Origin of the sequence: Giesbergeria sinuosa, assembly GCF_042652905.1 — a bacterium.
Lineage (GTDB): Bacteria > Pseudomonadota > Gammaproteobacteria > Burkholderiales > Burkholderiaceae_C > Simplicispira > Simplicispira sinuosa.
In genome coordinates, this window is record NZ_JBHSHJ010000010.1 from 57,353 (window position 1) to 115,023 (window position 57,671).

48 protein-coding genes (2 of these 48 running past the window's edge) are annotated in these 57,671 nt (G+C 59.7%); 18 read left to right on the forward strand and 30 right to left on the reverse strand.

Going from position 1 to position 57,671, the window contains the following annotated elements:
- The 8 genes from ACFO6X_RS12175 to ACFO6X_RS12210 form a co-directional block, all read right to left on the reverse strand.
- Positions 1–799, reverse strand: the 5' portion of a protein-coding gene (locus ACFO6X_RS12175; RefSeq protein WP_382433398.1) for an NAD(P)H-dependent flavin oxidoreductase. It extends 218 nt beyond the left edge of the window; only the first 799 of its 1,017 coding nucleotides appear in the window; its start codon is at positions 797–799; the stop codon falls past the left edge of the window.
- Between the two features lie 19 nt (positions 800–818).
- Positions 819–1,613 carry a 3-(cis-5,6-dihydroxycyclohexa-1,3-dien-1-yl)propanoate dehydrogenase gene (hcaB, locus tag ACFO6X_RS12180; protein ID WP_382433400.1) on the reverse strand — a complete coding sequence of 265 codons (795 nt, stop codon included), beginning with the start codon at positions 1,611–1,613 and terminating at the stop codon, positions 819–821.
- A gap of 81 nt (positions 1,614–1,694) precedes the next feature.
- The gene (locus ACFO6X_RS12185) at positions 1,695–2,234 is read right to left on the reverse strand and encodes a 3-phenylpropionate/cinnamic acid dioxygenase subunit beta (protein ID WP_382433402.1); all 540 of its coding nucleotides are present in this window, start codon (positions 2,232–2,234) and stop codon (positions 1,695–1,697) included.
- Positions 2,231–3,619, reverse strand: coding sequence for an SRPBCC family protein (locus ACFO6X_RS12190; RefSeq protein WP_382433404.1), 1,389 nt, complete (start codon positions 3,617–3,619; stop codon positions 2,231–2,233). Before ACFO6X_RS12190 ends, ACFO6X_RS12185 begins: the two co-directional genes overlap by 4 nt.
- A gap of 12 nt (positions 3,620–3,631) precedes the next feature.
- A complete protein-coding gene (locus tag ACFO6X_RS12195) occupies positions 3,632–3,979 on the reverse strand; it encodes a non-heme iron oxygenase ferredoxin subunit (protein WP_300077967.1) in 348 nt (115 codons plus the stop codon).
- 10 nt (positions 3,980–3,989) lie between these two features.
- Entirely contained in the window at positions 3,990–4,826 is an 837-nt protein-coding gene (locus ACFO6X_RS12200; RefSeq protein WP_382433406.1) for a DODA-type extradiol aromatic ring-opening family dioxygenase, read from the reverse strand.
- Positions 4,827–4,840: 14 nt separating this feature from the next.
- Complete coding sequence (locus tag ACFO6X_RS12205; RefSeq protein ID WP_382433408.1) at positions 4,841–5,140, reverse strand: hypothetical protein; 300 nt, start codon at positions 5,138–5,140, stop codon at positions 4,841–4,843.
- Between the two features lie 13 nt (positions 5,141–5,153).
- Positions 5,154–5,975: an alpha/beta fold hydrolase gene (locus ACFO6X_RS12210; protein WP_382433410.1), complete on the reverse strand. Its 822-nt coding sequence runs from the start codon at positions 5,973–5,975 to the stop codon at positions 5,154–5,156.
- 265 nt (positions 5,976–6,240) lie between these two features.
- Here ACFO6X_RS12210 and ACFO6X_RS12215 point away from each other — a divergent pair, with 265 nt between their 5' ends.
- Positions 6,241–6,888 carry a TetR/AcrR family transcriptional regulator gene (locus tag ACFO6X_RS12215; RefSeq protein WP_382433412.1) on the forward strand — a complete coding sequence of 216 codons (648 nt, stop codon included), beginning with the start codon at positions 6,241–6,243 and terminating at the stop codon, positions 6,886–6,888.
- A gap of 69 nt (positions 6,889–6,957) precedes the next feature.
- The gene (locus ACFO6X_RS12220; RefSeq protein ID WP_382433414.1) at positions 6,958–7,734 is read left to right on the forward strand and encodes a glutamine amidotransferase; all 777 of its coding nucleotides are present in this window, start codon (positions 6,958–6,960) and stop codon (positions 7,732–7,734) included.
- On the opposite strand, the gene mltA is transcribed toward ACFO6X_RS12220, so the two are convergent.
- The 4 genes from mltA to ACFO6X_RS12240 are packed head-to-tail and all read right to left on the reverse strand — an operon-like array spanning position 7,694 to position 15,742.
- Positions 7,694–8,827 (reverse strand): murein transglycosylase A, encoded by a 1,134-nt coding sequence (gene mltA, locus ACFO6X_RS12225; RefSeq protein WP_382433416.1) that lies wholly within the window; start codon positions 8,825–8,827, stop codon positions 7,694–7,696. The two genes, ACFO6X_RS12220 and mltA, sit on opposite strands and share 41 nt — an antisense overlap.
- A 27-nt stretch (positions 8,828–8,854) precedes the next feature.
- Positions 8,855–9,484, reverse strand: coding sequence for a response regulator transcription factor (locus ACFO6X_RS12230; RefSeq protein WP_382433418.1), 630 nt, complete (start codon positions 9,482–9,484; stop codon positions 8,855–8,857).
- Positions 9,485–9,488: 4 nt separating this feature from the next.
- Complete coding sequence (locus tag ACFO6X_RS12235) at positions 9,489–11,609, reverse strand: two-component system sensor histidine kinase NtrB (protein WP_382433420.1); 2,121 nt, start codon at positions 11,607–11,609, stop codon at positions 9,489–9,491.
- Complete coding sequence (locus ACFO6X_RS12240; RefSeq protein ID WP_382433422.1) at positions 11,606–15,742, reverse strand: YhdP family protein; 4,137 nt, start codon at positions 15,740–15,742, stop codon at positions 11,606–11,608. The genes ACFO6X_RS12235 and ACFO6X_RS12240 overlap by 4 nt, the downstream gene beginning before the upstream one ends.
- 116 nt (positions 15,743–15,858) lie before the next feature.
- Here ACFO6X_RS12240 and glnE point away from each other — a divergent pair, with 116 nt between their 5' ends.
- Positions 15,859–18,591: a bifunctional [glutamate--ammonia ligase]-adenylyl-L-tyrosine phosphorylase/[glutamate--ammonia-ligase] adenylyltransferase gene (glnE, locus tag ACFO6X_RS12245; protein WP_382433424.1), complete on the forward strand. Its 2,733-nt coding sequence runs from the start codon at positions 15,859–15,861 to the stop codon at positions 18,589–18,591.
- Between the two features lie 68 nt (positions 18,592–18,659).
- Positions 18,660–19,865 (forward strand): HD-GYP domain-containing protein, encoded by a 1,206-nt coding sequence (locus ACFO6X_RS12250; RefSeq protein ID WP_382433426.1) that lies wholly within the window; start codon positions 18,660–18,662, stop codon positions 19,863–19,865.
- 253 nt (positions 19,866–20,118) lie between these two features.
- Here ACFO6X_RS12250 and corA read toward each other — a convergent pair whose 3' ends face one another.
- The 3 genes from corA to ACFO6X_RS12265 all read right to left on the reverse strand — a co-directional run bounded on the left by corA (position 20,119) and on the right by ACFO6X_RS12265 (position 21,998).
- Positions 20,119–21,105: a magnesium/cobalt transporter CorA gene (gene corA / locus ACFO6X_RS12255; protein ID WP_382433428.1), complete on the reverse strand. Its 987-nt coding sequence runs from the start codon at positions 21,103–21,105 to the stop codon at positions 20,119–20,121.
- Positions 21,106–21,322: 217 nt separating this feature from the next.
- On the reverse strand, positions 21,323–21,541 hold the full coding sequence (locus ACFO6X_RS12260) for a SlyX family protein (protein ID WP_382433430.1): 219 nt from the start codon (positions 21,539–21,541) through the stop codon (positions 21,323–21,325).
- Positions 21,542–21,641: 100 nt separating this feature from the next.
- Positions 21,642–21,998, reverse strand: a complete 357-nt coding sequence (locus ACFO6X_RS12265) for an HPF/RaiA family ribosome-associated protein (protein ID WP_382433432.1) — start codon at positions 21,996–21,998, stop codon at positions 21,642–21,644.
- 208 nt (positions 21,999–22,206) lie between these two features.
- Here ACFO6X_RS12265 and ACFO6X_RS12270 point away from each other — a divergent pair, with 208 nt between their 5' ends.
- Together ACFO6X_RS12270 and ACFO6X_RS12275 are read left to right on the forward strand one after the other, a co-directional pair.
- Complete coding sequence (locus ACFO6X_RS12270; RefSeq protein ID WP_382433434.1) at positions 22,207–22,986, forward strand: 3',5'-cyclic-nucleotide phosphodiesterase; 780 nt, start codon at positions 22,207–22,209, stop codon at positions 22,984–22,986.
- Positions 22,976–25,390 (forward strand): GspE/PulE family protein, encoded by a 2,415-nt coding sequence (locus ACFO6X_RS12275; protein WP_382433436.1) that lies wholly within the window; start codon positions 22,976–22,978, stop codon positions 25,388–25,390. The genes ACFO6X_RS12270 and ACFO6X_RS12275 overlap by 11 nt, the downstream gene beginning before the upstream one ends.
- 13 nt (positions 25,391–25,403) lie before the next feature.
- On the opposite strand, the gene ACFO6X_RS12280 is transcribed toward ACFO6X_RS12275, so the two are convergent.
- From ACFO6X_RS12280 to ACFO6X_RS12290, 3 genes are all read right to left on the reverse strand, one after another.
- Positions 25,404–26,474: an RNA-guided endonuclease InsQ/TnpB family protein gene (locus ACFO6X_RS12280; RefSeq protein WP_382433438.1), complete on the reverse strand. Its 1,071-nt coding sequence runs from the start codon at positions 26,472–26,474 to the stop codon at positions 25,404–25,406.
- A 109-nt stretch (positions 26,475–26,583) separates the two neighbouring features.
- A complete protein-coding gene (locus ACFO6X_RS12285; RefSeq protein WP_382433440.1) occupies positions 26,584–28,197 on the reverse strand; it encodes an HD domain-containing phosphohydrolase in 1,614 nt (537 codons plus the stop codon).
- A 36-nt stretch (positions 28,198–28,233) separates the two neighbouring features.
- Entirely contained in the window at positions 28,234–28,704 is a 471-nt protein-coding gene (locus tag ACFO6X_RS12290; protein ID WP_382433442.1) for an FKBP-type peptidyl-prolyl cis-trans isomerase, read from the reverse strand.
- Between the two features lie 274 nt (positions 28,705–28,978).
- On the opposite strand from ACFO6X_RS12290, the gene ACFO6X_RS12295 reads away from it, so the two are divergent.
- A complete protein-coding gene (locus ACFO6X_RS12295) occupies positions 28,979–32,353 on the forward strand; it encodes an EAL domain-containing protein (protein WP_382433444.1) in 3,375 nt (1,124 codons plus the stop codon).
- A 6-nt stretch (positions 32,354–32,359) separates the two neighbouring features.
- Here the strand turns inward: ACFO6X_RS12295 and ACFO6X_RS12300 are convergent, their stop codons facing one another.
- Both ACFO6X_RS12300 and ACFO6X_RS12305 read right to left on the reverse strand, forming a co-directional pair.
- A complete protein-coding gene (locus ACFO6X_RS12300; RefSeq protein ID WP_382433446.1) occupies positions 32,360–34,045 on the reverse strand; it encodes a response regulator in 1,686 nt (561 codons plus the stop codon).
- A 54-nt stretch (positions 34,046–34,099) separates the two neighbouring features.
- The gene (locus ACFO6X_RS12305) at positions 34,100–34,960 is read right to left on the reverse strand and encodes a M48 family metallopeptidase (RefSeq protein ID WP_382433448.1); all 861 of its coding nucleotides are present in this window, start codon (positions 34,958–34,960) and stop codon (positions 34,100–34,102) included.
- A 31-nt stretch (positions 34,961–34,991) separates the two neighbouring features.
- Between ACFO6X_RS12305 and ACFO6X_RS12310 the strand changes: the two genes are divergently transcribed.
- The 3 genes from ACFO6X_RS12310 (at position 34,992) to ACFO6X_RS12320 (ending at position 38,419) form a co-directional block, all read left to right on the forward strand.
- Positions 34,992–36,362 (forward strand): AmpG family muropeptide MFS transporter, encoded by a 1,371-nt coding sequence (locus ACFO6X_RS12310; protein ID WP_382433450.1) that lies wholly within the window; start codon positions 34,992–34,994, stop codon positions 36,360–36,362.
- A 103-nt stretch (positions 36,363–36,465) separates the two neighbouring features.
- Complete coding sequence (locus tag ACFO6X_RS12315; RefSeq protein WP_382433452.1) at positions 36,466–37,176, forward strand: response regulator; 711 nt, start codon at positions 36,466–36,468, stop codon at positions 37,174–37,176.
- A gap of 25 nt (positions 37,177–37,201) precedes the next feature.
- Complete coding sequence (locus ACFO6X_RS12320; RefSeq protein WP_382433536.1) at positions 37,202–38,419, forward strand: ATP-binding protein; 1,218 nt, start codon at positions 37,202–37,204, stop codon at positions 38,417–38,419.
- A 13-nt stretch (positions 38,420–38,432) separates the two neighbouring features.
- Here the strand turns inward: ACFO6X_RS12320 and ACFO6X_RS12325 are convergent, their stop codons facing one another.
- The 10 genes from ACFO6X_RS12325 to ACFO6X_RS12370 form a co-directional block, all read right to left on the reverse strand.
- Complete coding sequence (locus ACFO6X_RS12325; RefSeq protein WP_382433454.1) at positions 38,433–39,602, reverse strand: GGDEF domain-containing protein; 1,170 nt, start codon at positions 39,600–39,602, stop codon at positions 38,433–38,435.
- A 164-nt stretch (positions 39,603–39,766) separates the two neighbouring features.
- Positions 39,767–41,026, reverse strand: a complete 1,260-nt coding sequence (locus tag ACFO6X_RS12330) for an O-antigen ligase family protein (RefSeq protein ID WP_382433456.1) — start codon at positions 41,024–41,026, stop codon at positions 39,767–39,769.
- A gap of 2 nt (positions 41,027–41,028) precedes the next feature.
- Positions 41,029–41,835 carry a glycosyltransferase family 2 protein gene (locus tag ACFO6X_RS12335; protein WP_382433458.1) on the reverse strand — a complete coding sequence of 269 codons (807 nt, stop codon included), beginning with the start codon at positions 41,833–41,835 and terminating at the stop codon, positions 41,029–41,031.
- Positions 41,835–42,041, reverse strand: coding sequence for a zinc-finger domain-containing protein (locus tag ACFO6X_RS12340; RefSeq protein WP_382433460.1), 207 nt, complete (start codon positions 42,039–42,041; stop codon positions 41,835–41,837). Before ACFO6X_RS12340 ends, ACFO6X_RS12335 begins: the two co-directional genes overlap by 1 nt.
- A 5-nt stretch (positions 42,042–42,046) precedes the next feature.
- Positions 42,047–42,985: a branched-chain amino acid transaminase gene (locus ACFO6X_RS12345; protein WP_382433462.1), complete on the reverse strand. Its 939-nt coding sequence runs from the start codon at positions 42,983–42,985 to the stop codon at positions 42,047–42,049.
- A gap of 43 nt (positions 42,986–43,028) precedes the next feature.
- Complete coding sequence (locus ACFO6X_RS12350) at positions 43,029–43,463, reverse strand: glycerate kinase (protein WP_382433464.1); 435 nt, start codon at positions 43,461–43,463, stop codon at positions 43,029–43,031.
- Between the two features lie 67 nt (positions 43,464–43,530).
- Complete coding sequence (radA, locus tag ACFO6X_RS12355; RefSeq protein WP_382433466.1) at positions 43,531–44,913, reverse strand: DNA repair protein RadA; 1,383 nt, start codon at positions 44,911–44,913, stop codon at positions 43,531–43,533.
- Positions 44,914–44,975: 62 nt separating this feature from the next.
- Positions 44,976–45,143 (reverse strand): hypothetical protein, encoded by a 168-nt coding sequence (locus ACFO6X_RS12360; protein ID WP_382433468.1) that lies wholly within the window; start codon positions 45,141–45,143, stop codon positions 44,976–44,978.
- Between the two features lie 23 nt (positions 45,144–45,166).
- Positions 45,167–45,592, reverse strand: coding sequence for a barstar family protein (locus ACFO6X_RS12365; protein WP_382433470.1), 426 nt, complete (start codon positions 45,590–45,592; stop codon positions 45,167–45,169).
- A 482-nt stretch (positions 45,593–46,074) separates the two neighbouring features.
- Positions 46,075–48,384 carry an NADP-dependent malic enzyme gene (locus ACFO6X_RS12370; protein WP_382433472.1) on the reverse strand — a complete coding sequence of 770 codons (2,310 nt, stop codon included), beginning with the start codon at positions 48,382–48,384 and terminating at the stop codon, positions 46,075–46,077.
- Positions 48,385–48,665: 281 nt separating this feature from the next.
- Here ACFO6X_RS12370 and ACFO6X_RS12375 point away from each other — a divergent pair, with 281 nt between their 5' ends.
- From ACFO6X_RS12375 to ACFO6X_RS12410, 8 genes are all read left to right on the forward strand, one after another.
- Positions 48,666–50,372, forward strand: coding sequence for a methyl-accepting chemotaxis protein (locus ACFO6X_RS12375; protein WP_382433474.1), 1,707 nt, complete (start codon positions 48,666–48,668; stop codon positions 50,370–50,372).
- Between the two features lie 91 nt (positions 50,373–50,463).
- Positions 50,464–50,766, forward strand: a complete 303-nt coding sequence (locus ACFO6X_RS12380; RefSeq protein ID WP_382433476.1) for a flagellar basal body protein — start codon at positions 50,464–50,466, stop codon at positions 50,764–50,766.
- Between the two features lie 108 nt (positions 50,767–50,874).
- A complete protein-coding gene (locus ACFO6X_RS12385; protein WP_382433478.1) occupies positions 50,875–51,954 on the forward strand; it encodes an SPFH domain-containing protein in 1,080 nt (359 codons plus the stop codon).
- 9 nt (positions 51,955–51,963) lie between these two features.
- Complete coding sequence (locus tag ACFO6X_RS12390) at positions 51,964–53,463, forward strand: DUF4178 domain-containing protein (RefSeq protein ID WP_382433480.1); 1,500 nt, start codon at positions 51,964–51,966, stop codon at positions 53,461–53,463.
- 20 nt (positions 53,464–53,483) lie between these two features.
- Positions 53,484–53,708, forward strand: a complete 225-nt coding sequence (locus ACFO6X_RS12395; RefSeq protein ID WP_382433482.1) for a DUF350 domain-containing protein — start codon at positions 53,484–53,486, stop codon at positions 53,706–53,708.
- A 110-nt stretch (positions 53,709–53,818) separates the two neighbouring features.
- Entirely contained in the window at positions 53,819–54,292 is a 474-nt protein-coding gene (locus tag ACFO6X_RS12400) for a bacteriohemerythrin (protein WP_382433484.1), read from the forward strand.
- 19 nt (positions 54,293–54,311) lie between these two features.
- Positions 54,312–55,835 carry a polyamine aminopropyltransferase gene (locus ACFO6X_RS12405; protein ID WP_382433486.1) on the forward strand — a complete coding sequence of 508 codons (1,524 nt, stop codon included), beginning with the start codon at positions 54,312–54,314 and terminating at the stop codon, positions 55,833–55,835.
- 58 nt (positions 55,836–55,893) lie between these two features.
- Positions 55,894–57,671 carry the beginning of a PAS domain S-box protein gene (locus ACFO6X_RS12410; RefSeq protein ID WP_382433488.1) on the forward strand. 1,945 nt of this gene lie beyond the right edge of the window, so 1,778 of the gene's 3,723 nt are visible here — the first part of the coding sequence; its start codon is at positions 55,894–55,896; its stop codon lies beyond the right edge, outside the window.

The window sequence follows — 57,671 nt, forward strand, 5'->3', positions numbered from 1 at the left end:
CTTCCTTGAGCTGCTCTGGCGTAAAGCCGGCCTGCTCCAGCGTGGGCTTGAGCCAATTGGCCAACACCCCCGACACCGCCTTGGTCTGCACCAAGTCTTCCAAATAGCTGCGCACCAGCAAATCACGGTAGGCTGGTTCTGCCAGACTCTCTTCGGTGGCAATGAAACGGGTGCCCGCCAACACAAAGTCGGCCCCCAACAATTGGGCAGCGCGAATATCCAACCCCGTAGTAATGGCCCCAGCCAGACCCACCGGCCCCTGCCAGAAGCGGCGCACTTCGGCCAGAAGTGCAAAGGGGTGGTAAGTGCCCGTATGGCCGCCCGCACCGTGGGTCACCAGCACCAGCACATCGGCGCCAGCGTCGGCGGCCTTGCGGGCCAGCGTGGGGTTGATCACATCGGCCATGACGATGCCGCCATAGCCATGCACCGTCTCTAATACACGCTTGGGGCTGCCCAATGCGGTAGACACCACCTTGGGCTGGTACTTGGCAACCAGTGCCAGCTCGGCAGCAAATCGGTCGTAGCTGCTGTGGACAATCATGTTCAGCGCCCAGGCCGCCGCCGCATTGCCCTGCTGCACCCCCTCGCGGGTCTGGGCCATCCACTGCTCCAACACCTCGATATTGCGAGCGTTGGCGGCAGGGTAAGAGCCAATGATGCCGGCACGGGCACAGGCCACCACCAACTCTGGCCCACTGACCAAAAACATGGGGGCTGCCATCAGCGGCAAGGTACTGGCGGCCAGCAAATCCATGAAAGATTGCTGGGCTGGCGTGAAATGGCGAGAAATCGTCATGGGGGTCTCGTCTCTTGTTTCAGCGCATGGGCCGGATTTCCCAGCCACCATCGCTCTGGATAATTGCTGCCGTGGTGGCGCGGCTGTTGGCCTTGGACGCCAGCAGCACATAGTGGCCGGTGTGGTCTTCGGGCTGGGCAATGAACTTGAGCGGCATGGCGTTGGCCACGCTGTCTTCAAAGCCCGGAATTTCGGACAGGCGCTTTTCTTGTTTGCCCAAACTGGCGGGGCCGCGCAGCGGCGTCACGGTGCCACCGGGAGCGACGCCATTGACGCGCACATCGGGGGCAAACTCATAGGCCAACTGCTTGATCAAACCCACCCCGGCGTGCTTGGAGGCCACATAGAGCGGGCCACCGCCACCGGCATAAAAGGCTGAGTTGGACAGGGTAAAAATCATGCTGCCGCCACTGGCACGCAGGTGTGGTGCAGCGGCACTGGCGGCCAGCACATAGCCTTTCACATTGACGCCAAAAATTTCGTCAAAGCTCTCAGCCACCTGCTCGGTGCTCATCTTTTCCAGCCGGGCAAAGAAGTCCCACACGCCCGCATTGCCAACCAAAGTATCAAGCTTGCCAAAGCGGGCCACGGTCGCTTCTACAGCCGCCACGTTGTCGGCGGGCGAGCGCACGTCGCCCACAGAGACCACCACCTTGTCACCAAACTCGGCCACCAAGCCATCGACTTGCTCGGCGCTACGCACCATCACACCCACACCGGTGCAGCCTTCGGCAATAAAACGCTTCACCACAGCCCGGCCTATGCCCGAAGCTCCGCCTGTGACCAAGGCCACATACCCATCTAGCCAACCCATAGCACTTCCTTGTTCGTATGCAGAAAAACAACCCCGGCTGCAAGCCGGGGCATGAGGACAAGGCGCCGTGGCGCCCCGGCCTTACAGGAAGGTGTTGAGGTTTTTCGACATGAACACCGATTGGGTGATCAAGATCTTGCGCTTGGCAATCTGGAAGCTGTCTCCCACAGCGCGGATCACATCCTCACGGCGGCCCACCAGCAAGTCGTTGTCTTTTTCGACCCGGCTGCGGTAGTTGACAAAGCTCGAATGCACGATGAACTCACCGGGCTGCTCGCCTTGGTAGACCTCAATGCCACTGACCACATGGGCGTGGCGTGTGGCCGGGTCTTCAGCCCAGGCGCTGGGCTGCTTGAAGCGGGTGATGCGGCGTGTCAAATCCAGCAGGCTGTCGTTGTAGAGCGCCCCACCATCGATTTGATAAGCCCCCTTTTTGTCATAGCGGCGGCGGTTTTCCATCGTCGGCATCCAGTAGTGGATGTCTGGGGCCAGCAGGGCCAGCCAATCGTCCCAACGCTCGTTGTCCAACAGGCGGGCTTCGCGGTACAGGAATTGCTCAATGCGGCGCTGGGTTTCAGCGTCCACAGACATTTCGGCTTGGGGTGTGGCGACGGCGTTCATGCGGCCTCCTTGGTGCTGGTAGTGGGCAGGGTGGGAACGTCACGCTGGGGCACGTCTTGCCATTCCTGCGCCTTCATCAGATCGAGCCATCGCTGGTAGAACGCGCGCTGGTTGGCCTCATTGATCTGACCACGGTAGACATTGCACGGCAGGTCGGTGTCGGTGATGCGGGTGTTTTGGCCCAAGCCCAAATACAGGTCTTGCTGGCGCGTGACAAAACCGGCATTGGTCTTGGTGCTGTATTCCCAGTTCTCGCCGTCGTCCATCTCGAACACGCCCGAGGGGCTGAAGGTCATCATGGTGCCCTTGCGCCACTTGTCCTTGATCTCTTGTGGAGCGTTCTTGTTGACAAACGTCCATGTGTGCAGCTCGATTTGGCCGGGGCCGCGTGGATGCCAAGTGCGGAAAGTGTTCTGGCCGGGCAAAAACGAGGTGTTGGGAAACAGCGTACACGACGAGATAGCACCAATCATCTTGGAGCGCACTTCACCCAAACGCTCTTGCACCTTGGGTTGCAGCACATACAGGTACTTCATCAACTCCTTGTCGCCCAGCGTGGCGCAGTTGCCCACGATGTCTTGGTTGAACTCCCAGCCGTGGCCGTTGAAGTTCACTTGGTAAGACTGCTCGGGGAACTTGTGCACTTCGGCCACCGAGCCGCCCACCATCGCTTTGGCGCCAGAGTCGTGCGTCCAGCCGGCGTGCAGGATGTCGCCGACAAAGTTTTCCGAGGCGTATTTCCAGTTGCACTGGATGACGGACTTGACGCAACCACCCACAAACTCGGTGCCGCCTTCGTCCATGTCAAAGATGGCATCGAGGTAGTAGCGGAAATCGCCCAAGTATTCAGCCAGCGAGGGGGCGTTGGGGTCGAGCGTGGCAAATATCAGGCCCTTGTAGCTGTCAATCTGTGCCACGGGGTGCAGGCTGTGCTCGTTTTTGTCCATCCCGGTGGCTTCATAAGCCTCGGAGGCGTGCATGCCCTTGAGCGCACCGTCAATACCAAAGGCCCAGCCGTGGTAGTTGCAAACAAATTGGCGCGCGTTGCCCAAGTCGGCAAACGTGACCTTGTTGCCACGGTGGGGGCAGGTGTTCAAGAAGCCACGGATGCTGTTGTCCTTTTGGCGCACGATGATGACGTTGTCTTCACCCATATAGGTCGAGACAAAATCGCCCGACTTGGGGATTTGCGATTCATGGCCGACAAACAGCCAGCAGCGGGCAAAGATTTTTTCCAGTTCCTGCTCGTAGATGTCGCGATCCCAAAAGATGTCGCGCGACATGCGACCCTTGTCCAGATCCATCATGCGATCCAGACGGGCAATGGCCTCGGCCACGGGCCGACGCTTGAGCCGCTCGGGCAGGGATGTGTTGTGTTGACTCACGTTGTTTGCTCCTTAAATGCCGCCAGCCGCTTCGTCGGCTTCCTGGCTCAAATCGACCAGTACATCGTCACCTTGCGTTGTCACCTTGTAAGTGCGCAACGCCACTTCGCAGGGCCAGCCCATAGGCTGGCCGCTGGGAATATGGAAAGTCCCGTCATGCACGGGGCAGGCAATCAGATCGCCATCGACGATCTCGCCCTCCGCCAGCGAGGCAGTGGCGTGGGTGCAACCGTCTTGGGTGGCATAAAAAGTGCCATCGACGTTGTAAACCGCCAACTCACAAGCGCCTACCACCTGCTTGCGCACCTGACCGGCGGGCAGCTCGCCCTTCTTGAACAAATAAATCGGTTGTTCGCTCATGGACACTCTTTCAGGCGTGCAACTGCACAAAGCCCAAGCCCGTCACCCATTCGGGCACGGCGGCGTAATCAATGATTTCGCCCTTGGCACCGGGCATGGCACCCATCGCACAGGCCCATTGGCGGATTTCCATGCCACCGTTGCCACCGTTGGCGAGGATGTAGTCGTCGCTCAGGGCACCGATACCGGCCAGATCACCACGCACGGCGTAGTCCATGATTTCGCGGTCAAAGGCTTCGTTGACCTTGCCCATTTCGGGCACACCCACCCAGTGGCTGATACCACCGCTGCCAATCACCACCACGCGCTCATCGTCGGGGCTGGCTTCAATGGCGGCCTTGATGGCACCGCCCACCTGAATGGCCCGCTGCATCTTGATAAAGGGATCGACCCCCGAGGCCAAATACACCGGAATCGTGCCGATTTTCTGGCCCTTGGCGCGCACCGGCTCAATGATGAGCTGGTTCGGAATCGCCACCGCATGGTCTACCGTAAAGGCGCGACCCACCGCCCAGTCAAAGCCGTTGGCATGACCATGCTCGGCAATAAAGCCTGCCAGCTTTTGGGTGTCAGGAATCACGCCCCGGCGCAAGCCAGGCAGGGGGTCAATCGGGCCATCCACATCGCCCGTACCAATCAGGTACTGCGGCAGGCAACCTGTGCCAAACAGCATGTAGTGGTCTGCACCAATCACCACCACGCTGGTGGCGTTCAGGCCCGCCAAACGCTCGGCACAGATGGCAAAAGCCCCCCACATGCGCTGCGCCACCGCTTCTTGCGGCGCGTTGGGTGCAATGAACATCACCGGATCGTGCGGCACCAAAAAGCCGCCAACAATTTTTCCCACAGCCAGTCCTTGGTTTATTGTTTGAGGGCAGCAGAGAACACCGGCTCTGTTGCGCTGGATTCGGGGCGCAGTGCCTGCATGTAGGCCACTGGCGAGCGATTGGGGGCGTTTTCTTGCCAAAAGCCCATCGTCAGCATCGGATGTACGCCGTGCTTTTGCAGGGCCGCCACATCAAAGGTTTGCACCCAATGGCGCTCTTGCTCGGTCAGGGCATAGCGGTCGAGCAGCTTGTCGCCCTCTTCCTTGAAGCGTTGCTTGATGCTGCGGTCAATACACAGTTGGTACAGCAGCTTTTCCACCACGTTACGGCTCATGGGGCGGCTCCTCTTACGCGCAGAAATCGCGCACCAGTTGCAAAAAGCGGGCGCGGTGCTCGGTTTGCACCCAGTGGCCGCACTGGCCAAACAGATGGAACTCAGCCTTGGGGATGGCATGGGCCAGCAACCAACCGCATTGCACTGGCACCACCTTGTCTTCGCGGCCATGCAGCACCAGCGTGGGCGCTTGCACCTTGGCCAGCACGGCTTCGGGGAAGCCCTTGAGGATGGTGGGGCCGTCGGGGTTGGGCTTAGGGATCAGCTGGCTCAAAGCCTCTTGGGCACCGGGGCGGGCGCTGGCCTCGTAGCGGGTGCGAACCATCTCTTCGGTGATGATGGATTGGTCAAACGGGAACAGGCGCATGGTGCGCTCCATGTTCTCCATCGACGGCTCATATTCGGTGGCCGAGCGCAGGCCGGGGGTTTGCTCAAACTCGCCCGCAGGTGTACCCAGCAGCACCAGTTTTTCGACGCGGTCGGGGGCAAAGGTAGCCAAACCAATCGCCAGCGCACCACCAAACGAGTTGCCCACAAACGAAGCCTTGTCGATGCCCAGCGCATCCAGAATGCCCAGCAGGTGACGCACCCACAGTTTCATGTCGTACTTGCTACCGGACTTGAACTCGGTAAAGCCAAAGCCAGCAATGTCAGGCGCAATCACGCGGAACTGGTCTGCCAAGTCGGGCATGACCTTGCTCCAGTTGGTCCAAGCCGACACGCCGGGGCCGGAGCCGTGCAACAGAAACAACGGATTGCCCGCGCCTGCCTCAAGGTAGTTGGTCTGGTGGTCAGCGGCAACGAGTGTCTTGCCAATGCCGGGATGCTGGCTCATGGGGTGTTTTCCTCCATACAGATGTGTATGTGTATGGAGCGTGATTTTGATTTATCTCAATATCGCGTCCTCTAGGGTTTTCCCTTATTCCCAAGCAAATAAATAACAAACACTTTATAAATCAATAACTTATAAATAAATTATCCGTATGGTTGAGCAAAGCCGTACACTACTGTTTGGATCGTTCGGGCTGTGTGTAATACCCCTAAAGGTCGGAGGCATCCCTAGAATGGCGCCCCGCTCCGCTCCTTGTTCCACAGACCCCATGCGCGCCATTTCTACCGAACCCCCCGAGGTGCCCGCCCCGCCGGCCAAAAGCCAGCTCACCCCTGCCGACTGGATTGCAGCGGCCACCCATGTGTTGCGCGACAAAAGCATTGATGCCGTGCGCGTGGATGTGCTGGCCAAAGTGCTGAACGTGACCCGTGGCAGCTTTTACTGGCATTTCAAAGACCGCAATGACCTCCTGGAGCGCGTGCTCAAGAGCTGGCGCGATGCGGCTACCGAACAAATCATCCATCGCTTTGAAAAAAGCGGTGCCACCCCCGAAACCCTGATCAAAGAGCTGCTGTCGCTGCCCTTTCGAGGCCAGTCGGCCCAAGACTCCGCATCGATTGAACTGGCTATTCGCGGATGGGCGCGGCGCGACGATCTGGCCCGCCAAGCACTAGAGGCCGTGGATGCACAGCGTCTGTCGTACATCACCCGCTGTTTTGAAGCCATGAGTCTGCCCCGGTCTGAAGCCCAGTTGCGGGCCTTCATGCTGTACAGCTACATGTTGAGCGAGTCGCTGCTGCGCACCCAAGGAACAGAAGACGAACGCCAAGCCCGCCGGGCCTTTGTCGAACACACGGTGCTGGCACGTTGCTGCCCTTGCTCCGAGACCGACGCCTCAAGCTCGCCCCAGGCTTAACCGGCTCGCCACGCTGGCCTGCAACTTGCTTGCCTCTGGGCCTCTTTACAGGCCCAAGCAATGCACACCATGAAACCCTTGCTGATCGTCAAGACAGGCAGCACTTTTGCGGAGTTGGTTCCGCAGATGGGCGATTTTGAGGATTGGATATGCCGTACCACTGCCAACATCCCCCGGCCCGTGGTCACTTGGGATGCCCAGCGGCAACCCTCTCTGCCTGATCCACTGGCTTTTGCTGGCATGGTCATCACTGGCTCCCATGCGATGGTGACAGACCAAGCACCGTGGAGCGAGGCATTGGTGCCATGGCTGCGCCATGTGGTGGCGCTGGAGCGGCCTGTGCTGGGGATTTGTTACGGCCATCAACTACTGGCCCATGCCTTGGGGGGAGAGGTGAGCTTTCACCCTGCGGGGACAGAAATTGGCACAACCTCGATTACCACGACTGCCGAGGCAGCTTTAGACCCTCTGTTTGGTGCTTTACCGCCCTCCTTTGCTGCGCACACAGTACACAGCCAATCCGTTGTGCGCCTGCCCAAGGCGGCGGTGCTGCTGGCCCACAATGACTTCGAACCCCACCATGCCTTCCGCGTTGGTGCCTGTGCTTGGGGGGTGCAGTTTCACCCAGAATTTGATGCCGCTGCCATGCAGGGCTACATCCGGCAAATGGCTGCCCCATTGAGTGCCCAAGGGTTGGACCCGGTCGCCCTGTGGGAACGCGTGCGCCCCACCCCAGAAGCCCAGGCTCTGTTGACTCGTTTTTGCCAACAACTGGCGGCCCACTCCCCGTGCCCCGGCCAGCCTTTTAGCGCGGCCACAACACCCACAGGCGCAGGTTCTGTTTGAGCCGTCCGGCAATGTCGCCCGCCTGCGTGCCCCAACCCGTGAAATAGTCGGCCCGTACCGCACCCACAATGGCACTGCCAGTATCTTGGGCCATCACCAACCGCTGGATATGGCCGGTAGGGCCACTGGAGGCCATCCACACCGGCGTGCCATAAGGGATGCTCTGGCGGTCTACCGCAATGGAGCGCCCCGGCGTCAGGGCAACCCCTTGGGCACCACGCGGGCCAAACTCCACATCCAACCCCTGCAAAGGCTCCTCTTTGAAAAACACATAGCGGGGGTTGCTCCAGAGCAACTCCTGCACACGCTGTGGGTTTTGTCCAATCCAAGCCCGAATACCGGGCCAAGAGGCATCACGGATCAGCCCTTGGTCTAAGAGCCAGCGGCCCACACTGCGGTAAGGGTGATCATTGGTGCCCGCAAAGGCCAAGCGCACCAGCCGCACCCGGCCATCGGGCTCGGTAATGCGCAAACGCCCTGAGCCTTGAATATGCAGTACCAAAGCCTCTATCGGATCAGCCACCCACGCAATGGCCCGCCCTTGCAAGGCAGCCTGTGCTTCGGGCAAGGTGTCAATTTGCTGGCGCGAATACCACGGCTTGCGCGTGCCCAAGGTGGCCGGGGGGCTGTACAGGGGCACACTGTAGCCCGCGCTGGGCAAGCGCGTGGCATTGAGTTCAGGCTCGTAATAGCCCGTCAGCAGGCCATCCACATTGCCACCATTGGCTTCCACCCGGTAAGGCTGCAAGCGTTCAAACAGAAAGGCGCGTTGCTCTTGTGGAGTGCCAATGCTCAGGCGGCGCACCTGTGGGCACAGGGTTTGAAAAGCCGGATGGGGCCGTTCACAACTGCGCACCCAGGCATTCCAGGCTTCGTGCAGGGCGTCCTCGTTCAGGCCGGGCAATTCTTGCCAAGGCACTGGCACCCAGCGGCTGCCGGGTTGGGCAATGGGGGGCACGCCCGGCAGGGCAGACGGTGCCATTGGCAAAGGGGCGGGCACCTGGTAGGGCGGCTCGGGTGGCGTGGTGGAGCAGGCCGTCAGCACGGCGGCCACCACAGCGGCCATGCCAAGGCGCAGGGATGCGATTGTCATGGGGGGCGATTGTGCTTGAACGCCTGCTCAATGGCTGTTGCGCAGCAAATTGGCTAATTCCACCGCCGATTTGACCTGCATTTTGTCAAACACCCGCGCCCGATGCACTTCTACCGTGCGCACGCTGATATCCAACTGGTCGGCAATCAGCTTGTTGGGCAGCCCCTCCACCACGCACTGCATCACTGCCCGCTCACGCTCGGTCAGATCAGCCAAGCGGCAATGCAGGCGTTGACGCTGGTGCAACTGTGCCAAGTGTTGCGCCGACTGGGCCAGCGCCTGCTCAATGCGGTCTACCAAGGCATTGTCAGAGAAGGGTTTTTCACAAAAATCAAAGGCACCACGCTTGACGGTATCTACTGCCGTGGGCACATCGGCATGGCCGGTCAGAAAAATCACTGGCATGGCCGCTACGGCACCACGGGCCAAGAGGACGTCAAACAAGGCCAGCCCGCTCATGCCCGGCATACGCACATCCAGCAACAAGCAGCAGGGCTGGGGGGCACCAGTGCGTTGGGCGAGCGCGGCCTCAAAAGCCTCGGCGCTGGCGAAGGTCTCGCTGGGCAGGCGGCGCGAGCGCAGCAACCAGGCCAGCGCCTCGCGTACGCTGGCATCGTCATCCACGATATAGACGGTGGCATTGGCAACAGGCTCCATAGTCTTAGGTGCTTTCTGGTTCGATCGCAGCGGTGGGCAGGGTAAAGGTGAATACCGTACCACGGGGCTGGTTGGGGGCAAAAGCCAGTGCGCCACCGTGTTGCTCTACCACGGTGCGGCACAGGCTCAAACCCAAGCCCATGCCCTCGGGCCGGGTGGTAAAAAAAGGCGTGAACAGGCGTTGGGCCACTTCGTCGCTCAGACCCACACCCATGTCGGCCACGGCAAACTCTAGCCAACTGCTGCCTGCACGGTCGGGGGCATGCCCCACCCGCAGCAGCAACACACGGGTCTCGATGTCGGGCGCATCCATGGCCTGCATGGCATTGCGGGTCAGGTTGAGCAGCACCTGCTCTACCATGGTGCGGTCACACCACAAGGGCCGCAAGCCGGGCTCCACATCCACCTGCACGCGCACTCCCAGTTTACGGGCCTGCAATTGCACCAGCGGCAGCACGGCATCCAACACCGTCTGTGCCGCCACACGCTCGCGCGATTGGTCACGACGGCGGACAAAATCGTGCACACTCTTGATGACACGGCCTGCCCGCTCGGCCTGGTTGGCAATGCGCTGCATGGCCATGTGGATATCTTGCAAATCATTCTGGGCCTGTGGTGGCAAAGTGGCACCCACTTCGGTCTGGACGGATTGCAGCAGGTTGAGTGAGCCATTGGCATAGCTGGCAATAGCGGCCAACGGTTGGTTAAGCTCATGGCTCAACAGTGAGGCCATCTCGCCCACCGTAGCCAGCCGGGCTGTAGCTTGCAGGCGCTCCTGTGAGGCACGGGATATCTCCTCCACGCGCTTTTGTTCACTGATGTCGAGAAAGGCACTCATCCAACCCGTATGCTTACCCACCGCATTGATGAGCGGTGCTTCAATGATCAGCACCGGAAAACGCCTACCGTCCTTGTGCATGAACACCGATTCAAAACCCTCACGCGGCGGTATGAGTCCGGCAGAACGGCCCGCTTGGCGCTGACGGTACTCCTCCACCAACTCAGGCGGCCAATAAGGCGCAGAAATGCTCTGACCCAGCAGCTCTTGGGCCTCAAAGCCCACCATCTCACAAAAGGCCGGATTCACATAGGTGATACGCCCTTGCAGATCGCGGGCGCGCAGGCCCGTAATGAGGGAGTCCTCCATTGCCTTGCGAAAGGCCAACGCATCGCCCAAATCACTCTCGGCCCGCAGGCGGCGGCGGTTGTCGCGCACCAGCACCACCAACACCGTGACCAGCGCAATCGACATGGCCGTCACCAAGGCGGTGAGCACATTTGGAAAAACGCTGGGCGGGGTGTGCCAGCGGTCCATGCGCAGCACCAAGGTGTTGCCAGGCAGATCCAGCAACTGCTGGGCCGTAAAAGCCCGACTGCCCCGGCGAGCAGCCCCCACCATTGCCAAACGGGTGCCATCGGCCTCGGTGAATGAAACCTCCTGGCGCCGGGCCAAGGAGTGGCCCACCAGCTCGGCCAATACCGCCTGCAAACGGTAGGTTGCCACCAAATAACCCACCTCCTGCCCTGCGGAGGTCAGGGGCAGGCACAGCTCAATCACTTCCGAGCCCAACCCATCACCGTGGGGCAAAAAATAACTGCTCGAATAGGCTGGGCCGTTCATGCGCCGGGCATTGGCACAGGCCAGTGCCATATCAGAATGGCTGTCTTCGCGTTGGCCCTGCGGCCATTGCAAAAACACAAAAGGCGACTCGGCATGGCCGTACAGCCTCAGGTCAGACGCCCGCCACTCAAGGCGCACCAGTTCACGGCGGTCACGCAACAAGGCTTGGCCTTGGACTTGCCACTCTGACATTGCCAATAACCCCGTCTGTAAGGCCAGCAAACTTTGCAGGTTGCGCGCCAAACCTGCCCGAATGTCGACCACGGCATCGGCGGCATCGCGTTCGAGCTGGCTTTGCACCACACTGGCCTCATAGCGACCGGCCAGCCACACCAGCGTGACCAGCATAGAGGCCACCAATCCCACCAGCAGAGTCCACAGCGACCAGCGCCGCCAAGTGCTGTGCCAATGGCACCAACGCCAACGGGCCATGATGGCTGTCAGTGCTGCCACAGGCCGAGGGGGCAAGGCAGGGCCGTCCACAGGGGGTGGATTGGGGCTCATGGGGCAGGCGAGGCCGTGGTGCCAGCAGCCTCGGCAGTGGCTGGGGCCGTGGACAAGGTGCCATCGGCCGCTGCTGCACGGCCACTGCGCGGCAAGCGGCTGACTTGGGGATCGGCCCAAGAGCCATCCACACGAAACTCCTGTGTGGCTACCGCCATCAAAGGGCCGCGCAAAAACATCTGGGCCAAAAAGCTGCCCAACCCCACTACTGGATTGATGGCGGTAGCCACCAACGAGGCGGTCATGGCATTGATCTCGGGCACCACCACCACATGCAGGTCTTGGGTTTCACGCTGGATGTCGGCCCGGCCCTCCATGAGCACAGCAGCATTCACGCCTTTCATTTGCAAGTTGTTGCTCATCGCCACACCTTGCTCAATGCGCACATCCCCCCGGACAAAGTCGAAGGCAAAGCCTTCGCTAAAGACATCCCGAAAATCCAAACTCAGACGGCGAGGCAACGATTGCAAACTAAGCACACTGAGCAGCTTGGCCAGCCCCGGATCGGCCTTGAGAAACTGCCCAGTCTGCACCTCCAAATGGATTTGCCCAGTCATAGAAGGATAGTCTGGCAACGAGGGGGCACCACGCCAAGACACTTGCCCCGCCATGCGCCCCTGGCCCCGGCGCACCACATCGGCCATGCCCAAGCGAGTCAACAGCTGACCCGCATCACGGATGTCCAGCGTGAAGTTGAGGGCGGTGCGCCGCAATGGCCCAGGCGAGGTGTGGCGTGCAGCTTCGGCAGCCCCCAGCAAGGCCCAGTTGCCACTGGCACTGAAAGTGGCTTCGGGCATGGTCAAGGCCAACTGTTGCAAGCGCCATTCACTTTGCGCGCCACTGTTGCCCCGGTTGCTGGCCTGCACCTGCAAACGCCCCAAGTGGCGTTCGCGCAGTTCAAAGTCATCCACCACAATATCCAACGCAGGCAAATGGCCCGGTTGTGCATCCAACAAAGACTCCACCTGGGTTGATGTGCTTTGGGGCAACTTCAGACGGGCCAAACGGGCAAACAAACGACCGTCTGCCCCCTGACTACCGCCAGGGGGATGGTATTCGACATAGCCACTGAGCTGTTCTGCATCCAGATTGAACTGCCACACGCCGCCCTGCTGTGAGCCACCAGCCACCACATCGTGCAGCGTGCGCCCTTGCATGGTGAGTTCACGGGCGCGCAGTGCCACCGTCTGCGGCCAATAGTCCAGCCCCGTTGCAACCGCCCCCCCCGAGGATGCACTCGGTGTGGCTGCCCAAACGGCCTCCCAAGCATCTGTATCTATTTGGGACAGCCGCACATTGGCTACCACCCCTTGGGCGGGCAAGGGGGGCACTTCATCACTGGGTAAACCCAAGGCGATCATGCCGCGCAGTACCTTGGGCTGTGGCCCGCTGATGTCACGCACATATTGCACCTGCCCCAGCGGCCCCCATTGCAGGGAGAGCTGTTCGTGCAGAGGGGCCGAAGGCTCCAGCGAGGCGGCGGGCAGCACAGTTTCTAGGCGCAACGGCACCGCCGTATCTGCAGGTTTGCCCAAGGGGGTGGGCAGGTTCAGGGCCATGCCTTGCAGACTGCTCTCAATCTGGAACTGGGGCGTGTTTCGGCGCAAAGTCATGGCCAAGGTATAGGGGGCCGTGCCGCTGGCGTGCTGCGCCAGTTGCGACAGCAACCCCAATTCTGGCGCCTGTTGCAAGCCTTGGGCTGACACGGTGCCTTGGGCGCGCAACTGAAAGGCCGACTCACTGACAGCCATGCCCTCAGCCGGCGGGCGCATACCCCCTTCGAGCCGCACCTCCCCTCCCAGTGTCTTGGCCTGCACCCCGCGCAAGGCAAAACTGTTCTCTGTGAATTCCACCGCACCCCGTGCGCGGGACAGCACAGGGGTGTGGGGGGTTATACGCACCTCGTTGCCTGCCAAAATCACCCGGCCCTGCACCTTGGTTTGGTGCAAGGCACTGATGGGCAGACCCAGCTTGAGGTGCAGATCGGCAGCACCACTGCCGCTGGCCTGGGCCAACGCATTGCCCATCAGCGCCTGCACAGGAGAGCCACGCAAAAACCCCAACAGTTCAGGCAATGGCCCCCGGGCCTGAGCCCCCACAGCCACCACGGTATGGCTCAGGTCGGGGATATGGGCTTGCACCTGGGTCAAGCGGGTCTGTTGCAATCCGGCAAAGCCACCGCTGGCCCCCTGCACCCGCATAGATGAACGCTCAAACACCAATTCACCTGCCAACCCTGTCAGCGCAGGCCAAGGCAACTCCCCCTCGGTTTGCAAGTGGGCAGGCACATAGGCATAGGTCACATCCTGAACACGCGCCGCAATGCGAAACTCGCCCTGCCGTGGGTCATTGAAGGGCATGTCATGCAAATCGCCCCGCACACGAAACTCCACATGGTTGGACGAACCTGCCACCACCGCATCGCGCACATAGTGGCGTGCCTCCTGTGGAATAGCCAAGGGCAGGTAGCGGTGCACTCTGGTGCCATCGGCCCGGCTCAGGTTGCCACTGAGGTCTAGCACCCCCGGAAAGCGCGACCGGCTGCCCGAAGTGGCCGGATCACTGGTGTGCCAACTGGCTTGCAAGGTGCCCTGTGCATCGGCGTTGGCAAAGCGGGTGTTGTCTACCTGCACAGCCAATTGGTTGTTGGCCACCTGCCAGCGCACCGTGCTGCTGAGTTGCTGCAATGGCAGCCAAGGGTCTTCAAACACGCCCGGCAATACCAGTGCGCCATCGCTCATCAGCACCGAGGCCTTGCCACCAGCTTGGGTCATCTCCACATCCACCGTGGCACCACGCAGGCCCAAAGGGGCATTGGGTGCCAGCACCTGCCCTGGTGCTGGCGGCGTGCCTGCCAACGCCAGCCCCCGCACCCGCCCACGCAATTGGTAGCTGTGCAACGCCTCAGGGTTGCCCTGCCAGCGGGCCTGCACCACTTCCACCAGCCCCTCAGGGGCATAGGTTTGCAATCCGGTATGCACCGGGCCGGGCAAGGGTAAACGGCTGGCAATACGGGCCAGAGCGGCCAAATCCAGCCGGTCGGCCTGAAACTCTCCCAGCGCCTGCTGGGCAGCGCCTGCCTGCACATAACGCAGGCGCACATTGCCACCCGGCCACCGCAAGCCCTCATCGGTGACAAATTGCAGGTTTTGGGTATGCAACTCCAAACCACCGTCGAGTTGACGCCCCCCCAAACGACCTTGCACCATCGGCAACACCAAAGGCATCAGCCCTGGCGCCGTGGTGGCACGCACATCTGCCAGTGCCACATCGGCCACACCGCCCACCACTTGGCCACGCTCTACATCCAGCCAAGCCCGTAAGGCTCCCCGGCCTTGGCTGACATCCATGCCCAAATCGGCGTGGTGGCGCAGACGTGAGACATCGACCCGCGCAAAATCTGCAAATACTTGCCCACTCCACTGCCGCCAGCGCCCACTGTGGCCCAACAAAAAAGGCTGCCGAAAGCGCCCCACCACGCTGAAACGCTGGCCCCATTCGGGCGGTGGCGTGGCATCCAACCGCAGCTGGTGACGCCAAGCACCGTTGCGCAGCACCACACTGATGTCGTGCAGGGCCAGTGGGGGAGCCCCGCGCCACTCATCGTGCCAATGGAGGCTGCCGCCCTGCACCACCACTTCGGGCTGAGAAAACAGCCAATCGGCCCCAGCACTGTCGTCTGCGGTGGTGTCAGGCAAAGCCAACCCTGCCACCCACAGGCGGCCATCTACCGCACGGCGCACATGCAGCTCGGGCTGCTCAATGTAGAGTTGTTCAAACCCCAGTCGCCACAGCGAGCGCGGCGACAGTGCCACCACCACACGCGGCAAATGCAGGGCTGGATGCTCCTGATCGTCCAGCAGCACCACCTCGCGCAACTCGATGGAGGGCACCAACAGCCCCCGGCTATGGGCGGCCACCGTCCCTATCTGCACCGTGGTGCCCAACATCCGGCTAGCCTGTTCTTGCAGCAGCAGACGATAGTCGCCAATTCGCGGCACAATCCAGCCGTGCAGCACGGCCCAGGCCAGCGCCAACAACAGCACTGCCAACAGACACAGACGTAGCGACCACCGCGCCAATCCAGCCATCCAGCGGATTAGGCGTGTGGGGGGCAAAGCTGGGTCATTCATGGCGGGCCGGGCAGAGGTGGCGGGAATTATGGCCCGCAGCCACCACAAGACTGCACCGTAAGCCCATTCAACCCTGTGTCGTTTTACCTGCGGCGCTTGCCCGCTGCCTCTACGCCATGCCACTGCATTTGACCGACAACGCCGACGCTAGCCCCGCCAACCACTCGCGTTTTTTCCAGCGGCTGCACCGTCGCTATGGTGCGCAGATGGCTGCGCTGCCCCCAGGCGCCCCTGTGCGGGCCAGCATGGAGCAAACGCTGACTACCCTGCGCGCCCAAGGCAGCGATACCGGCACGGCCCTACGCACCCTGCGCCAATTGGTGATGGAACGCCTGATGCGCCTGGACTGCGAGACCCAGGCACCACTGGACGTAGTTACCCGCGCCGTGACAGAACTGGCCGAAGTGGCACTCGACCATGCCTGCCGCCAAGCCCGCCAAGAACTCGACGAGCGCCACGGTGCCCCCTGTGGCCCCGAGGGTCAGCCAGTGCAGCTATGGATCATTGGCATGGGCAAACTGGGGGCGCGCGAACTCAATGTCTCCAGTGACATTGACCTCATCTATGTTTACGAGCACGACGGAGAGACCGCAGGCACCGCTGATGGGCGCGGGCGTATCTCCAACCACGAATACTTTGGCCGTGCCGTCAAAATCATCTACAGCTTGGTGGGCGACACCACCGAGCATGGCATGGTGTTTCGTGTCGATCTGGCGCTGCGCCCACATGGCAACTCGGGGCCGCCCGCCGTATCACTGGCGGCACTGGAAGAGTATTTGCAGATTCAGGGTCGCGAATGGGAGCGATTTGCCTGGCTCAAGAGCCGAGTGGTAGCCCCGTTCGATTGCATTGGCAGCCCCCAAGTGCAAGCCTTGCGCTCGGTCGTGTTGCCCTTTGTATTCCGGCGCTACCTCGACTACAACGTGTTTGAATCCTTGCGCAACCTGCACCGCCAAATTCGCGACCATGCTGCTCGGCGCAGCGCAGGCCACCCCGAGCGTGCCAACGACGTCAAACTGTCGCGCGGGGGCATCCGCGAAATCGAATTCACGGTGCAATTGCTGCAGGTGGTGCGCGGGGGCCAGTTCCCAGAGTTGCGCCGCCGCCCCACACTGGATGCCTTGCAGCGGGTAGCCCAAGCGGGCCTGATGCCCCCAGAAACGGCCGATGCGCTGGCACGGGCTTATGTGTTTTTGCGCCGTGTAGAACACCGCATTCAATACCTGGACGACCAACAAACCCACATCCTGCCAACCCGTGACGATGATCTGGCCTGGATTGCACAGACCATGGGCTACACCAGCTGCGCCAGCTTTTTGCACGAACTCGATGCCCATCGTGAACTGGTAGCACAAGAATTTGACACCCTGCTGGGCGGAGACACCAAAAAGCCCTGCGCGGGCAACTGTGCTGGCCCCCATGCCAACACCCCCGCAGCCCCGGAGCTAGACAATTTGCTAGAAGACCTGCCCCCCGCCTTGAGAGAGCGGGTGGCCGAATGGCGCAACCACCCACGGGTGGGGGCGCTGCGAGAAGAGGCACGCGCCCGACTGTTTAGGCTGGTACAACGCACCGCACAATGGCTGCGCGATGGCCGCGCCAGCGACGAGGCAGCAGTGCGCCTGATCAATTGGTTTGAATCCCTGCTGCGCCGCGAAAGCTATCTGGCCCTGCTGCTGGAGCGCCCCGCCGTGCATGAGCAGCTGTTGCACCTGTTGGGGGCAGCCCGCTGGCCCGCCCGCTACCTGCTGCAACACCCCGGCGTGATTGACGAGCTGGCAGGCAGTGCCCTCTTGCAAGAACGATTTGTCCCAGCAGACTTTGAACGCGATTTAGCCCGGCGTTTGGCCTCGTTGCGCTCGACCAAAGAAGACGACGACGAAACCCTGCTCAACCTATTGCGCCGGGCCCACCATGCCGAAACCTTTCGCACGCTGGCCCGCGATGTGGGCGAACGCCTCACGGTAGAGCAAGTGGCAGACGACCTGAGTGCCTTGGCCGACAGTGTGCTGCGCGTCACGGCCCAATGGTGCTGGGAACGCCTCAAAAACCGCCACCGCGAAGTGCCGCAATTTGCCATCATTGGTTACGGCAAACTCGGCGGCAAGGAGCTGGGCTACGGCAGCGATCTCGACATTGTTTTTGTCTTTGACGACGACGACGACCGCGCCCCAGAGGTCTATACCGCCTTTGTACGCAAGCTGATCAACTGGCTCACCGTCAAGACCGGCGAGGGTGACTTGTTCGAGATCGACACCGCACTTCGCCCCAATGGCAACTCGGGCCTGCTCGTGACCAGCTTCCTGTCTTACGCCAACTACCAACAGCAGCGCGGCAGCAACACCGCTTGGACATGGGAACACCAAGCCATGACACGCGCACGTTTTGTGCTGGGCAGCGAAGATCTGCGCACCCGCTTTGACGCCGTACGCCAAGCCGTGATCAGTGCCCCCCGCGACGCCGTGGCCTTGGCTCAAGAAATCACCGCCATGCGGGCGCGGGTGCTGGGTGCCCACCGCCCGCCCCCCGAGCAGTTCGACATCAAATACAGCCCCGGTGGCATGGTGGATGCCGAGTTTGCCATGCAATATCTGGTGCTGCTGCACTCAGGCGCCCACCCCCAACTCATGGACAACGTGGGCAATATCGCCCTGCTGCAACGGGCGGAAGATGCAGGCCTGCTACCAACGGGTGTGGGCCAAGCGGCTGCCAGCGCCTACCGCGAGTTGCGCCGGGTGCAACACCGCGCCCGCCTCGATGAGGTGCCCACCCAAGTCACCTCGCCCGCGCTACAAGCCGAACGGGCCGCAATCCAAGCACTGTGGCAGGCCGTATTTGGACAAAACTGAAGCAGCCCCGCCACAGGCAAGGCCAACACGCCCGAATGGGCGGTGTCTGTCCGCATAATGGATAGGCCATGAACCTGCTTACCCTGAACATCGACACCATCCCGCTGGGGCAGCCCCTAAGTTTTGTCTTGCGCAGTGCCAGTGGGGCAGTGCTGGCACAAAAAGGCTATGTGATTCGCAACCGGGCCGAGCTAGACCTGTTGGTACAGCGCGGCGTGCATCTGTGTGTAGACACCGAGGAGTCCGACGACAGCCACCGCGCCTACATGGGGCAATTGCAACGCATGTTGCTGTCAGAAAAGCCCCTGAGCGAAATTGCCAAAGCCCGAATGGAAATGGTGGCCCAAGGCACACAAGGCGAAACCCACAACGGCCCCCCCAACTGGCCCGACCTGCAACACCGCGCCACCCAACTGCTGCGCTCTCCCCCGGCCCACGAGTTTGGCACCCGCTTCATGGAGTTGCAAGCCGACCTGTCGCGCTACTGCGTGCTCACCCCCGATGCCACCTTGCTGGCGCTGGTGCGCATTTCAGGGCAAGAAACCCGGATGTACAGCGCCACGCACAGCATGTTGGTGGCCTGTGTCTGTATGGTGGTGGCTCGGGCCACCCTGCGCTGGGACGAGGAGCAAATTTTGCGCATTGGTTGTGCCGCCTTGAGCATGAACTGCGCCATGACCGAACTGCAAGACCACTTGGCCTTGCAGACCACGCCACTGAGCGCCGAACAGATCAGTGCCATTGAAAACCACCCCGAACGCAGCGAGACACTACTGCGCAGCCTAGGTATCCACGACCCCATCTGGCTAGAGGCAGTGCGCCAACACCACCACCGCACCCCCGGCCCGCTGGCCCACAAAACCGAAGCACAGCAAATGGCCCGCCTGATCCAACGGGCGGATATTTTTTCGGCCCGTTTGGCCCCCCGCGTAGGACGCCACCCCATGCCCGTCACGGCGGCTATGCAGTCCTGTTATTACGACGAGGAGCACCAAGTAGACGAGGCCGGCGCAGCCATCGTCAAAACACTGGGCGTCTACCCCCCTGGCACCTTCGTGCGGCTGGTCAGCCAAGAAGTGGGCATGGTGGTGCGCCGAGGCGTCACAGCCACTACCCCGCGTGTTGCCGTGGTGCTCAACCGCCAAGGCATGCCCACTGGCGAGCTGATTCCGCGCGATACCGCCATGCCCCACTGGAAGATCACGGGCGTCGTGGCACACAAAGATGTGTTGCGCATCCAAGTACCGCTGGAGCGGCTGCTGGCCGTGGTTTGAGCCAGAACAGACACCACCCAGACCCTATGCAAAAATTTACCTGCATGGGTCTTGGAACTTTCACCACCCGCCCTTACTCTAGTGTGTATGCCACGCAAAAGTATTGCGGGGCGCTGGTTGCTTTTATGGTTGCGAAGCCTTTCAGGCCCGGTGGGTCTGACTGCAATCCCGGAGCGCACCTCCTCCCTCCCTCTCTTCTTCGTTCAGGGGCGCTTCGCAACCTTTTTCTTTTTGTGCCGCCAATGTGCGTGGCTTACTTGAGCCAGCCACGCTTGCGGAAATACCACATAGGCACCAAGGCGCTGGCAACCATCAGCACCAACGCATAGGGGTAGCCCCATTTTTGCGACAACTCGGGCATGTACTGAAAATTCATGCCATACACGCTGGCAATCAGCGTCGGGGGCAGCAGTGCCACACTGGCCACCGAGAACATTTTGATGATCTTGTTCTGGTTGATATTGATAAAACCAACCGTGGCATCCATCAGGAAGTTGATTTTGTCGAACAAAAACGCCGTGTGGCTATCGAGCGAGTCGATGTCGCGCAAAATCTGGCGGGCATCCTCAAACTGCTCGGCATTGAGCATTTTGCTGCGCATCATGAAGCTGACTGCACGGCGCGTATCCATCACATTGCGCCGGATGCGTCCGTTCAAGTCTTCTTGGCGGGCAATGGCCGACAACACTTCACTGGCACGGGCGTCCGTCACACTGCCCGAAAGCACCTGGCTACTGACCTTTTCCAAGTCGTCATAAATGCCCTCTAGCGTGTCGGCAGAATATTCAGCATCGGTATCAAACAGCCGCAGCAGCACCTCGCGTGCATCCTCAATCAGCCCAGTAGCCCGGCGGGCGCGCAAGCGCAGCAGACGAAAAACCGGAATATCTTCTTCATGGATGGAAAACAGCACCCCCTTGCTGCGCAGATCGGGGTTGATGAGGTTCAGAATAAAAGCCACCCGAACCGAGCGGGGGTCTTCATCATCATCGATCAAGAAGTCGCTACGGATGTGCAACTCGCCGTTGTCTTCTTCGTAGAAGCGGGCAGACTCCTCAATATCCTCGTCCATCGCATCTTCAGGAATGGACAGGCCATAGTGCTGCTTGACCCAGCGTTTTTCTTCAATGGTGGGAGATTCCAGATCGACCCAGATCGGACGAAAGTGCGACAGGTCTTCCAGCGCCTCGATTTCTTGCTGCACAAGACGCCCATTGGCAAGCGTAAAAATATTGAGCATGGCTCGCTCCCAGAGTAGACAGGCAGGGGGGGGGTGAATAGGAGGCGCTTTCAGCCCCGGCACCTGGCCTGAGAGCTGAAAGCTACCGACTCGGGTAGGCTTCCATGGGCAATATCTCCATCTACAACATGCGAGGGGTCAATTATCGCACTGGGCTGTGACTGGCACATGACCAAACGGCGGCCAGACGAGTCGCGTCCACCCCGTCCCAAATGGCTCAATAGTGGGGCGGTAATTCATCGCGCGGGCTGTGGCGCACCGCCCCCCGCTCTTCAGGCATCTGCTGGCCCAGGCGGCGTACCTCCTGCAACAGCCCATCAATTTGCTGCTGTTGGCGATAGAGCACCAGATGCAGCTGGTCGAGCGCATCCTCCTGAAAGCTCAACTTGGTTTCGAGATCCATCAAACGTTGGTCGGTGTCGGATTGGGAGAGCATGGGTTGGTTGCAGAGACATAAAAAAGAGGCGCAAGTGCTGTAGCCACTTGCGCCTTCAGGGGGGAGCGAAATCAGGCCGTAGGGCTACAGCCTGTGTGCCTTACTCCGCGTCTTGCAAATGTGCTCCGATGGTGTCGCGGGCGTGGCGGGCCTTGGCCCGGCCCAAATCAGCATCCAAGGCGTGGATCAATTTGTCCACAGCACTCACAAAAGCCACTGCCACCTTGTCACCATCGGCAGTGACGGTCACGGGCTGGCGCCCAGCGGGACGTGCCTCCAGACGGCAACGCTTGTCATTGGCACCGGATTTGCCGGCGTCCACATCGGTCAGGAACACTTCGACGCGGGTGATGTGCTCGCGAAAACGGGCCAGCCGCTCAAGAGCTTCGGCCTGAATCCATTGGGCCAGGGATTCACCGCCTTGAATGTGGTCGTTGGCGTGTACCTGCACTTGCATGTTGATCTCCTTTTCGAACTGCGGTCGGCTTGGTGCCGACAACACCACTGTAAACCAGGAGTTGGGGGTCTTGGGCCAAGCTTGACAGATTTTTGGTGCTCAGCAGGGTAATCACAGCGGCACAGCTCTGGTCGTGCCAGAATGCCTGTTGCCGCAGCATGGCCCGGTGCAGACTGGGTATTTTCCTTCCCATCCAACGAGCAAAACCATGAAGATACGGGTTCTGGGCTGTTCTGGCGCCATTGCGCAACATGCCCGCACCACCTCCTTTCTGCTCGACGAGCACATCCTGCTCGATGCTGGCACTGGTGTGGCCGATCTACCGCTGGGCGAGATGGTGCGCATTGACCATGTGCTGCTCACCCATTCGCACCTAGACCATCTGGCAGCCTTGCCACTGATGCTCGATGCCGTGGCGGGGTTGCGCAGCCAACCATTGCGGGTGCATGCCCTGCCTGCCACCATTGCGGCGTTGCGACACCACATTTTTAATGGGGTTATCTGGCCCGATTTTTCAGTGATTCCATCGCCACAGCGGCCCATGGTGCAGTTTCATCCGATTGAAGTTGGGCAGGTGCTCACACTGAACGGCTTGCACATTGAAGTGCTGCCTGCCCACCACACCGTGCCTGCCGTGGGTTTTGCCGTGGCTACCCCCCAAGGGCATTGGGTTTTTACTGGCGACACGGAGCGCAACCCTCCCTTTTGGCAACGGCTGCGCCAACTGCCCTTGGCAATGCTGGTGATTGAGTTGACTTTCAGCCAACGTGCCAGTGCCCTGGCCCACGCCAGCGGCCACCTGTGCCCGCAAGTGCTGGCCGAAGAATTGGCCCAACTGCAAGCCCCACGGCAACCGGGCTGGCGTCTGGGACTGACACACACCAAGCCGCTGGAGGCAGCCTTGCTGCACGCTGAAGTAGAAGCCTTGGGACTGGCCCAACAATATCCACTGTTCTGGCTGGAGGCCGGTCAGATTTTTGAGTTCTGAACAATCCATCATGGGCCAACCTATCACCGCCAATATCGATGAGGCCGCCTTCTTTCGTGCCCTGCAACACCTGAGCAATCGCATCCACAACACCGACCGTATTGAACAAATCATGGTCGATTTGGCGCAGTCTATCTGCGACCTGTTTGGTGCAGATCGCATCACCATCTACACAGTGGCCGATGATGGTGATTACATCGTCTCGCGCATCAAGACCGGGCTGCAAACCATCCGCAGCATTCGCCTGCGCATCAATAACAACAGCGTGGCCGGTTATGTGGCACTCAAACGGCGCTTGGTCAATGTGGCCGACGCCCACGACGCCGTGGCCTTGCAGCACATTGCCCCCGACCTGAACTTTCAGCCCGAGGTCGACCGCCGCTCGGGGTATCTCACGCGCCAATTGCTCACGGCCCCCATTGTCCAAGATGGCACCCTGTACGGTGTGCTACAACTGATCAACACCCGCAGCGGCGAACCCTTTGGTACTGCCGCCGAACAGGGGGCAGCCGAACTCTGCAAAACCTTGGCTATTGCCTTCAAGCACCGTGGGCTACCACTGAGCATGCAAGCCCTCAGCGAGGCCGAAGCCAGTGCCCCACCCGCCGCTCCCAGCCGCCCGTCCGCCGCGCCCCCCGGCAGCATGCGCTACCAGTGGCTGGTGCAACAAGGCCACATCACAGCCCCCGACCTCACCCAGTGTTTGCAACAGGCCCGGGAAAATGGCCTGTCAGGCGAGGCCATGCTGTTGCAGCAGGGGGTGGCTGTGGCGGCCATCGGGGCCAGTCTGGCGGCTTTCTTTGGCGTGCCCTATGTGGGTTTTCAGCCGCAGCGCCTGCGCATCGAATCCTTGCATGGCGCCCTGAAACGGGATTTCTTGCTCACCCAAGGCTGGGTGCCTCTGGAAGAGGGCCGCAGCGGCTTACAAATCATGTGCCTCGACCCAGAGGCTGTGCAAAGCGCGCGGATTGTGGGGCAGGTTTTTCCACAGGCCCACCCCATTGAATATGTGGTGACCACCCGGCAGGATTTTCTGCAAACCCTCGATCAACTCTACCCGGCCCAAACCGACACCAGCGTAGACCGCATGTTGGCCGACTTGACCGATACCGTGCCAGATGACAGCATGGACGACTCCACCCTGGTCTCGGCGGCAGCCGACAACGAGCTGGTCAAACTGGTCAACCGCATCATCCTAGACGCACACCAGCAAGGCGCCTCCGACATCCACATTGAACCCCTGCCCGGCAAAGAAAAAACCCAAATCCGCTTTCGGATCGATGGGGGCTTGCGCCCCTACATCGAGATTCCGGCAGCCTACCGGGCACCGCTGGTCACGCGCATCAAAATCATGTGCGATTTAGACATCTCGGAGCGGCGCAAGCCCCAAGATGGGAAAATCCAATTTCGGCGCTTTGGCCCCTTAGACATTGAGCTGCGCGTGGCTACCATCGCCTCGATGGGGGGCGTAGAAGACGTGGTGATGCGCCTGTTGCGTGGCGGCGAACCACTGCCGCTAGAGCAGCTCAACCTCAGCCCGCACAACCTGCAACGGCTCACCGACACCATCACCAAGCCCTATGGTCTGTTTTATGTCTGTGGCCCCACCGGCTCGGGCAAAACCACGACGCTGCATTCCATCCTCAAACACCTCAACACCCCTGAGGCCAAAATCTGGACAGCAGAAGACCCGGTAGAAATCACCCAGCGCGGCCTGCGCCAAGTGCAAGTCAACAAAAAAGCCGGGGTGGACTTTGCCACCGTGATGCGCGCCTTTTTACGCCTAGACCCCGACATCATCATGGTGGGCGAGTCGCGCGACTTAGAAACCGTGAGCATGGGCATCGAAGCCTCGCTCACTGGGCATTTGGTGTTCTCTACCCTGCACACCAACTCGGCCCCCGAATCCATCGTGCGCCTGCTCGACATGGGCATGGACCCCTTCAATTTTGCCGATGCACTGCTGGGGGTATTGGCGCAGCGGTTGGCGCGAAAATTGTGCAGTTGCAAGCAAAGCTACCGGCCCGACGAGGCCGAATTGACCGCCTGTGCCCATGAATACCTGCACACCTCTACCCAAGTGCAACCTACGCCGCAGCAGTGCGAGGCTTTGCTGCAAAGCTGGCGCAGCCAATACGGCGACGCCCAAGGCGATTTGCATTTATACCGTCCTGTGGGCTGCGACACATGCCAAGGCAGTGGCTACAAGGGCCGCGTAGCTCTGCACGAATTGCTGGTGGCCGACGATGCCATCAAAGAGCACATCCAACTGCGTTCTCGGGTAGCGCAATTGCTGCAATCGTGTTTGGTCAGTGGGATGCACACCCTCAAAATGGACGGCATAGAAAAGGCCTTGCAAGGCCTGACGGATCTGCGCCAAGTCCGGCTGGTATGTATCAATTGACATCCTCCCCGCTCTAAAGGACGGGAATTCCTACTGCTAGACGGCGATGCCCCGCCGCGAGAATGTTGCGTGCTGCATTCACATCGCGGTCGTGTTCCGCTGCGCAGTCGCTGCACTTCCACTCTCTTATTCGCAAACCCGCTCTACCTTTCGGACTACTGGCAGGGATGGCCCCGCAGCACGAGCAAGTCTGGGTTGTGTAGCTTTCATTCACTACTTCAAAGACGACACCGGCCTGATGGCTCTTGTATTCCAACATCGTCTTGAGCATGGCCCAGCCCGCATCCAGCGTGGACTTGGCCATCTTGGTTTTGACCAGCTTGGCGCTGCTCACATCACCGACAAAAATAGCGGCGTTTTGTTTCACCAGTTCCGTGCTGAACTTATGCAGCACATCTTTGCGCTGGTTGGCAATTTTTGCGTGGATGGCTTTGATCCGGTGCTTTTGGTGCGCCCGCTGTGCAATACCGAGTTTGCATTCGAGCTTGCGGTAAAAACGCCCTTCAATGCGTTCGCCGGTAGAAGTGACCGCCGCCTCTTTCAAACCCAAGTCGATACCGACACTGGCTGCGCCCGCGCTGGCTTGGACTTGCACCTTCACCACCACATTCAAGTACCAGCGCCCGCGTGTATCTTGGCTGAAGCTGCCAGCGCGCAACTCGTAGTCCGCCAGACCGTAGCTGTCCCAGAGGCTCAATTTCTGACCTGCAAAAGCGATTTGCCCCGCCTTGTATTGCACAGCACGCGCTTTGAACGGAATCCAGCCCAGACTGTATTTGCTGCTCTGGGGGTTGGAGACGCGCCAGCGCAGTTTGGCTTTTTTGAATTGCTTGCGGGCCTTGGCGTAGTCCTCGCACACCTGTTGCACAGTGGGCGAACCGATGTGTATGCCATCGCACTGGCTGAAACCGTTGGTCAGCTTTTGCAGGTCGTAGCCCGCGAGCCATTGGTGGCGCTCGCGGATGGCGCGGTGGCTGGTTTCGTTGCAAAAATTCCAGACCTGATTGACCTCACGCGCCATCAACGCCAGCACTTTGGCGTGCTTGTCTTTGATGCGCAGACGCAGGGTTTTGGTGCAGTCCATGATGTAGATTATGGATTGCTAATCCCTATTAGCACGCCTACGGCGTGCGCGCTCTCAACCCCGGACTGAAGAACTTCGGGGCTTCCCGCGCATCGGTGATGGCACTGGCCTAGCAGTCCATCTGCTCTGGGGCCAAAAATGCCTGTGCATACTGGCGGTACACCTGCTGGCGCACAAACACTTCATACAGATCCGGATCAATATGGCCCCGATCTTTAAAGCCCTGCAAAACCTCCAGTGCCTGCGATAACGGCATGGCCCGCTTATAGGGGCGGTCGTGGGCCGTCAAGGCCTCAAAAATATCGGCAATGCCCATCATGCGCGCCTGCCAACTCATCTGCTCACGCTTGAGGCCACGCGGGTAGCCGCCCCCATCCATGCGCTCGTGGTGGCCTCCGGCATATTCGGGCACGTTTTGCAAGTGTTTAGGCCAAGGCAGGCTTTGCAACATCTTGATGGTGGCCACAATATGGTGGTTAATGATCTCGCGTTCGGCCCCATTGAGCGTGCCAGCGCGCACCATCAGATTGTCCATCTCCTCGTCAGTCAGCAGTGGCGCTTGGGCACCCGAGGGGGTTTGCCAATGGTAGCTACGGCCAATCTGGCGCACCCGTTCCACGTCCGCATCCAGCATGCGCTCACCGCCAATGTTGGCGCGGCGTATAAAGTCACGGTCGGCATCGCATTGCACACAAAAGGCAGCATATTCGGCTTGGGCCTGGGCCGCATCCGCACCTTGGGCCATCGCCTGCCATTGCCGCACCAGTGCATCGCGCTTAATCACTTCCCAGCGGGTATCCACCTCGTGGATACGGTCGTGCAGGGTTTGCAGCTTGGTGGCTTTGTCCACCACATGCACAGGGGTGGTCACTTTGCCGCAGTCGTGCAGCAGTGCGGCAATGCGTAGCTCATAAAAATCTTTATCGCTCAAGTGCACCTGCGCCAGCGGCCCTTCTTGCGTGGCATTGACGGCCTGGGCCAACATCATGGTGAGCTCGGGCACGCGCTGGCAGTGACCGCCGGTGTAGGGCGATTTGTCATCAATGGCCAAGTTGATGGCCTGAATAAAACCTTCAAACAACGCTTCCAGTTGGTGCAACAGCTGGCGGTTGTTGAGCACGATGGCCGCCTGTGAGGCCAACGATTCGGCCAGACGCTGGTCAGCCTGCGAGAACACGCAGACCCCACCACTGGCGGGGTCTAGGGCGTTGAGCAGCTGCAACACCCCAATCAAGGCACCCTCGTGGTTTTTCATGGGCACCGTCAAGAACGATTGCGAGCGGTAGCCGGTGCGCTGGTCAAAGGCGCGGGTGCCAGAAAAGTCGAATCCTTCAGCCGCATAGGCATCAGGAATGTTGACCGTTTGGCCGGTATTGGCCGCAAAGGCCGCTACCAAGTGGTTGTTGGGCGAACCATCGGCCTTTTGCAGCGGCAAGTCGTGAAACAGCCCCGAGATGGGTTGGCCCGTGGTTCCCCCCAGCGCAATCTTGAGCGAATCGGTGCGAACAATCTCAAAATGCAGATGCTGCCCATCTTGGGTCAGCAGGTAGAGGGTGCCACCATCGGCATGGGTAATCGCCTTGGCCGCCAACAAGATTTTTTCCAGCAGGCGATTGAGGTCGCGCTCGCTAGACAAGGCTGCGCCTATCTCGTTGAGCTGCTCAAAACGTCGGAACAGGGTGTCTGTTGTTTCCATTGCTGCCACCTCATCGCCTTTTTTCATGCAGGCCAAGCCTGTTGCTGCACAGCAGCCCCGACTTCAGTGCTGGTGGCCGTGGGCACCATGCACATGGCGATGTGCAATCTCGGGGGCAGTAGCAGCCCACACTTCAGTCACAGTGCAGTGAAAGCGCAACGCCTGCCCAGCCAGTGGGTGGTTGCCATCCAGATGCACTTCGGCCCCTTTGATTTTCACTACATTGAACACCCTGGGTTGGCCATCGGCCCCTGGGCCTTGCAACTGGCCGCCCACCTTCACCCCCGGCGGAAATTCGCTCTTGGCAATGGTGCGCACCAAAGACTCATCGCGCTCACCAAATGCATCGGCCACCGATAAATCCAGCGTGGTGCTAAAGCCGACGGCCTGCCCATCCAGCGCGGCTTCTACCTTGGGAAAAATACCCTCGTAGCCACCGTGCAGATACGCCAGCGTACCGTTGTCGAGGGGTTTACCTTGGGCGCTGGTCACTTGGTAGCGGAGCGTGACGGCAGTATCTGGAGCAATGAGCATGGTGCGCTTTCGTAGCGTTGCAGAAAAAAGGAAATGCCACGATTGTCCACCGTTGGCATGACCTTGCAGCCCAACCTGCCATCCCGAGTCTTGACGCAGCTATCTGCCGGTTGTATCGCCCACAGAGGCAGGGTGGGTGTAACCGATTGATTCCATGCAGTGGCTGTAGGGATAATATATTTCACACATTTTTAACAGATTGATACACTCATTCAGCCCGTGTCTATACAAGCTGTGCACAGGCTCTGCAATCCATGCGGGGGCAAAGCAGAATATGAAACCAGACTCCAGTTTTGAAGCCAAGGTGCTTGCAGCATTTACGGCCTTGGTGTTGGTGGTCGCAGTGCTTTCGGTCATCACCTGGAAGAGTGCTGATGACGCCACCCATGCAGTGCATCGGGTAGCACATACCCATGATGTGCTGAACCACATTGCGCACACCAGAAGCGACACCCTGCGGATCGAGCTGACCACGCAAAGTTTTCGGGTGTCTGGAGATCCCGCCCATCTGGTAGAGCGTGACGCCACGATTGCCCACCGTGAAGAGGTGCTGGCGCGTTTGGCCGTCTTGACCGCCGACAACGCCCCGCAACAAGATCGTTGGCAGCGGCTACGCACCGTGCTGAATGAACGGTTGCAAATTTCCCGACAGGTTGAATTACTGAGAAAAACCCAAGGCCAGACCGCTGCCGCTGCTTTTGTAGCCACTGCACCTTTGCGCGAGACGCGCGAGCGCACCTACCGCGTGCTGCATGAGATGGAAGCCGAGGAGACCCGGCTGTTGGCCCAGCGCAATGCTGAACAGGCGCGTACCCACCAAACCATGATTGCCTTTGGCCTGCTGGTCGCTGTGCTACTGGTAGTGTTGCTGACGGCCACCTACGTTTTGATTCGGCGGCAATTGCAGGCCACCAGGGCCAGCCAACAAGCACTGGCCCAAAGTGAAGAAAGCCTGTCCACCACATTGCACTCTATTGGTGATGCTGTGTTGGCTACCGATGTGGAAGGGCGCATCACCCGCATGAATCCAGTGGCCGAGCGGTTGACCGGATGGCCCTTGGATGAGGCCCGTGGTCGCCCTATTGACGAGGTGTTTTGCATTATCAATGAACAAACCCGGATACCAGCGGTCATTCCTGTGGCCCAGGTGCTGGCTACCGGCCAGATGCAAGATCTTGCCAACCACACCTCATTGATCAGCCGTGATGGCCGTGAATGGCCCATTGCAGACAGTGCGGCCCCTATACGCAATATGGCCGGAGAGCTAACCGGTGTGGTGCTGGTGTTTCGGGATGAGACCGTGGTGCGGCAAGCACAACGTACCATCCGTGAGCAAAACGAACAACTCGAACAGCGCGTACGCGAGCGTACCGCCCAATTGCACGAAAGTGAGGAGCACCTGCGCAGCGTGATCAGCAGTGTGCCTGCTCTGATTGCCTATGTGGATGCACAACAGCACTACGTCTATGTCAATCGCCAATACCAAGAACGCTTTGCCCCAGACCAGCCCGATATTGCGGGTTGCGCGGTGCGTGATATTTTGGGGCCAGCCCGCTATGCGATTGCAGCGCCCCTGATCCATCAGGTATTACAGGGGGAGGCCCAAAGCTACGACTGGCAACCCTTCCCCGGTGTCTGGCAGGTCATTAACTACCTGCCCAAGCGCGACCCCACCGCAGGCGTGGTGGGCTACTACGTGTTGGGCACGGACATCACCGAGCGCAAAAACGCAGAAGAAAAAATCAAAACGCTGAACACGGCCCTGGAACAGCATGTCCACCAACTTGAACATGTGAGCCGCGCACTCAAAACCCTGAGTGCTGGCAACCGCGCCATGTTGCGGGCCACCAACGAGCAGTCCTTGCTTGACAACATGTGCCAATCCATCGTCGAGGTGGGTGGTTATCACATGGCGATTGTGTGGTACTGCCAAGACGATGATGCCCAATCGCTGCGGCCAATGGCGCAAAGTGGCTTTGCCGGGGGCTTGGCCGAACTGCGCCAACTCCCACTCAGCTGGGCCGACAATGAACGGGGCCAAGGCGCTGCGGCCAGAGCCATCCGCACCGGCAAACCTGTGGTGATTGGGAACGTACACAGCCATCCGGGTTGTGTGCAGTTGTTGTCTTACTTGCACGACAAGGCATCAGCCCTCGCCTGCCCGCTGCACATGGGCGGGAAAATCATGGGCGCGCTGTCTATTTACCACACTGACCCGGATATTTTTGGTGCCGATGAGGTGGCGTTGCTGTCTGAATCGGCGGACGACTTGGCGTTTGGCATTGCCACACTGCGCGTGAGTGCCGAACAGCAAAAAAACCAAGAGGAAGTCAATCGCCTCATGCGCTACGACGCCCTGACTGGTTTGCCCAATGCCACCCAATTCACCGAGTGCCTTACTGCGGCCATTGCCACCGGACAGCATTCGGGCCAACCTTTTGCGGTGTTGCAAACCAACATTGAGCGCCTGAGCGAGATCAACGATGCGTTGGGCTTCCACCACGGCGATCAAATGTTGCGTGAGTTTGGCCTGCGGCTGCGCGCTGCCGCTCCAGCAACGGCGGTGGTGGCACGCCTGCGTGGGGACGAGTTTGCCGTGCTGTTGCCCAACAGTGACACCACTGCGGCAGTTGCCACGGTAGAAAGCCTCCAGCAGGCCATGGCCCAACCCTTTCCGCTGGCCGACATCTTCTTGGATGTCTCGGCCAAAACCGGGGTTGCGTTGTTTCCTGCACATGGCTGCACTACGCATGACTTGTACCGCCACATGGACATTGCGCTGCACCAAGCCAAAAAGAAAGAAGAAGACTACGTTGTTTTTGATGTCAGCCAGAACCGCGTCCGATCAAGCCACCTGAGTTTGGCCGGAGAACTGCGCCGGGCCATTGAGGGCGGACATCTTTCCTTGTATTTACAGCCCAAGGTCGAGATGACCACAGGCCGGGTTTGTGGGGCCGAGGGCTTGGTGCGCTGGAACCACGCCGAGCGCGGCCTGATCATGCCCAGCGAATTCATTGGCCTGTCTGAACATACCGGACTGATCAAGCCACTGACCGAGTGGGTGATTGAGACCAGTCTGCAACTGAATCGGGCATGGACACACAGCGGATGCAGCCTGCCAATTGCGGTCAACCTCTCAGCACGCAATCTGCGCGATGTGCACCTGCTAGAGAAAATCCTCCACTTGCAAACCCTGTCGGGTGTTGCCACGGGTTTGCTGGAGCTGGAGATTACCGAAAGCACCGTGATGGAGGACGCCGAATTTGCACTTCGGGTACTGCACGGCTTGCGCGATGCCGGCATTGCACTCTATATCGATGATTTTGGCACGGGATATTCCTCCCTGAGCTATTTGCAAAAGCTGCCGGTGGAGTACATCAAGATCGATCAGTCTTTTGTGCGCGATATGTCGGTCAATAAAGACTCTGCACTGATTGTGCGCTCCACCATCGATTTGGCCCACGATCTGGGCCGCAAAGTGGTGGCCGAAGGCGTAGAGACGCAAGAGCACTGGGAGCAACTGGCCGCATTTGGTTGTGATTTGGCCCAAGGTTATTGGCTTGCCAAACCCATGCCTGCCGATCAATTCCAAGGGTGGCTGGAGCAATTCCAGCCACCAGCCAGCAGCCAACGGGAGTGGTGGATATAAGCTTGCTCAGTGGTTGGACGGGGCCATCGTGGGCTGCAATGGCGGCGAATCCATACCACGCAAGCTCACGCCACCCGACTGGCGCATATTGCGATCGCCCAGCACCGGCTTGTTGTAGGCCGTGCCCAGCATTTGCCGCCACGGCTCTAGTTTGCTGCGCAGCTCGTCGGCGTTGATGATTTCAGCCTCGTAGCGTTGCAACACCCGCCAGGCAGTCTCAATCAGCTTGGCATTCAAACTGGCTACCCCTTGGGCCAACAAGGTTTCCACCGTCTTTTGTGGCTCACCATTGCGGCTGGGTGCCAAGGCCTGCTCCAACAAACGCAACACCTGGGTATTGCTGGCCGTCAGAATCTCCGACATCACTGGATGCTTCTTGGCAGCCCCTACCAGCAATTCGGCCATCGCCATCGAGGTGGCAAAACGCATGCCTAGAGTGCGCACCATGCCATCTACTTCGGATGGGGCAATATTGCGTGTGGACAGCAGGGCGAGCACCGACAACAAATTGCAGGCGGCCTCAAAGTCAAAATCGGGCTCCAAAATCGCTTTGGTCAACAATTCGAGTGCCTGCAAGGTTTCTGCTTCGCCCTGCTGCATACAGGCATCCAACACGCGCAGCGCCTGCACCATGCGTTGCAAACGCACCGACTCGGGATGGCGGTCGGTCATCTGTTGCAACTCTTGCAAAAAGCCGCGCACCTGCTTAGGTTCATCAATCTCAAAACGCTGCATACCCAGCAGCGCCAGCGTCTGACCATCAAACATTTTCGAGCCCAGCCCCAAACGCCGGGCGCGCTCCAGCAAGTTGAGCGCCTTCTCTTTATCGCCCAAATAAATAGCCAACATGCCGTGGCGCTGCAAACGGGCAATGGATGTGGGCGTGAGGTCGGTAGCGGCTTGGTGGGCCTTGAGCGCCTCTTCAAACTGCCCCATCTCCATCAAGGTGCGGGCCAAGTTATCGTAGGCATCGGCATAGCCGTGCTCTTCTTCGACCAGCTTTTCCAGCAGTGGTTTGGCCTTGTGGGCTTGGCCCATTTCCAACTGCACCCGCGCCAAGCCCAAACGCGCCCAAGAGGGGTTGTCAATGGCAATCACATCTTCGTACAGATGCTGTGCCTGCTCAAACTTAGCCAGCCGCAGCAATAGCTCGGCCCCCACACGGGCTGCAAACATGTGGTACTGCCCCCGTTCGTAAAAGCGCGTCAGGCACAGTTGCAAAGTACGCTCAAAGTCTTGGGTATCGATGGCTTGGTAAATGTCTTGCAGGGCCACCTTGCGCTTACGGGCCTGCGAGATACGCTCTTGCAACCGGGCTGCCGTAAAGGGCTTGAGCAGATAACAGTCCAGCATCGACTCGGCTGCTTCCGACACCTTGCTATACGATGCCTCAGAAGTCACCATCACAAAAATGGTGGCCAGCGGCAACATGCCTCCACGGCGCAAATCGTCCAGCAAGTCTTGCCCAGTGACAGACTCCTGCGGAAAGTTTTGCTCGCACAGCACGATATCGAAAGTTTGCGCCTCTAGGTGCTTGCGGGCATCACTGGCGCGCGAGACCTGTCGGATGGATTTAACGCCCAGCTCGCGCAACTGCGCGCCCATCACGCTACGGGTAGTGGTGTTGGCATCAGCAACCAAGGCCGTAGCCTGGCTGAAGTCATTGGTCAGGGATTTGGAAGGCCAGCTCATAGCCTCATTTTGCCCCGGTATGGGCCAGCATAGTGTGAATAAGAATGAATGGCATCATCCACCACGCCGTGCAGCGGTATACAGCCCCTGCACTTTGGGCACATTTTCTTCCAGTTCCCGGATGCGTTGCGGGCCACTGGGATGGGTGGATAGAAAGGCCAGCCCCCCTGTCTTGCCCCCGGTGGCCTGCCCCATCTTGCGCCACAAACTCACAGCAGCCGTGGGTACATAGGCCGCACGGGCGGCTATTTCCAGCCCGACCAGATCGGCATCACTCTCGTCGCTGCGGCTAAATTGCAACGTGAGCAACTGCCCCCCCAAGTTGGCAGCCAAAGTGCCCAAGTCACCCAGCCCCAGCAGTTGTGCCCCTAGGCGCAAGCCGATATTGGTGGCTTGGGTTTTGGCAATGCGTTCGCGGGCATGTTCACGCAGGGCATGGGCCATTTCATGGCCCATGACCATTGCGGCCTCATCGTCAGTCAGTTGCAGTTTGTCCAAAATGCCGGTGTAGAACGCAATCTTGCCGCCGGGCATACAGAAAGCATTGATCTGTGGGCTGGCAATCAAATGGACTTCCCAGCGCCAACTGCGCGCCCGTGGGTTCCACGGTGCCGTAAAAGGCAGCAGCCGTTGACCGATGGCCCGCAGGCGTTGCAATTGCGGATGGTGATCAGGTGCTAGTGCGCGTTGGGCGCGGGCCTGCGCCAACATTTGGCCGTATTGTTGGACTGCGGCAGCCTCCAGCGTGTCGGCGGGCACCAGCTTGCGCATGGCCGAGGCATTGCCCACATCCACCTGGGCCAAAGCTGGCGTGGCAACACTGGCCCCGGCTGCCAGCAAAAAGGCACGGCGTGGAGACCAAGGACTGTGGGCAGCCAAGGGGGGATGCAAAGAATCAGGGCAGAACAGGCACATGCGCCAATAATAGGCAAAAAGGACGCTTTCGATGTCAGACCACCCCGCAGCCACCCCTTCAGCCTCCCCTGCTGCGCATACTGCCCCCTCTGCCGCCCCTCTGCCTTGGCACCAAACTCTGCGGGTGTATCTGGAACCCGCCAGCCTGCGCATGTTGACCTTGGGCTTCAGTGCCGGGCTACCGCTGCTGCTGGTGCTGGGCACCTTGAGTTTTTGGCTGCGCGAGGCGGGCATAGACCGCACCACCATCGGTTATTTGAGCTGGGTAGGGCTGGCCTATGCCTTCAAGTGGGCTTGGTCGCCACTGGTCGATCGCCTGCCCCTGCCCCTGCTGACGCGCCGCTTAGGACGCCGCCGCAGTTGGCTGTTGCTGTCGCAGGGGTTGATCATGGCCGGGCTGGTGGGAATGGCATTCAACGATCCACAGCAAGCCTTGGAGCCTGTGGTTTGGTGTGCCTTGGCCGTGGCTTTCGGCTCGGCCACACAAGATATTGCCTTAGATGCGTTTCGTATCGAGTCTGCCGACACCAAACACCAAGCTGCCTTGGCTGCCACTTACCAAACCGGCTACCGGCTGGCCATGATTTGGGCCGGAGCCGGGGTGCTCTGGTTGGCGGCGCGGGCCCAAACACCCGATGCCAACGGCTACCAGCACCATGCTTGGCAAGTGGCCTATCTGGTCATGGCCGCCTCCATGCTGGTGGGCACTGTCACGGTGCTGCTATCGCGCGAGCCATTGCAAAGGCCATTGCCCCCGTCACGCAATGCCATAGAATGGCTGCGCGGGGCGCTGGTCGAGCCATTTGCTGATTTTTTGCGCCGCCACCGCTGGCAGGCTGTGTTGGTGCTGGCACTGATCGGCATTTACCGCATCAGCGATGTGGTGATGGGCATCATGGCCAACCCCTTTTATGTAGACATGGGCTACACCAAAGATGAGGTCGCAGCCGTTACCAAGGTGTTTGGCGTCATCATGACGCTGCTGGGTGCCTTTGTGGGCGGGGTGCTGTCGCTCAGGTGGGGGGTGATGCGGGTGCTGATGCTGGGTGCCATGCTGTCGGCAGCCAGCAACCTGTTGTTCGCTTGGCTGGGCACGCGCGGTCATGACCTGAGCGGGCTGGTCTGGGTGGTCAGTGCCGACAACCTGTCGGGCGGGATTGCCTCTGCCGCCTTTATTGCCTATTTGTCTGGGCTGACCAATGTGCAATATTCGGCCACGCAGTATGCGCTGTTCAGCTCCATGATGCTGCTGGCACCCAAATGGCTGGCGGGGTTTTCGGGACAGTTCGTCGATGCCCACGGCTACACCTCTTTTTTTGTGGGCACCGCCCTGCTGGGCGTACCAGTGTTGCTGCTGGTGGCGCTGGTCTCAAGGCTGCCTTTGACAGCCCCCCCCCGATAAACCTCCCCGCTGTCTCAGTTTTACCGCTGCTTTACCCAGGCTTCAACACTGGGGCATGTGCCAGGACCACCATATCACTGTTTTCTACCCTATTGCCACCGCCATGAATGCACAGTTGCTGATGATTGAAGACGATGCCCGCTTGGCCCAAATGGTGGGCGAATATTTAGGGCAGGCAGCCATGCAAATGACACACTGCGCCGACGGCCACAGTGGGCTGGCACAGTTGTCTGGCAGCACACGCCTGCCCGACCTGATCATCCTAGACCTGATGCTGCCAGACATGGACGGGCTGGACGTGTGCCGCGCCATCCGCAGCTTGCCAGGTGCAGCGGCACGGGTGCCCGTATTGATGCTCACGGCCAAAGGTGATCCGATGGACCGTGTGATTGGTCTGGAGTTGGGGGCCGATGACTACCTGCCCAAGCCGTTTGAGCCGCGTGAACTGCTGGCACGCATCCGTGCCATTCTGCGCCGACGCAGCGAAGGCCCAGCGCCCAGCACAGAACCCCTGCGCTTTGGCACACTGGAAATCGACCGGGATGCCCGTACCGTCATGGTGGCAGGCCAAGCCTGTGAGTTGACTTCCTACCAATTTGATCTGCTGGTGACGCTGGCCGAACGGGCTGGGCGGGTACTGACCCGCGAGCAAATCATGGAGGCCGTGCGTGGGCGTGAGCTAGAGGCCTTTGACCGCTCTATCGACGTCCACATGGGCCGCATTCGAGCGGCCATCGAGCAAGACGCCAAGAACCCGCGCCGCATCCTGACGGTACGGGGCGTAGGCTATGTCTTTGCCAAACAACAAGACTAAGGGCCAGGCCATGCCCCAACCATCGATGTCGCTGCTGCATCTGTTCTCGCAGCGCATGTACCTGCGCATTTGGTTGGCCGTGGTCAGCATGGTAGCCATACTGACCCTGCTGGTGGGTTGGGCTTGGCGTGTGGCAGCAGAGCACCACCTGCAAAACGCCACCCCAGTCACCCGCGATATTGTGCTGCGCGATACCCAAGGCGCGCTGGTCGGGCGCGGCGTCTCCCAACGCTTGCCAGGCCAGCCCCCAGTCTTTCAGTTGCAACTAGACAACGGCCAATCCTATCGGCTAGAGATGGCTCCACACCCCGGCCGCCCCTATCCACCGCCCCCCCCCGAGAAGGGCGCCGCCTTCTGGCTGCGCCCCCCCTTGGGTTTTGTCTGGATGCTGGGGGTGGTGGGCATCGCCGTTGCGCTGGGTGCCTTTCCAGTAGTGCGTCGGCTGCTGAAGCGGCTGGAGGTATTGCAGCGCAGTGTGCAGCGGTTTGGCGAAGGCAACCTGAGCATCCGAGTGCCTGTGCAAGGCCATGATGAGGTGGCCGACCTGTCACGCCAGTTCAATGCGGCAGCCAGTCGCATTGAGGCCTTGGTGCAATCGCATAAATCTCTGCTAGCCAATGCCTCCCACGAGTTGCGCTCTCCATTAACACGTATCCGCATGGGTCTGGAATTGATGGGCACTGGGCAACCAGCACCTGCTTTTCGGGCAGAAATCTTGCACAACATTGCCGAGCTGGATCAATTGGTCGATGAAATTCTGCTGGCCAGCCGCCTGGATGCGTTGGAAGCAGATATTGGCACGGTTGAATTGGTAGACCTGGTTGGGCTGGCTGCCGAAGAGTGTGCCCGCGTAGGGGCCGATCTGGAAGCCGGTAGTGACACCCTGGAGGTGGCCGGTGTCGCCAAACTGCTGCGCCGGGCACTGCGCAATCTGCTGGAAAACGCCCGCCGCTACAGCCAAGGCCAGATCACGGTAGTGCTGCACCGCGACGGCAACATGGCCGAGGTGCATGTCTGCGACCAAGGCCCAGGCGTGCCAGAGGCCTTGCGTGAGCGCATTTTTGAGCCTTTTTTTCGGCTGCCGGGGGCGAGCGAGCGGGCCGGTGGTGTAGGGCTAGGGTTGGCGCTGGTGCGCTCTATTGCAGCCCGCCACCAAGGCAGTGTGCATTGCCAAGGCCACGGCACGGGCACGGGCGCCGTGTTTGTACTGCGTCTGCCACTGCAAGCACCTTCCTTGCACTAGAACTAGGCTCAGCTCAGGCACATGCCAGTGCAACATCGGCCACTTCCACCCGGTTGCGGCCTGCCCGCTTGGCCGCATACATGGCCTGATCGGCCCGATCAATCAGCGCCTGTGCATCCTGCACCCCATCAGGAATGCACCCATAAACCCCCACGCTGATAGTGACAGCAATGGATTGCCCCTCCCAAGGCACCACCATCTGTTCAACGCTGTAACGCAGATGCTGGGCCAATGTGCGCGCCCCAGCCATCGGCGTGTCGGGTAACAGCACCAGAAACTCTTCACCGCCATAACGGCCCAGGGTATCTTGGGCGCGCAAACCAGATTGCAGGCGCTGTGCCACAGCCCTGAGCACCGCATCTCCGGCCAAATGGCCGTAGGTATCGTTGATGACCTTGAACTTGTCTATATCAGCCATCAACAATGACACCGGCCAGCGCCCTCGGGCAGCTTGGGCCAGCACATGCTGGAAGGTGTCAAGAAAGGCGCTGCGGTTGGGCACCCCGGTCAGTGCATCAAGCCGTGCATTTTGGCGAAACTCGGCATCGGCCCGCTCCTTGGTCATGAGCACATAACCCAAGGTCAAAAACACCAACCCGGCCAGCCCAGCAAAGTGCGTGAGCACCTGGGGCAGCTGCGAGAGCAGCAATTGATCAATCTGGCTCCAGCCCATGACCTGGCTCCACAGGCGCCCCAGATAAACCACCCCCATCAGGCTAGCGCCCAAGAGTAACAGCCAGCGCCCCCGCTCTAAAGGCCCAGTCTGGCAGCGAAAGACACTGGCAGCCACAATGCACCATTGCCCCAGCAACACCATGTCCACAGCAGGCACCCGCCACTGTGGTTGGTGCAAAAACCCCCAAGACAGCAGGGCCACCAGCCACACCGGCCCGGCCAACATCCACGGCGAGCAGCGCCGCTGGTGAAAATGCTCCAGTGCCAACAAGACCAAGGCGTACGAGAGCGACAGCAACACATTGCCCAGCCACAGCAGCCAAGGCATATCCAGCCAACCATGCAGCCCAAACAGCACAAACCCTAGCGCCAACAGCAGCAAACCCACGCCCCAGAGCGCCAATCCATCTGGGCGTGGCAAACGCCACCCAGACACCAAGACTGCCGATCCCATGGAACAAGCCACCACCACAATGGCCAATAACACGGTCGGCATATCAACGGGCATGGGCTTCGTCCTTTCCTCAGAGGCTGTTGAGCCAACAACCATATCCAATGGGCACCACATCTTAGGGGTTGTAGCACCGCCCCAAGCCGCAGAACAAGACCCTCTTCACCGCTCTGACACCAGCCCCGCCATTACCCACAGGTGGGCAACCGGGCAAGGCCCCACTACACCGCGCCCCACATCTCGGCCTCGCGCGCTTGCAAGGCCGCTAACACCAGCATCAACATGAACAGATAGAACATGTTGCCGCTGTTGTGCATCAAAAACGCCTGTGTGAGACCAAAACCAGCGTAAAGCATGGGCAAGGCCAACCCCGTCAACCGCAACGCCAAGGCCGTGGTGTCCAGCAAGCGGGCACCCCGACGCAAGCGCCTGCGTGTAGGCCAGAAAATCAACACGGGCACGACATACAACAACAGCAACGCCAGCACCCCCAGCAAGCCCCGCTTGGCCCACAGGTCTAGCACTTCATTGTGTCCATGATCAAACGCCAACACAAACGGGTGGGCTTGCCCAGCCGCCACGCGGCGCTGTTTTTCGGCAGCGTAGCCTGCACGGCCCCAGCCCGTCCAAGGACGATCTAAGCCCATCGCCCACGCCAGACGCCAGTGGTCTAGGCGCTGCCCCACAGAAGAGTCGGCTTTGCCATGTTGGAGGTAGTCTTGCACCTCGGTGTTGGCCTGCACCCACCGCTGATGCAACTGTGGCCCCTGCAAAGCCAGTGTGGCCAACAGGCCCAACACACACAGCACGGCCGCACGAACCAGCATGGGCCGGTAAGCCCAGCGCCACAACAGCCAGGCCCACAGAGGCAAAGTCAACAGCAGCGCCAACCACCCCCCCCGTGACAGAGACAGCAGCGAGCCCAGCAAGCCCAGCCCCATAGCTACCGCCAGCCCCACCGCCTGCCAAAAGCGCAAGGTTGCCCCCAATGCGCACCAAACCAGCGCGCATATCACCCCTAAGGTCAGGCTCAAATTGCCGTATTGGATGGCATTGGTAAACCCGGCTGCCCGCTCCATGTCTTGCACCACAATCTGGAACAGGGCCAGCAACCCACTGCCAATGGCCCCCAATGCGACCCCCCACCACAGGCTGCGCGGATGAGGAGGACAAGCCAACAGGTAAAACAGACAAGGCAAGGCCATCCAGTATTTGGCGGCCCGGTCAAGGTTGCGCAAACCACCAGGGCCATCCATATCCAACACCCAGACCAAGCCCATCAACGCAAAAGCCCCGGCCAGTGCGACAGCACGCCCTGCACCCGCCCCCAATGGACGGCGCCACCAAGTTGTCACCCCCAGCAGGCTGCACAACAACAAAAGCACGGCCCCCCAAGAGTAACCTGAGGGCAACCACAGGGCCAACCCCGGCACCATGAAGGCGCCCAAGGTAGACAGGCGCTGCCACAGCAAGCCATCCACTCTCAACGGCCAGCCCTGTCGGTCAAAATGTCACGGTCGTACAGCAGCGCGGCATAACGGAAAAAGGCTTCCAGCGCCACAAATAGGCAGTAGAGAAAACCCGCGCCACCGCACAAAAAGCCCAGCCGCACTACATACAAACGAATGAACATGGTGCTGGCGGCCAGCAAGCCACGCACCACCCCACCGCCCTGTTGACCTTGTGCGGCCCGCTTGGCAGCCCCCAGCGCCGCATACTGGGTCAGTTTTTCCAAACTGGCCCGTACACTCTGGCGCGAATGGTGCAGCAACGGTGTGTGCATCACCTGGCGTGGAACATGGGCATCACGCAGCAGCGCCTGTTCGTGTACCACCCCAGTCCAACCTTGGATCTGGTCGCGTTGGAACAAACGCTCGACCAGCGTATTGGCACGAAAATGGCGCAGCTCATGACCAAACGCCATCATGCGCCAGCGGATCTGCCAAACCGCCGTCGAGCCCGAACGCACAATCGCCTGCAATTCTTGCTGAAAATCTGCCGACATGATCTCGTCGGCATCCAGAAAGAACACATAGTCGCAGCGCGCATGTTGAAGCTGGCGCGTGCGCTGCACAGCAAAGCCTTGCCAATCGGCATGAATAAAGACTTCGGCTCCAGCAGCGCGGGCGCGCTCCACCGTGTCATCGGTGCTGCCACTATCAACCACCAACAACTGATCTGCCCAAGCAGCACTGCGCAGGCAGGCATCAATACAGCGGGCCTCGTTGTGCGTCAGCACCGCCACTGTCAGCGTGGGCACCGGCCCAGCATCAGCCACTGGCGATGGCATCAGTGGCCGTGGTGGACGTGCTCCCCCGCCTTCAGACGGTACACGGTGCCGCAATAGGGGCACTTGGCCTCACCCGTACGGGCCACATCCACATACACCTTAGGGTGGGTATTCCAGAGGGTCATACCAGCCTTGGGGTTAGGGCAGAAAACGCCGCCTTGGCCGTTCAGATCCTTGGCCAGCAGTTCAACAGCAGCTTGGGACATGGCAATCAAACCTTGGTGAGCCAGTGGGCGTATTGGGGGTTGCGGCCATTGACGATGTCAAAGAACGCCGTCTGGATTTTTTCGGTAATGGGGCCGCGGCTACCACAGCCAACCTCCAAGCGGTCAAGCTCGCGAATCGGCGTTACTTCAGCGGCGGTGCCGGTAAAGAAAGCTTCGTCGGCGATATAAACTTCATCGCGCGTGATGCGTTTTTGCACAATCTCCAACCCCAAATCCTTGGCGATGTGGAAGATAGTGTTGCGGGTAATGCCATTGAGCGCACCGGCAGACAAATCGGGGGTGTAAATCACGCCATTTTTGATGACGAAAACATTCTCACCGGCACCTTCAGACACAAAACCGGCGCTGTCGAGCAACAAAGCCTCGTCGTAGCCATCGTCGGTGGCTTCCATGTTGGCCAAAATGGAATTGCTGTAGTTGCTCACCGCCTTGGCCTGCGTCATGGTGATATTGACGTGGTGGCGCGTATAGCTAGAAGTCTTGACGCGGATACCGCGCTTCATGCCTTCTTCGCCCAAATAAGCACCCCAAGCCCAAGCAGCGGCCATCACATGAATGGTGTTGCCCTTGGGCGAAACGCCCAGCTTTTTGTCGCCAATCCAGACCAAGGGACGAATGTAGCCGCTCTCGAGCTTGTTTTCACGAATGACGGCCTTTTGTGCCTCATTGACCTCTTCTTTGCTGAAGGGCAACTTCATGCGCAAAATTTTGGCACTGTTGAACAGGCGGTCGGTGTGCTCTTCCAAGCGGAAGATGGCTGTACCGTTGACCGTGTTGTAGGCGCGCACGCCCTCAAAAACGCCGCAGCCATAGTGCAGGGTGTGTGTCAGCACGTGGATTTTGGCATCGCGCCAATCCACCATCTGGCCGTCCATCCAGATTTTGCCGTCACGGTCGGCCATCGAGGGAATCACGGGGCTCATGGGTATCCTTTGGGGGTTGCAGGGATTCGCAAAACCCAAGATTTTACGGCGTGGGGGCCGCCGTGGCAGCATCTGTGCCCGTCTCAGACACACTGGGGCGCTGCAATTGCCACTGCACCAGCTTGCCATGCTGGAATTCGCACTCCACCCACGAGCCGCTGGCATCCGTCCAACGGTAAATTTCGGGCTGCGTCTCGGCGGGCGATTGCAGTTGCCCCAACGACCGTGTCATGGCAATCACATGCAGCAAACTGACACCAGCGCGCAGCTTGGCATGGAGCATGACCGCACTGCCCACATGGCCGATGGGGCGATCGGCCGCCTTTTTCAGCACATTCATCAAGCGGGTGAAATGCAGCAGCAGCCACATCAACACGCCCCCCCCTACGGCGGCCACCCCCGGCCAACCATAAGAGCGATAGCCCACCCACAGCAGACCCACCACCAATATGGGCACCAGAATATTGCGCAAGTTCATGGCGCGATTGTCGTATGGCCCAAGGGCTGTGGCACTTGTGGAGAGTGCGTAGGGCGGGCGCTGCTGTTCAGCCCATGCTGCGCACCACTTCCATGGCCTCATCCACCCGCTCCACCGCATGAATCGTCAAGCCTTCTATGGGCTTTTTGGGTGCGTTGGCTTTGGGCACCACCGCGACGCTAAAACCCAACTTGGCCGCTTCTCTGAGGCGCTCTTGACCGCGCGGTGCTGGGCGTACCTCACCGGCCAGGCCCACTTCACCAAACGCCAAAAAGCCTTTGGGTAAGGGCTTGCCACGCAAGCTGGAAGTAATGGCCAGCATCACGGCCAAATCGGCGGCGGGTTCGCTGATTCGCACCCCCCCCACGGCATTGACAAACACATCCTGATCCGCACAGGCCACCCCGGCATGGCGGTGCAACACCGCCAGCAGCATGGCCAATCGGTCACGCTCCAAGCCCACCGATAAACGGCGCGGGCTGACGCCCCCCCCATCGACCAAGGCCTGAATTTCCACCAGCAATGGGCGCGACCCTTCCAAAGTCACCAACACACAACTGCCAGGCACCGGCTCGCTGTGTTGGCTGAGAAAGATTGCACTGGGGTTAGCCACCCCCTTGAGTCCCTTTTCAGTCATGGCAAAAACGCCAATTTCGTTCACGGCACCAAAGCGGTTTTTGATAGCACGCACCAACCGAAAGCTGCTGTGCGTGTCGCCCTCAAAGTAAAGTACGGTGTCGACCATGTGCTCCAACACGCGCGGCCCGGCCAGTGCCCCCTCCTTGGTCACATGGCCCACCAACACCACCGTCACCCCCGAGGATTTAGCCATGCGCGTCAGGTGTGCCGCACATTCACGCACCTGAGCCACCGACCCCGGTGCCGAGCTGAGTTGGTCAGAGTACACCGTTTGAATGGAATCAATCACTGCCACCGCTGGCTGCACAGCCTCTATGGTGGCCAGGATTTTTTCTAGCTGAATTTCTGCCAACACCTGCACTTGGCTGTGATCGACCCCGAGGCGACGCGCACGCAAAGCCACTTGGGCACCGCTTTCTTCGCCTGTCACATAGAGCGTGGGCAGCCCCACCCGCTGCAAGGCATCTAGCGCCTGCAATAGCAAAGTCGATTTGCCAATGCCAGGGTCTCCACCAATCAGCACCACACCGCCCTCGACAATACCGCCGCCGAGCACACGATCGAGCTCCTCAATGCCGCTGGGGGTACGGGCCATGTCGGTGGCCTCGATGGCCACCAACGGTGTCACGGGCTGGGCCGCAGCCAGCCCAGCATGGAGCGAGCCACCATACCTGTTTTTGGACGGGGCCATATTGGCGGCTACTGATTCGGTCAAGGTGTTCCAGGCACCACAACCAGGGCATTTGCCCAACCAGCGCGGGCTGGTGCCACCACATTCATGGCAGGTGAAGATGGTTTTTTCCTTGGCCATAGGGCGCTCCAAAAAGAAACCCGCCACCAGGGCGGGTTGAATGTACTTGAACCGTGCAGCAATCAGGCGGCGGCCAGCCAATAGCCCGCATTGAAGGGGCTGCTCATGCGCAGTGCCAACGGCGAAATATCCACCAATCTGTCCGTAGGCAACGCCTCATCGGCCGATGCCTGTATGTCTATGCCCAACACCGTGACGGGGGCATCAGCGGCCTCGATGGCCCGTTCCACTTGGCCAAGGGATGCAGAACGGGCTACAGAAAAGAATAGAAGCAGCGGAAAGATATCTTACGATCAGCCCAATATTCGGCTGCCTCGCGGAACACATCCAGCAATTGCTCGCGGGCTTCTTTGTCAAATTTGGCGGTGGCCGGAATCTGTTCGAGCACCACCACAAAGCCAGGCTGTGGGCCAGAGCGATGCAGCGGATCGGTCATGCCATCGTGCAGCGTGTCAAAGTTTTTGCCACATTGCGCCGGAAAGGTGAACTGTTGTGCGATCAGATCCAGCACATCCTGTTTGGACTGCGCATGGGCGAGGTTGGCGTAAAGAAAATGGTGCCCCAGTGCAATAGCCGCCTCCTGCAAATCCTGCACGCGAAAAGCACGAATGGATTGCACAATGTTGGCGCGCACGCTGCGCAGGGGATTGTCTTGATCTTTACGAAGTGGCATGTCCATCTCCGCTTCTCTTTCTTAAAGTCCAAAAACTGGGGGCGCCCCGGCCCGCTGCAAGCGGCTGCGTCCGGGACGGATGGCTTAGACAGACCAAGCCAACGCCGCAGGGCGGGGCGGGCCGGTACACGATCTGACAAAAACAGGCGTAGTGGTCACTGCTGGTAGTCACACACTGAAAGAGTCTGGGGCAGGCCCACGGGCCAAGGAGGTGGCGCCATCCGGGTGGCAACGCCAGAGAAGATACCTCCGGCAGTGTGGATGCACATACGAACACAGCGCCCAGAACGCTGGCAAACTTCCGCTTTGCACAACTGCCCGGCGATGGCCTTCAGCATGGATACACCTTTCAGAAACTGCGGGTTTACCCGAAATTTCAAACTGGTAGTGTGACGCAAACCCCCCTAAAAAGCAAGAGCCTGCCCAATATTTAGGCAGGCCCAAAGAGGTCAATGGCCGAGGCAGATCATGGCCTGCGGCCAACAGCTTCAGCGTTGCACGTTGGCATCGGCCACCGTCAGGGCCGTCATGTTAACGATGCGACGCACTGTGGCACTGGCCGTCAAAATATGCACCGGCTGGGCCGCTCCGAGCAGCACCGGGCCAATGGCAATATTGCCGCCAGCAGCGGTTTTAAGCAAGTTGTAGGCAATGTTGGCTGCATCAATATTGGGCAGCACCAGCAAGTTGGCATCACCCACCAAAGTGCTGCTGGGCATCAGCGCAGCCCGTGCGGCACCATCGAGCGCCACATCACCGTGCATCTCGCCATCGACCTCCAGCCACGGGGCTTGCACACGCAACAAATCCAGTGTGTCACGCATCTTGATGGCGCTAGGCTGGTTGCTGGAGCCAAAGTTGGAGTGGCTCAACAGGGCCACCTTGGGTTTGATACCAAAGCGCACCATTTCTTCGGCAGCCATGATGGTGATTTCTGTCAGCTGCTCGGCACTCGGGTCGTAGTTGACATGGGTATCGACCAGAAACACTTGGCGATCGGGCAACAGCAGGCCGTTCATGCAGGCATAGGTGTTGACGCCAGCACGTTTGCCAATCACTTGGTCAATGTAGTTCAGGTGCATGGGATTGGTGCCCCAAGTACCACAGATCAGGCCATCGACTTCCCCTTTGTGCAGCAGCATGGCCCCAATCAGTGACAGACGCCGACGCAGCTCAATCTTGGCAATGGGCACCGTGATGCCCTTGCGCTCGGTCAGGCGGTGGTAGGTTTGCCAGAAGTCGTGGTAACGGTGGTCGTTTTCTACGTTGACCACGTCGTAATCGATGCCTTCTTTTAAGCGCAGGCCAAATTTTTCGATGCGTTGGGCAATCACTGGCGGACGACCAATCAGGGTCGGACGGGCCAGATTCTCATCCACCACAATTTGCGCGGCACGCAGCACGCGCTCTTCTTCGCCCTCGGCATAGGCCACGCGCTTGCGCTGGGCCTTTTTTGCGGCCTGGAAAATCGGCTTCATGGTCGTGCCCGAAGCGTAGACGAAGGTTTGCAGATGGTCGCTGTAAGCGACCATATCGGCAATCGGGCGCAGCGCCACACCGCTATCGGCAGCAGCCTGGGCCACGGCAGGTGCAATCTTCATCATCAAGCGCGGATCAAAGGGCTTGGGGATGAGGTACTCTGGGCCAAAAGCCAACGGCTCACCCACATAGGCAGCCGCCACCACTTCGCTTTGCTCTGCCTGTGCCAGTTCGGCAATCGCATGCACAGCGGCAATCTCCATCTCCAGGGTGATGGTGGTAGCTCCGCAGTCCAACGCCCCCCGGAAAATGTACGGAAAGCACAGAACGTTGTTAACTTGGTTGGGATAGTCAGAACGCCCCGTGGCCATGATGGCATCGTCGCGCACCGCCTTTACGTCTTCAGGCAGGATTTCGGGATTGGGGTTGGCCAAGGCAAAAATCAAGGGTCGAGCGGCCATTTTGGCCACCATGTCTTTCTTGAGCACACCACCGGCCGACAGCCCCAAGAACACATCCGCACCTTCAATCACTTCGCTCAGAGTGCGGGCACTGGTTTTTTGTGCAAAGACAATTTTGTCTTCGTCCATCAGCTCAGTACGGCCTTCATAAACCACCCCAGCCAAGTCTGTGACCCAGATGTTCTCGCGCGGGATGCCCAGCTTGACCAACAGCCCCAAGCAGGCCAGTGCGGCTGCGCCTGCGCCCGAAGTGACCAGTTTGATGGTTTTGGGGTCTTTGCCTGCCACCTTCAAGCCGTTGAGGATGGCGGCACCCACCACAATCGCCGTGCCGTGCTGGTCATCGTGGAAGACCGGAATCTTCATGCGCTCGCGCAGCTTGCGCTCAATGTAGAAGCAATCGGGCGCCTTGATGTCTTCCAGATTGATACCACCAAAGGTGGGCTCTAGTGCGGCAATGATTTCGACCAGTTTTTCGGGGTCTTTCTCGTTGATCTCGATGTCAAAGACATCAATGCCCGAGAACTTCTTGAACAGTACGCCCTTGCCCTCCATCACTGGTTTGCCGGCCAAAGGGCCAATATCGCCCAAGCCCAGCACGGCGGTGCCGTTGGTGACCACACCCACCAGGTTGCCCCGGCTGGTGTACTTGAAGGCCGCTGCCGGGTCTTTGACGATTTCTTCGCAAGGGGCTGCCACACCAGGAGAGTAGGCCAAGGCCAGATCATGCTGGTTGACCATTTGCTTGGTGGCAGCAATGGCGATTTTGCCTGGCTTGGGAAACTCGTGGTACTCCAAGGCAGCGCGGCGCAACTGGGCTTTTTTGTCGGGCGTATTGGCCGACGTGGATTCAGGCATGGTGCTTCTCCAGCGGGTAGTGGAGCAGCGGTGCGCTGGTGGATTGCCAAGGAGGCACCGTTGGCTCCTGTGAGGGGAGGGCGATTGTAGACCTGTGCCTGCGCCACGGACGACACCACCGCACAAGCCACACTGCACAGTGCTGTATTGACTTGCCAAACATCAAATTGCCAAATTCGACGTTTCTGTTAGAACCATAGGCAGCAGCAGCCCAACAATGGCTCGAACATCTGCTGTGATGCCCATCCATGCCATAGAGACAAACCGTTTCTCCCCAATTTATGAAAACCATCCAACAGATGTTTCGGGTGTTGCTGCTCACGATTGCAGCCACGGCCTGCGTTTTGGCTTTTGCGCTGTACCGCTTGGGGGCAGCCAATACCCAATTGGCCAATATCAACCACAACCGATATGCCTCTTATCTACTGGCCGATGAGTTGCGCCAAAGTTCGGACGATCTGACCCGTCTGGCCCGCACCTATGTGGTGTCGGGCGATGCAGCCTACGAGCGCCAGTATTTTGAGATTCTGGACATTCGCAACGGCAAACAGCCGCGGCCCCAACACTACGACAAAATCTACTGGGACTTCCGTGCGGCGGGTCTGGAAGTGCCCCAAGGCACGGATGCGGCCACCTCATTACAAACACTGATGAAGCAAGCTGGCTTTACCGAAGCGGAGTTTGCCAAGCTCAAAGAAGCCGAGAACAACTCCAACGAACTGGTGCAGACCGAGACCATCGCCATGAATTTGGTCAAAGGCCAATTGGCTGATGGCAAGGGTGGCTTTACCTTAGAAGGTGCTCCCGACCTAGAAAGGGCGCGGGCCATGATGCACGACAAGAACTACCACCTGTTCAAAGCCAAGATCATGAAGCCGGTGAACGAATTTCTCTACCTGCTTGACCAACGCACTGCCGCTGCCGTAACCCAAGCCGAGAGCGACAAAAATTTCTGGTATGGCGTTTTGCTGCTGATTGCGTTGGTCAATGTGTTAGTGGCCGCTTTGGGTCTGTGGCTGTTCAAAAACCAAATCATGCGCCTGATCGGTGCTGAACCCGCAGTGGTGCGCCAGGCCGCCGAAGCCGTGCGGGCGGGCAATCTGGCACAGCACATTTCTGTGGCTGCCACAGACAGCGGCAGTGTGATGGCGGCCATGAAGACAATGCAGGATCAACTGGCCACGATGGTGGCCCATGTGCGCAGCAATGCCGAAAACGTGGCCACCTCTAGCGCAGAAATTGCCCAAGGCAACCAAGACCTGTCGGCGCGCACCGAGCAGCAAGCCAGCGCACTCGAAGAAACGGCAGCCTCCATGGCCCAATTGGGTGCTACCGTGCAGCAAAACGCCGAAAACGTCAAAACGGCCAATGCGTTGGCTGTTCATGCCTCTGAAATTGCGGGCGAAGGCGGCCAGGTGGTTGCCCAGGTGGTTCACACCATGCAGGGTATCAATACCGCCTCACGCCAAATTGCCGACATCATCGGCGTGATCGACGGCATCGCCTTCCAGACCAATATTTTGGCCCTCAATGCAGCGGTAGAAGCGGCACGGGCGGGTGAACAGGGCCGAGGGTTTGCGGTGGTGGCCTCCGAGGTGCGCAGTCTGGCGGGGCGCTCGGCTGCGGCGGCCAAAGAAATCAAGGCGCTGATCGACAACAGTGTGGCCCAAGTCAGCCAAGGCTCAGCCTTGGTAGATCAGGCGGGTCTGAAAATGCAGGACGTAGTGCAAAGTATTCAACGCGTCACCGACCTGATGGGCCAGATCAACAGCGCCACCAGTGAGCAAAGCCTAGGTATCCGGCAGGTGGCAGAAGCCGTGACGCAAATGGACCACACCACCCAGCAAAACGCCGCCTTGGTGGAGGAAAGTGCCGCCGCCTCGGCCAGTCTGCGTGAACAGGCCATGCGCTTGACGGGGCTGGTCAGCCAGTTCCAGCTTGGCGAGCCCCCACACCACCCCGCGCAAAAGCAGCCCTTGCTACGCTAAGTCAGGCCTTGGTATACACCGCCGCAGAAACGGAACACAATTCACCAAGCACCCATCCCCCACCTCCTACACCTTGGACAGGATCGCAACCATGTCTTCCCTTGCTTCGATTGGCAGCTCCGGTATGCGGGCAGCCCAAATGCGTTTGGACGCTTCGGCCCACAATGTGGCCAATGCCAACACCCCCCACTACCGGCGTACGGCGGTAGAGCAAGAGGCGGCCCCAGACAACGCCGGAGTGCGGGCGCGTATGGAGCGTGAAAGCAACGAAAAGGTCGCACTGGAAAAAGAGGCAGTAGAGCAAATTTCGGCCACCTACTCCTTTGCTGCCAACCTGCTGTCGGTCAAGACCGAAAGCCGTCTGATGGGCTCCTTACTGGACGAACGGGCCTAAACAGCCCCCACCCTGCGGTGGGCTCGAGCCAACCCAAGCACCTTGGCCGGGCGCTATGATGGTTGTTCCTTTTGCATTTTTCTACCTCTGACGCCACCGGGAGCAAGCATGGCCCTCTTTGATTTCATCAAGAAGCAGTTCATTGACATCCTGCAATGGACAGAAGAAAGCGACGGCACGCTGGCTTGGCGTTTTCCGATGGAGGGCATGGAAATTCAGAACGGCGGCACGCTGGTGGTGCGCGAGTCGCAAATGGCGGTGTTTGTCAACGAAGGACAGGTGGCCGATGTGTTTGGCCCCGGCACCTACAAGCTGACCACGCAAACCCTGCCCGTGCTGACTTACCTGAAGAACTGGGACAAGCTGTTTCAATCGCCGTTCAAAAGCGATGTTTATTTCTTCAGCACCCGCCAGCAAATTGACCAAAAATGGGGCACGCCCCAACCCATCACCATTCGCGACAAAGATTTTGGTGCCGTGCGTCTGCGCGCCTTTGGCAACTACGCCTACCGTGTGGCCGACCCCAAACTGTTCCACACCGAGATTTCCGGCACCCGCGAGGCCTACACCGTGGCCGAGGTGGATGGTCAGTTGCGCGGTTTGGTGCTGCAAAACATCAGCAACGCCATTGCCAGCAGTGGCGTACCTTTTCTGGACTTGGCAGCCAACCAACTGATGTTTGCCAATGCCCTGTCCAAAGAGCTAGAACCCGCCTTTGCCAAGATTGGGCTCAAATTAGAGACCCTGACGGTACAAAACCTGTCACTGCCCGAAGAGTTGCAAAAACTACTCGACCAGAAAATTGGCATGGGCATGATCGGCAACGACATGGCCAAGTTCATGCAGTACCAAACGGCACAGGCCATTCCGCAATTTGCTGCGGCTGCTGGGCAAGCGGGTGGCGGTGGGGGCAGCATTGCCGGTGATGCGATGGGCTTGGGTGCGGGCATGGCGATGGGCCAATTACTGGCGCAAAACCTGCAATCGGGCTTGGGCGGGGTTCATGCTGCGCCAGCACCTACTGCACCCGCCAATGCCACGCCAGCGCCAGCGGCTGCGCCTGTAGGCATTTCGCCCGATGAGGTGATGTCCACCCTTGAAAAACTGGCCGACCTTAAAGCCAAGGGCATCCTGACACAGGAAGAGTTCGACGCCAAAAAGGCCGAACTGCTGAAAAAACTGGTCTAAGCGGCCCGGATGGCCACCGATACCCCCCAACGCAGCTACCGTGCGCCCTGCCCCGGCTGTGGCGCGCCGGTGGAGTTTAGAAGTGCGCAGTCCACACATGCGGTTTGTGGCTACTGCCAAAGCACCGTGGTGCGCAGTGGCGATGTGCTCACGCGGCTGGGCAAGATGGCCGAGCTGTTTGACGACCACAGCCCCTTACAACTCATGGCCAGCGGGCGCATCCAGTTGGATGGGCAGCATGTGCCATTCACGCTGATTGGGCGCCTGCAATACAAGGCCGACACTGGCACTTGGACAGAATGGGTGGCTTTCCTCAACGATGGCAGCACGGCCACATTGGGCGAAGACAACGGCGCCTATGTTTTTACCCGCCCAGTAGATCCGGGGCGCAACCTGCCAGCGGCCAGCCAGTTTCGCGTGGGCATTACCACTGCCATCAATGGCAAGCCCTACAGTGTGGCTGCCAACGTACAAGCGGCACTGATGTCTGCCCAGGGCGAACTGCCCAAGCTGCCCGCGCTGGGAGAGCCATTTGGCATCGTTGAGTTGCGCAGCGAGGACGGCGAGGTGCTGTCCATAGACTATGGCAGCCAGCCCCCCAAGGTAGAACGTGGCCGGGCCATCCAACTGGAAGACCTGCACTTGCAGGGGCTGAAAGAAGAATCGGTCAAAGAAGAAAAAGGCCGCCAGTTCAACTGCCCCCACTGCGGGGCGCCCGTGACTGTGCAACTCAGCAGCACCAAAAGCGTGACCTGCCCCTCCTGTGCCAGCATCATCACCCTGGATGCTGGGGTGGGCGCAGAGTTGCACCACGCCCTGCAAAATGAGCCTGTGCAGCCGCTGATTGCACTGGGCAGCTTGGGCCAGTTGGAGGGGGTGCATTGGCAGGTGGTGGGCTTCCAGCACCGTATGGGCCAAGAGCCAGACGACGACGAACAGTTTGGCTGGAGCGAATACCTGCTGTTTCACCGCAAGCGTGGCTTTTGCTTTTTGGTCGATGCCGAAGATGGTTGGAGCTTGGTACGCCCCACTACCGGTGCCCCCAAAGTAGCGGGCGGGGGTAAGACAGCCAGCTATCTGGGCAGCAGCTACGAACTGCAATACAGCTACAACGCCGAGACCACTTATGTGCTGGGTGAGTTCTACTGGCCCGTAGTGCGCGGCCAAAAAACTTTTAACCGTGACTTTGCTGGCCCCAAAGGCCTGCTGTCCATGGAGCAAACACCCCAAGAGGTGACTTGGTCGCACGGCAACAAGCTCAGCAGCGACAAGGTAGCCGCAGCCTTTAAGCTCGATGGCAACAAAAACCTGTTCAAACGCGAAGATGCAGCCCCGCTGTCCAGCAGCTCGGGCATAGGCTGTGGCACCCTCATTCTGATTGCCATCGTCATCATCATCATCTTGGTACTGTTGAGCAACTGCTCCAACAACTCCAGTGGCTCGGGGGGTAGCTACCGCAGTTCAGGTGGCTCGTTTGGCGGCTTCTCCACCGGCGGTGGTCATAAATAAACTTTTTTCCGGAGATCATCATGGGACTTGAATGGCTGCGACCTGCTGCATTTTTTGGCTCAATCCTGTTTGCACTGGTGGGCGTGCTGGTGTTCTGGATCAGCTTCATCATCATTGACAAAATCACCCCCTACGATCTGTGGGGCGAAATTGTCGAGAAACACAACAAGGCACTGGCAATGGTCGTGGCCGCCATGTGTCTGGGCATCAGCATCATTGTGGCGGCAGCTATCCACGGCGGTTAAGCCACCCCCTGATGGCTGGCTGCTGCGTCAGCCACCCCACCCCTCAGCACATGCGGGCCTGGTATGGCCCGCACGTCTTTTGCTTTCTAAAAACTCCTCTGATTTCATCCATGTCTAGCCCCCTGACACCCCCCACCCCAGCCACGTCCGCCTCTGAGACCCTGCAATGGAGCGATGCCTTCTTGTTGGGCTTTACGCCGATGGATGACATTCACCACGAGTTTGTCACACTGGTCGGCCAATTGCAGACGGCTCCTGAGACTGAACTGCCTGCTTTGCTCGAGGCTTTTATCGTCCACGCCCAAAAACACTTTGACGAAGAAAAGACCTGGATGGTGGAGACGGAGTTTCCCGCCCGTGACTGCCATATTGATGAACATGCAGCCGTGATGAACTCGGTGCTGGAAGTTCGCGGCCTGCTGGCCCAAGGCAACACCACCGTCTGCCGCGAGTTGGCCGATGAGCTGGCCCGGTGGTTTCCGGGCCATGCCGACTATCTGGATTCGGCCTTATCGCACTGGATGTGTCAAAAACGCTTGGGTGGCAAGCCCGTGGTACTGCGGCGCAATGTGGCTTCGGCCTGACGGTGCCTGAGTCCACACCATGACACCACACAGCCCCCGCCCCATCGACATTGCCCTGCTGGCCAGCGTGTTTGTGGTGGCGGCTTGCGGGCTACTGTATGAACTGGCTGCCGGGGCGTTGGCGTCTTATCTGCTGGGCGATTCGGTCTTGCAGTTTTCTACCATCATCGGCACCTATTTGTTTGCGATGGGGGTGGGCTCTTGGTTGTCGCGCTACCTAGAGCGCCAGCTGCCTGCACACTTTCTGCGCATCGAGCTGCTGGTGGCGCTGGTAGGAGGCACCTTGCCCGCAGTGCTGTTTATTGCCAATGCCTATGTGCCAGGGGCTTTTCGTCTGTTGCTCTACAGCATGGTGCTGCTGGTGGGCACCTTGGTGGGGTTGGAGATTCCGTTGGTCATGCGGATTCTCAAACGCAATGTGGCGCTCAAAGATTTGGTCTCGCAGGTGCTCACATTTGATTATTTGGGCGCACTGGCGGTATCGCTGGCCTTTCCGTTGTGGTTAGTGCCCCAATTGGGGCTGATTCGCACTGGCTTGCTGTTTGGTCTGCTCAATGCCGCCGTGGGGCTGTGGGCGCTGTGGCTGTTTCGCCATGAGCTGCGTCATCTGTTGGCCCACACCTTGGCCTGCCTGTTGGTGTTGCTGACCTTGCTTGCCGCCTTGTGGGGTGCGGAACACATCACCACTTTTGCTGAAGACAAGTTCTACCAAGATCGCATCGTTTTTACCGCGGCCTCACCCTACCAGCGCATCGTGGTCACACATGGCAAGGCCGGACATCGGCTTTACCTCAATGGCAATTTGCAATTTGCCCAGCGGGACGAATACCGCTACCACGAGGCCTTGGTGCATCCGGCCATGTCTGCCCACGGTGCCCCACGCAAAGTAGCGGTGCTGGGTGGCGGCGATGGCATGGCCGTGCGCGAAATCCTCAAATACCCCTCGGTGGAGTCGGTCACGCTGGTGGAGCTAGATCCTGCAATGACACGGCTATTTAGCCAACACCCAACACTCGCACAACTCAACAGCCATGCCTTGAGCAACCCCAAGGTACACATTATCAACACCGATGCCTTTCAGTGGCTGCAAGACACGACCGAGATGTTTGATGTGGTGGTGGTGGATTTTCCTGACCCCACCAATTTTGCGATTGGCAAGCTCTATACCCACAGTTTTTATGCGCTGCTAGAACAACGCTTAGCGGCCAGCGGCTATGCCGTGGTGCAAACCACCTCGCCACTGGTAGCGCGGCGCAGCTTCTGGACGGTGGTGCAAACCATTGAATCGGTGGGGCTGCAAACCATGCCCTACCATGCCCATGTGCCCAGCTTTGGCGAGTGGGGCTTTGTGATTGCAAGCCGCAGGCCTTGGCGCATGCCCGAGGCGCTGCCCGCCGGCTTGCAATTTCTCAATCTGCCCACCCTAGAGTTGCTGCGGGATTTTCCGCTGGATATGGCGCGTGTGCCCACTGAGGTTCACCGGCTATCCAATCAGGTGCTGGTGCATACCTACGAACAGGAATGGGGACTGGTTGGGCACTGATGGCACATTTCGTTCAGAATGTTCTGTCCTTGTCCCGCTGCTTTGGTGCCCATTGTTCATGCTTGATTCGTTTTTTTTGAGCGGTGCGGACCGTCCTGCCCTGCTGTGGCAGCAACATGATCCGCAACTGGTGGCGCTGTCCATCTTGTTAGCCATCTTGGCATCGGTCATGGCGTTGCACATGGCTGCGCTGGCGCAGCGGGCGCAGGGCCGCATGGCCCGGCACACGGCCCTGCTGACTGGTGCCCTGGCTCTGGGCAGCGGCATTTGGGGTATGCATTTTGTGGGGATGCTGGCCTTTGATTTGTGCGCCAGTGGCCATTTCGATGCCCTGCTCACCCTGCTGTCCATCGTACCGGGCGTGCTGGCATCGTGGGCCGCATTGGCTCTGCTGACCCGCTCCGAACTCACAGGGCGGGCCTTGGTGGGAGGGGGTATCGTGGTGGGTGCCGGCATTGGCACCATGCACTACTTGGGCATGGCCGCCTCCGAAATGGCCCCACTGACGCGCTACGACCCCTGGGGTTTTGCCCTGTCTATTGTGCTGGCGGTGCTTTTTGCCATTTTGGCGCTATGGGTGCGCTTCGGGCTACAGCGCCGTGTGCGCTGGCAGCCGTGGCAAGGCAATTTACTGGCGGGCAGCGTCATGGGGCTGGCCATTTCAGCCATGCACTACACCGGCATGAATGCTTTGCGCTTTACCAGTCCGACGAGCGTGGACGGATCTGGCGATTCGACCAGTCAGATCCTGCTGGCACTGGCCGTTGCAGTGGTCACAGTGTTTGCGGGGGCACTGGTGGTAGCCATCAACGTAGGCTTGCGTTTTAGGCAACTGTTTCTAGAGGCGCAGCGCAGCGAGTCACGCCTGCGCGCTGTGATGGATACCGCCGTAGACGGCATCATCATGATTGATGCACATGGCACCGTGCAGTCCTACAACAGCGCCGCGCAGCGCACCTTGGGCTGGAGTGCCGCAGAAGTGCTCGGGCGCAATGTCCACATGCTCATGCCCGATCCACACCACAGCGCACACGATGGCTACCTGCGCCACCATCTGGATACCGGGGAAGCGCGCATCATTGGCACCGGACGCGAAGTGGAGGCGCTGCACAAAGATGGCACATTGGTGCCCATTCACTTGGCGGTGGGGCGGGTGCAACTGCCGGGGCCACCACTGTTTGTGGGCTTTCTGACCGATATCCGCCAGCGCCGCGAGATGGAGGCCTCGCTGCGCGACAGCGAAGAGAAATTCCGGTCGCTGATCAGCAACATCCCTGGCGTTACCTTCCGAGGCCAAATCAGTGGCACTTGGCGTTTGCTGTTCATCAGTGAGGCCGTACACACCCTGACGGGCTGGGCCGCAGAGGACTTTCTGGCGGGGCGTATCCGGCTTGCCCATCTGGTGCCCCCCGACGACTGGCAAACTGTACAAACTGCGGTGGCCCAAGCTGTAGCGCAAGGCCGGGCTTTTCAGGTGGAATGCCGGTTGCGCCACCGCGATGGCTCGCTGCGCTGGGTATCGAGCACAGGCAGGGGCGTGGCCGATAGCCATGGGCAGATGCAATGGGTGGATGGCGTGCTGTTAGACACGACCGACCGACACGCCCGCAATGCAGAATTTGAAAGCACTGTGCGTGCTATCTGGCGATCGCAGGCCGTGGTGGAATTTGACCTGCAAGGTCGGGTGCTGACGGCCAATACCAACTTTCTCAACCTGACGGGCTATAGCTTGGCCGAAATTCAGGGCCAGCACCACCGCATTTTCTGCACACCCAGCTATGTGCAAGATCCGTCGTATGGAGCCTTATGGGCACAACTGGCCGGTGGCGAAATTGC

Coding starts and splice junctions, on each gene's coding strand:
- ACFO6X_RS12385 (WP_382433478.1), top strand. CDS start 50,875: ATGGCCCTCTTTGATTTCATCAAGAAGCAGTTCATTGACATCCTGCAA.
- ACFO6X_RS12295 (WP_382433444.1), top strand. CDS start 28,979: ATGAAACCAGACTCCAGTTTTGAAGCCAAGGTGCTTGCAGCATTTACG.
- ACFO6X_RS12205 (WP_382433408.1), bottom strand. CDS start 5,140: ATGAGCCGTAACGTGGTGGAAAAGCTGCTGTACCAACTGTGTATTGAC.
- corA (WP_382433428.1), bottom strand. CDS start 21,105: ATGCTCAATATTTTTACGCTTGCCAATGGGCGTCTTGTGCAGCAAGAA.
- ACFO6X_RS12285 (WP_382433440.1), bottom strand. CDS start 28,197: ATGAAAAAAGGCGATGAGGTGGCAGCAATGGAAACAACAGACACCCTG.
- ACFO6X_RS12375 (WP_382433474.1), top strand. CDS start 48,666: ATGAAAACCATCCAACAGATGTTTCGGGTGTTGCTGCTCACGATTGCA.
- ACFO6X_RS12405 (WP_382433486.1), top strand. CDS start 54,312: ATGACACCACACAGCCCCCGCCCCATCGACATTGCCCTGCTGGCCAGC.
- ACFO6X_RS12210 (WP_382433410.1), bottom strand. CDS start 5,975: ATGAGCCAGCATCCCGGCATTGGCAAGACACTCGTTGCCGCTGACCAC.
- radA (WP_382433466.1), bottom strand. CDS start 44,913: ATGGCCAAGGAAAAAACCATCTTCACCTGCCATGAATGTGGTGGCACC.
- ACFO6X_RS12325 (WP_382433454.1), bottom strand. CDS start 39,602: ATGCCCGTTGATATGCCGACCGTGTTATTGGCCATTGTGGTGGTGGCT.
- ACFO6X_RS12315 (WP_382433452.1), top strand. CDS start 36,466: ATGAATGCACAGTTGCTGATGATTGAAGACGATGCCCGCTTGGCCCAA.
- ACFO6X_RS12185 (WP_382433402.1), bottom strand. CDS start 2,234: ATGAACGCCGTCGCCACACCCCAAGCCGAAATGTCTGTGGACGCTGAA.
- ACFO6X_RS12240 (WP_382433422.1), bottom strand. CDS start 15,742: ATGAATGACCCAGCTTTGCCCCCCACACGCCTAATCCGCTGGATGGCT.
- ACFO6X_RS12270 (WP_382433434.1), top strand. CDS start 22,207: ATGAAGATACGGGTTCTGGGCTGTTCTGGCGCCATTGCGCAACATGCC.
- ACFO6X_RS12195 (WP_300077967.1), bottom strand. CDS start 3,979: ATGAGCGAACAACCGATTTATTTGTTCAAGAAGGGCGAGCTGCCCGCC.
- ACFO6X_RS12395 (WP_382433482.1), top strand. CDS start 53,484: ATGGGACTTGAATGGCTGCGACCTGCTGCATTTTTTGGCTCAATCCTG.
- ACFO6X_RS12310 (WP_382433450.1), top strand. CDS start 34,992: ATGTCAGACCACCCCGCAGCCACCCCTTCAGCCTCCCCTGCTGCGCAT.
- ACFO6X_RS12290 (WP_382433442.1), bottom strand. CDS start 28,704: ATGCTCATTGCTCCAGATACTGCCGTCACGCTCCGCTACCAAGTGACC.
- ACFO6X_RS12300 (WP_382433446.1), bottom strand. CDS start 34,045: ATGAGCTGGCCTTCCAAATCCCTGACCAATGACTTCAGCCAGGCTACG.
- mltA (WP_382433416.1), bottom strand. CDS start 8,827: ATGACAATCGCATCCCTGCGCCTTGGCATGGCCGCTGTGGTGGCCGCC.
- glnE (WP_382433424.1), top strand. CDS start 15,859: ATGCCACTGCATTTGACCGACAACGCCGACGCTAGCCCCGCCAACCAC.
- ACFO6X_RS12335 (WP_382433458.1), bottom strand. CDS start 41,835: ATGCCATCGCCAGTGGCTGATGCTGGGCCGGTGCCCACGCTGACAGTG.
- ACFO6X_RS12220 (WP_382433414.1), top strand. CDS start 6,958: ATGAAACCCTTGCTGATCGTCAAGACAGGCAGCACTTTTGCGGAGTTG.
- ACFO6X_RS12235 (WP_382433420.1), bottom strand. CDS start 11,609: ATGAGCCCCAATCCACCCCCTGTGGACGGCCCTGCCTTGCCCCCTCGG.
- ACFO6X_RS12215 (WP_382433412.1), top strand. CDS start 6,241: ATGCGCGCCATTTCTACCGAACCCCCCGAGGTGCCCGCCCCGCCGGCC.
- ACFO6X_RS12320 (WP_382433536.1), top strand. CDS start 37,202: ATGTCGCTGCTGCATCTGTTCTCGCAGCGCATGTACCTGCGCATTTGG.
- ACFO6X_RS12260 (WP_382433430.1), bottom strand. CDS start 21,541: ATGCTCTCCCAATCCGACACCGACCAACGTTTGATGGATCTCGAAACC.
- ACFO6X_RS12250 (WP_382433426.1), top strand. CDS start 18,660: ATGAACCTGCTTACCCTGAACATCGACACCATCCCGCTGGGGCAGCCC.
- ACFO6X_RS12350 (WP_382433464.1), bottom strand. CDS start 43,463: ATGAACTTGCGCAATATTCTGGTGCCCATATTGGTGGTGGGTCTGCTG.
- ACFO6X_RS12345 (WP_382433462.1), bottom strand. CDS start 42,985: ATGAGCCCCGTGATTCCCTCGATGGCCGACCGTGACGGCAAAATCTGG.
- ACFO6X_RS12340 (WP_382433460.1), bottom strand. CDS start 42,041: ATGTCCCAAGCTGCTGTTGAACTGCTGGCCAAGGATCTGAACGGCCAA.
- ACFO6X_RS12400 (WP_382433484.1), top strand. CDS start 53,819: ATGTCTAGCCCCCTGACACCCCCCACCCCAGCCACGTCCGCCTCTGAG.
- ACFO6X_RS12390 (WP_382433480.1), top strand. CDS start 51,964: ATGGCCACCGATACCCCCCAACGCAGCTACCGTGCGCCCTGCCCCGGC.
- ACFO6X_RS12305 (WP_382433448.1), bottom strand. CDS start 34,960: ATGTGCCTGTTCTGCCCTGATTCTTTGCATCCCCCCTTGGCTGCCCAC.
- ACFO6X_RS12280 (WP_382433438.1), bottom strand. CDS start 26,474: ATGGACTGCACCAAAACCCTGCGTCTGCGCATCAAAGACAAGCACGCC.
- ACFO6X_RS12365 (WP_382433470.1), bottom strand. CDS start 45,592: ATGGACATGCCACTTCGTAAAGATCAAGACAATCCCCTGCGCAGCGTG.
- ACFO6X_RS12380 (WP_382433476.1), top strand. CDS start 50,464: ATGTCTTCCCTTGCTTCGATTGGCAGCTCCGGTATGCGGGCAGCCCAA.
- ACFO6X_RS12265 (WP_382433432.1), bottom strand. CDS start 21,998: ATGCAAGTGCAGGTACACGCCAACGACCACATTCAAGGCGGTGAATCC.
- ACFO6X_RS12370 (WP_382433472.1), bottom strand. CDS start 48,384: ATGCCTGAATCCACGTCGGCCAATACGCCCGACAAAAAAGCCCAGTTG.
- hcaB (WP_382433400.1), bottom strand. CDS start 1,613: ATGGGTTGGCTAGATGGGTATGTGGCCTTGGTCACAGGCGGAGCTTCG.
- ACFO6X_RS12230 (WP_382433418.1), bottom strand. CDS start 9,484: ATGGAGCCTGTTGCCAATGCCACCGTCTATATCGTGGATGACGATGCC.